At 66.1% G+C, this 54,502-nt stretch carries 60 protein-coding genes and 3 pseudogenes (1 of these 63 cut by a window edge); 21 read left to right on the top strand and 42 right to left on the bottom strand.

Annotated elements, in window-relative coordinates; translation table 11 throughout:
• Window positions 1–105 precede the first annotated feature (105 nt).
• Complete coding sequence (locus IEW19_RS10445; RefSeq protein WP_373283587.1) at window positions 106–651, bottom strand: hypothetical protein; 546 nt, start codon at window positions 649–651, stop codon at window positions 106–108.
• A gap of 526 nt (window positions 652–1,177) precedes the next feature.
• Between IEW19_RS10445 and IEW19_RS10450 the strand changes: the two genes are divergently transcribed.
• Entirely contained in the window at window positions 1,178–1,717 is a 540-nt protein-coding gene (locus IEW19_RS10450; RefSeq protein WP_188571572.1) for a MarR family winged helix-turn-helix transcriptional regulator, read from the top strand.
• A gap of 77 nt (window positions 1,718–1,794) precedes the next feature.
• Here IEW19_RS10450 and IEW19_RS10455 read toward each other — a convergent pair whose 3' ends face one another.
• The 6 genes and pseudogenes from IEW19_RS10455 to rsgA form a co-directional block, all read right to left on the bottom strand.
• Window positions 1,795–2,955 carry a baeRF2 domain-containing protein gene (locus IEW19_RS10455; RefSeq protein WP_188571573.1) on the bottom strand — a complete coding sequence of 387 codons (1,161 nt, stop codon included), beginning with the start codon at window positions 2,953–2,955 and terminating at the stop codon, window positions 1,795–1,797.
• Window positions 2,956–3,060: 105 nt separating this feature from the next.
• A complete protein-coding gene (locus IEW19_RS10460) occupies window positions 3,061–3,405 on the bottom strand; it encodes a hypothetical protein (protein WP_188571574.1) in 345 nt (114 codons plus the stop codon).
• A gap of 21 nt (window positions 3,406–3,426) precedes the next feature.
• Window positions 3,427–4,677, bottom strand: a complete 1,251-nt coding sequence (locus IEW19_RS10465; RefSeq protein WP_188571575.1) for a D-arabinono-1,4-lactone oxidase — start codon at window positions 4,675–4,677, stop codon at window positions 3,427–3,429.
• Window positions 4,678–4,736: 59 nt separating this feature from the next.
• Window positions 4,737–4,940 (bottom strand): hypothetical protein, encoded by a 204-nt coding sequence (locus IEW19_RS10470; protein WP_229748422.1) that lies wholly within the window; start codon window positions 4,938–4,940, stop codon window positions 4,737–4,739.
• The gene (locus IEW19_RS10475; RefSeq protein ID WP_188571576.1) at window positions 4,937–5,647 is read right to left on the bottom strand and encodes an alpha/beta fold hydrolase; all 711 of its coding nucleotides are present in this window, start codon (window positions 5,645–5,647) and stop codon (window positions 4,937–4,939) included. Before IEW19_RS10475 ends, IEW19_RS10470 begins: the two co-directional genes overlap by 4 nt.
• A gap of 44 nt (window positions 5,648–5,691) precedes the next feature.
• A pseudogene (gene rsgA / locus IEW19_RS10480) lies at window positions 5,692–6,135 on the bottom strand (GTPase RsgA); the annotation flags it as partial.
• A 134-nt stretch (window positions 6,136–6,269) separates the two neighbouring features.
• Here rsgA and IEW19_RS10485 point away from each other — a divergent pair.
• A complete protein-coding gene (locus IEW19_RS10485; RefSeq protein WP_188571698.1) occupies window positions 6,270–7,421 on the top strand; it encodes a GGDEF domain-containing protein in 1,152 nt (383 codons plus the stop codon).
• A gap of 33 nt (window positions 7,422–7,454) precedes the next feature.
• Here IEW19_RS10485 and IEW19_RS10490 read toward each other — a convergent pair whose 3' ends face one another.
• From IEW19_RS10490 to IEW19_RS10520, 7 genes are read right to left on the bottom strand one after another with little or no spacing between them, the layout of a single operon-like run.
• Window positions 7,455–8,570, bottom strand: coding sequence for a Gfo/Idh/MocA family protein (locus IEW19_RS10490; RefSeq protein ID WP_188571577.1), 1,116 nt, complete (start codon window positions 8,568–8,570; stop codon window positions 7,455–7,457).
• Window positions 8,555–9,253 carry a ThuA domain-containing protein gene (locus IEW19_RS10495; protein ID WP_188571578.1) on the bottom strand — a complete coding sequence of 233 codons (699 nt, stop codon included), beginning with the start codon at window positions 9,251–9,253 and terminating at the stop codon, window positions 8,555–8,557. Before IEW19_RS10495 ends, IEW19_RS10490 begins: the two co-directional genes overlap by 16 nt.
• A gap of 47 nt (window positions 9,254–9,300) precedes the next feature.
• A complete protein-coding gene (locus IEW19_RS10500) occupies window positions 9,301–10,305 on the bottom strand; it encodes a sugar phosphate isomerase/epimerase family protein (protein ID WP_188571579.1) in 1,005 nt (334 codons plus the stop codon).
• Between the two features lie 34 nt (window positions 10,306–10,339).
• On the bottom strand, window positions 10,340–11,530 hold the full coding sequence (locus IEW19_RS10505; RefSeq protein WP_188571580.1) for a Gfo/Idh/MocA family protein: 1,191 nt from the start codon (window positions 11,528–11,530) through the stop codon (window positions 10,340–10,342).
• Between the two features lie 12 nt (window positions 11,531–11,542).
• Window positions 11,543–12,448, bottom strand: a complete 906-nt coding sequence (locus tag IEW19_RS10510) for a carbohydrate ABC transporter permease (RefSeq protein WP_188571581.1) — start codon at window positions 12,446–12,448, stop codon at window positions 11,543–11,545.
• A 1-nt stretch (window position 12,449) separates the two neighbouring features.
• Window positions 12,450–13,385: a carbohydrate ABC transporter permease gene (locus IEW19_RS10515; RefSeq protein WP_188571582.1), complete on the bottom strand. Its 936-nt coding sequence runs from the start codon at window positions 13,383–13,385 to the stop codon at window positions 12,450–12,452.
• On the bottom strand, window positions 13,382–14,710 hold the full coding sequence (locus IEW19_RS10520; protein ID WP_188571583.1) for an extracellular solute-binding protein: 1,329 nt from the start codon (window positions 14,708–14,710) through the stop codon (window positions 13,382–13,384). The genes IEW19_RS10515 and IEW19_RS10520 overlap by 4 nt, the downstream gene beginning before the upstream one ends.
• Before the next feature lie 238 nt (window positions 14,711–14,948).
• On the opposite strand from IEW19_RS10520, the gene IEW19_RS10525 reads away from it, so the two are divergent.
• Both IEW19_RS10525 and IEW19_RS10530 read left to right on the top strand, forming a co-directional pair.
• Complete coding sequence (locus tag IEW19_RS10525) at window positions 14,949–15,992, top strand: LacI family DNA-binding transcriptional regulator (protein WP_188571584.1); 1,044 nt, start codon at window positions 14,949–14,951, stop codon at window positions 15,990–15,992.
• 58 nt (window positions 15,993–16,050) lie between these two features.
• Window positions 16,051–17,256 (top strand): mandelate racemase/muconate lactonizing enzyme family protein, encoded by a 1,206-nt coding sequence (locus IEW19_RS10530; RefSeq protein ID WP_188571585.1) that lies wholly within the window; start codon window positions 16,051–16,053, stop codon window positions 17,254–17,256.
• A gap of 67 nt (window positions 17,257–17,323) precedes the next feature.
• Here IEW19_RS10530 and IEW19_RS10535 read toward each other — a convergent pair whose 3' ends face one another.
• Both IEW19_RS10535 and IEW19_RS10540 read right to left on the bottom strand, forming a co-directional pair.
• A complete protein-coding gene (locus tag IEW19_RS10535; RefSeq protein WP_229748433.1) occupies window positions 17,324–18,142 on the bottom strand; it encodes a phosphogluconate dehydrogenase C-terminal domain-containing protein in 819 nt (272 codons plus the stop codon).
• Window positions 18,042–19,484, bottom strand: a complete 1,443-nt coding sequence (locus tag IEW19_RS10540; protein WP_188571586.1) for a SulP family inorganic anion transporter — start codon at window positions 19,482–19,484, stop codon at window positions 18,042–18,044. The genes IEW19_RS10535 and IEW19_RS10540 overlap by 101 nt, the downstream gene beginning before the upstream one ends.
• Before the next feature lie 354 nt (window positions 19,485–19,838).
• On the opposite strand from IEW19_RS10540, the gene mptB reads away from it, so the two are divergent.
• The gene (gene mptB, locus IEW19_RS10545; protein WP_188571587.1) at window positions 19,839–21,470 is read left to right on the top strand and encodes a polyprenol phosphomannose-dependent alpha 1,6 mannosyltransferase MptB; all 1,632 of its coding nucleotides are present in this window, start codon (window positions 19,839–19,841) and stop codon (window positions 21,468–21,470) included.
• Here mptB and IEW19_RS10550 read toward each other — a convergent pair.
• A complete protein-coding gene (locus IEW19_RS10550; RefSeq protein WP_188571588.1) occupies window positions 21,467–22,723 on the bottom strand; it encodes a glycosyltransferase 87 family protein in 1,257 nt (418 codons plus the stop codon). The two genes, mptB and IEW19_RS10550, sit on opposite strands and share 4 nt — an antisense overlap.
• Before the next feature lie 28 nt (window positions 22,724–22,751).
• Complete coding sequence (locus tag IEW19_RS10555; RefSeq protein ID WP_229748423.1) at window positions 22,752–24,128, bottom strand: glycosyltransferase family 87 protein; 1,377 nt, start codon at window positions 24,126–24,128, stop codon at window positions 22,752–22,754.
• A gap of 269 nt (window positions 24,129–24,397) precedes the next feature.
• Between IEW19_RS10555 and IEW19_RS10560 the strand changes: the two genes are divergently transcribed.
• From IEW19_RS10560 to IEW19_RS23475, 3 genes and pseudogenes are all read left to right on the top strand, one after another.
• Entirely contained in the window at window positions 24,398–24,601 is a 204-nt protein-coding gene (locus IEW19_RS10560) for a hypothetical protein (protein WP_188571589.1), read from the top strand.
• A gap of 178 nt (window positions 24,602–24,779) precedes the next feature.
• On the top strand, window positions 24,780–25,652 hold the full coding sequence (locus IEW19_RS10565; RefSeq protein ID WP_188571590.1) for an NAD(P)-dependent oxidoreductase: 873 nt from the start codon (window positions 24,780–24,782) through the stop codon (window positions 25,650–25,652).
• Window positions 25,653–25,746: 94 nt separating this feature from the next.
• Window positions 25,747–25,851 (top strand): annotated as a pseudogene (locus tag IEW19_RS23475) (aldehyde dehydrogenase family protein); the annotation flags it as partial.
• A 31-nt stretch (window positions 25,852–25,882) separates the two neighbouring features.
• On the opposite strand, the gene IEW19_RS23480 reads toward IEW19_RS23475, so the two are convergent.
• Window positions 25,883–26,041, bottom strand: a complete 159-nt coding sequence (locus IEW19_RS23480; protein ID WP_229748424.1) for a hypothetical protein — start codon at window positions 26,039–26,041, stop codon at window positions 25,883–25,885.
• On the opposite strand from IEW19_RS23480, the gene IEW19_RS23485 reads away from it, so the two are divergent.
• Both IEW19_RS23485 and IEW19_RS23925 read left to right on the top strand, forming a co-directional pair.
• Window positions 26,004–26,156, top strand: coding sequence for an aldehyde dehydrogenase family protein (locus IEW19_RS23485; protein ID WP_229748434.1), 153 nt, complete (start codon window positions 26,004–26,006; stop codon window positions 26,154–26,156). The two genes, IEW19_RS23480 and IEW19_RS23485, sit on opposite strands and share 38 nt — an antisense overlap.
• Window positions 26,153–26,281 (top strand): hypothetical protein, encoded by a 129-nt coding sequence (locus IEW19_RS23925; RefSeq protein WP_268236249.1) that lies wholly within the window; start codon window positions 26,153–26,155, stop codon window positions 26,279–26,281. The genes IEW19_RS23485 and IEW19_RS23925 overlap by 4 nt, the downstream gene beginning before the upstream one ends.
• An 88-nt stretch (window positions 26,282–26,369) precedes the next feature.
• Here IEW19_RS23925 and IEW19_RS10575 read toward each other — a convergent pair whose 3' ends face one another.
• The 4 genes from IEW19_RS10575 to IEW19_RS10590 all read right to left on the bottom strand — a co-directional run bounded on the left by IEW19_RS10575 (window position 26,370) and on the right by IEW19_RS10590 (window position 30,298).
• The gene (locus IEW19_RS10575; protein WP_229748425.1) at window positions 26,370–26,951 is read right to left on the bottom strand and encodes an MOSC domain-containing protein; all 582 of its coding nucleotides are present in this window, start codon (window positions 26,949–26,951) and stop codon (window positions 26,370–26,372) included.
• Entirely contained in the window at window positions 26,944–29,328 is a 2,385-nt protein-coding gene (locus tag IEW19_RS10580; RefSeq protein ID WP_188571592.1) for an ATP-binding cassette domain-containing protein, read from the bottom strand. The genes IEW19_RS10575 and IEW19_RS10580 overlap by 8 nt, the downstream gene beginning before the upstream one ends.
• Window positions 29,329–29,432: 104 nt before the next feature.
• On the bottom strand, window positions 29,433–29,852 hold the full coding sequence (locus IEW19_RS10585; protein ID WP_188571593.1) for a VOC family protein: 420 nt from the start codon (window positions 29,850–29,852) through the stop codon (window positions 29,433–29,435).
• Window positions 29,849–30,298, bottom strand: a complete 450-nt coding sequence (locus IEW19_RS10590) for a helix-turn-helix transcriptional regulator (protein ID WP_188571594.1) — start codon at window positions 30,296–30,298, stop codon at window positions 29,849–29,851. The genes IEW19_RS10585 and IEW19_RS10590 overlap by 4 nt, the downstream gene beginning before the upstream one ends.
• A 223-nt stretch (window positions 30,299–30,521) precedes the next feature.
• On the opposite strand from IEW19_RS10590, the gene IEW19_RS10595 reads away from it, so the two are divergent.
• Window positions 30,522–30,923: a CBU_0592 family membrane protein gene (locus IEW19_RS10595; RefSeq protein WP_188571595.1), complete on the top strand. Its 402-nt coding sequence runs from the start codon at window positions 30,522–30,524 to the stop codon at window positions 30,921–30,923.
• Between the two features lie 64 nt (window positions 30,924–30,987).
• Here the strand turns inward: IEW19_RS10595 and IEW19_RS10600 are convergent, their stop codons facing one another.
• The 8 genes from IEW19_RS10600 to IEW19_RS10630 form a co-directional block, all read right to left on the bottom strand.
• Window positions 30,988–31,818 (bottom strand): glycoside hydrolase family 16 protein, encoded by an 831-nt coding sequence (locus IEW19_RS10600; protein WP_188571596.1) that lies wholly within the window; start codon window positions 31,816–31,818, stop codon window positions 30,988–30,990.
• Between the two features lie 515 nt (window positions 31,819–32,333).
• A complete protein-coding gene (locus IEW19_RS10605) occupies window positions 32,334–32,900 on the bottom strand; it encodes a hypothetical protein (protein ID WP_188571597.1) in 567 nt (188 codons plus the stop codon).
• A gap of 9 nt (window positions 32,901–32,909) precedes the next feature.
• Entirely contained in the window at window positions 32,910–34,196 is a 1,287-nt protein-coding gene (locus tag IEW19_RS10610) for an ABC transporter permease (protein WP_188571598.1), read from the bottom strand.
• On the bottom strand, window positions 34,193–34,891 hold the full coding sequence (locus IEW19_RS10615) for an ABC transporter ATP-binding protein (protein WP_188571599.1): 699 nt from the start codon (window positions 34,889–34,891) through the stop codon (window positions 34,193–34,195). The genes IEW19_RS10610 and IEW19_RS10615 overlap by 4 nt, the downstream gene beginning before the upstream one ends.
• 136 nt (window positions 34,892–35,027) lie before the next feature.
• Entirely contained in the window at window positions 35,028–35,483 is a 456-nt protein-coding gene (locus IEW19_RS24225; protein ID WP_373283591.1) for a hypothetical protein, read from the bottom strand.
• A complete protein-coding gene (locus IEW19_RS10620; RefSeq protein ID WP_229748426.1) occupies window positions 35,369–36,103 on the bottom strand; it encodes a hypothetical protein in 735 nt (244 codons plus the stop codon). Before IEW19_RS10620 ends, IEW19_RS24225 begins: the two co-directional genes overlap by 115 nt.
• Before the next feature lie 17 nt (window positions 36,104–36,120).
• Window positions 36,121–37,227, bottom strand: coding sequence for a GTP pyrophosphokinase (locus IEW19_RS10625; RefSeq protein WP_188571600.1), 1,107 nt, complete (start codon window positions 37,225–37,227; stop codon window positions 36,121–36,123).
• A 35-nt stretch (window positions 37,228–37,262) separates the two neighbouring features.
• Window positions 37,263–38,252: a LacI family DNA-binding transcriptional regulator gene (locus IEW19_RS10630; protein ID WP_373283592.1), complete on the bottom strand. Its 990-nt coding sequence runs from the start codon at window positions 38,250–38,252 to the stop codon at window positions 37,263–37,265.
• Between the two features lie 215 nt (window positions 38,253–38,467).
• Here IEW19_RS10630 and uriH point away from each other — a divergent pair, with 215 nt between their 5' ends.
• The 3 genes from uriH to IEW19_RS10645 are packed head-to-tail and all read left to right on the top strand — an operon-like array spanning window position 38,468 to window position 41,973.
• A complete protein-coding gene (gene uriH / locus IEW19_RS10635; protein ID WP_188571602.1) occupies window positions 38,468–39,571 on the top strand; it encodes a uridine-preferring nucleoside hydrolase UriH in 1,104 nt (367 codons plus the stop codon).
• Entirely contained in the window at window positions 39,572–40,999 is a 1,428-nt protein-coding gene (gene uriT / locus IEW19_RS10640; protein WP_188571603.1) for a uridine transporter UriT, read from the top strand.
• Window positions 40,996–41,973 (top strand): ribokinase, encoded by a 978-nt coding sequence (locus IEW19_RS10645; protein ID WP_188571604.1) that lies wholly within the window; start codon window positions 40,996–40,998, stop codon window positions 41,971–41,973. Before uriT ends, IEW19_RS10645 begins: the two co-directional genes overlap by 4 nt.
• A gap of 79 nt (window positions 41,974–42,052) precedes the next feature.
• On the opposite strand, the gene IEW19_RS10650 is transcribed toward IEW19_RS10645, so the two are convergent.
• The 4 genes from IEW19_RS10650 to IEW19_RS10665 all read right to left on the bottom strand — a co-directional run bounded on the left by IEW19_RS10650 (window position 42,053) and on the right by IEW19_RS10665 (window position 44,750).
• Window positions 42,053–42,793 (bottom strand): SDR family NAD(P)-dependent oxidoreductase, encoded by a 741-nt coding sequence (locus IEW19_RS10650; RefSeq protein WP_188571605.1) that lies wholly within the window; start codon window positions 42,791–42,793, stop codon window positions 42,053–42,055.
• A 78-nt stretch (window positions 42,794–42,871) separates the two neighbouring features.
• Window positions 42,872–43,087: a hypothetical protein gene (locus IEW19_RS10655; protein ID WP_188571606.1), complete on the bottom strand. Its 216-nt coding sequence runs from the start codon at window positions 43,085–43,087 to the stop codon at window positions 42,872–42,874.
• A gap of 84 nt (window positions 43,088–43,171) precedes the next feature.
• Window positions 43,172–43,567: a hypothetical protein gene (locus IEW19_RS10660; RefSeq protein ID WP_188571607.1), complete on the bottom strand. Its 396-nt coding sequence runs from the start codon at window positions 43,565–43,567 to the stop codon at window positions 43,172–43,174.
• A 526-nt stretch (window positions 43,568–44,093) separates the two neighbouring features.
• A complete protein-coding gene (locus IEW19_RS10665; protein ID WP_188571608.1) occupies window positions 44,094–44,750 on the bottom strand; it encodes a cyclodeaminase/cyclohydrolase family protein in 657 nt (218 codons plus the stop codon).
• A gap of 139 nt (window positions 44,751–44,889) precedes the next feature.
• Here IEW19_RS10665 and IEW19_RS10670 point away from each other — a divergent pair, with 139 nt between their 5' ends.
• Both IEW19_RS10670 and IEW19_RS10675 read left to right on the top strand, forming a co-directional pair.
• Window positions 44,890–45,687, top strand: coding sequence for an alpha/beta hydrolase (locus IEW19_RS10670; RefSeq protein ID WP_188571609.1), 798 nt, complete (start codon window positions 44,890–44,892; stop codon window positions 45,685–45,687).
• 42 nt (window positions 45,688–45,729) lie between these two features.
• Window positions 45,730–46,671: a carbohydrate kinase family protein gene (locus IEW19_RS10675; protein WP_188571610.1), complete on the top strand. Its 942-nt coding sequence runs from the start codon at window positions 45,730–45,732 to the stop codon at window positions 46,669–46,671.
• A 77-nt stretch (window positions 46,672–46,748) separates the two neighbouring features.
• Here IEW19_RS10675 and IEW19_RS10680 read toward each other — a convergent pair whose 3' ends face one another.
• On the bottom strand, window positions 46,749–47,927 hold the full coding sequence (locus IEW19_RS10680; protein ID WP_188571611.1) for an ABC transporter substrate-binding protein: 1,179 nt from the start codon (window positions 47,925–47,927) through the stop codon (window positions 46,749–46,751).
• Between the two features lie 277 nt (window positions 47,928–48,204).
• On the opposite strand from IEW19_RS10680, the gene IEW19_RS10685 reads away from it, so the two are divergent.
• Complete coding sequence (locus IEW19_RS10685; protein ID WP_110543403.1) at window positions 48,205–48,351, top strand: lmo0937 family membrane protein; 147 nt, start codon at window positions 48,205–48,207, stop codon at window positions 48,349–48,351.
• Window positions 48,352–48,406: 55 nt separating this feature from the next.
• Here IEW19_RS10685 and IEW19_RS10690 read toward each other — a convergent pair.
• The 3 genes and pseudogenes from IEW19_RS10690 to IEW19_RS10700 all read right to left on the bottom strand — a co-directional run.
• Window positions 48,407–49,005, bottom strand: a pseudogene (locus IEW19_RS10690) (DUF4113 domain-containing protein); the annotation flags it as partial.
• 65 nt (window positions 49,006–49,070) lie between these two features.
• On the bottom strand, window positions 49,071–49,397 hold the full coding sequence (locus IEW19_RS10695) for a hypothetical protein (RefSeq protein WP_188571612.1): 327 nt from the start codon (window positions 49,395–49,397) through the stop codon (window positions 49,071–49,073).
• A 320-nt stretch (window positions 49,398–49,717) separates the two neighbouring features.
• Window positions 49,718–50,095 carry an NAD-dependent epimerase/dehydratase family protein gene (locus tag IEW19_RS10700; protein ID WP_188571613.1) on the bottom strand — a complete coding sequence of 126 codons (378 nt, stop codon included), beginning with the start codon at window positions 50,093–50,095 and terminating at the stop codon, window positions 49,718–49,720.
• A gap of 266 nt (window positions 50,096–50,361) precedes the next feature.
• Between IEW19_RS10700 and IEW19_RS10705 the strand changes: the two genes are divergently transcribed.
• From IEW19_RS10705 to IEW19_RS10715, 3 genes are all read left to right on the top strand, one after another.
• On the top strand, window positions 50,362–51,180 hold the full coding sequence (locus IEW19_RS10705) for an HAD family hydrolase (protein ID WP_188571614.1): 819 nt from the start codon (window positions 50,362–50,364) through the stop codon (window positions 51,178–51,180).
• Between the two features lie 110 nt (window positions 51,181–51,290).
• Window positions 51,291–51,554, top strand: coding sequence for a hypothetical protein (locus tag IEW19_RS10710; RefSeq protein ID WP_188571615.1), 264 nt, complete (start codon window positions 51,291–51,293; stop codon window positions 51,552–51,554).
• Between the two features lie 48 nt (window positions 51,555–51,602).
• Window positions 51,603–52,460 (top strand): glycerophosphodiester phosphodiesterase family protein, encoded by an 858-nt coding sequence (locus tag IEW19_RS10715; RefSeq protein WP_188571616.1) that lies wholly within the window; start codon window positions 51,603–51,605, stop codon window positions 52,458–52,460.
• Here the strand turns inward: IEW19_RS10715 and IEW19_RS10720 are convergent.
• Window positions 52,457–52,780, bottom strand: a complete 324-nt coding sequence (locus tag IEW19_RS10720; RefSeq protein WP_188571617.1) for a hypothetical protein — start codon at window positions 52,778–52,780, stop codon at window positions 52,457–52,459. The two genes, IEW19_RS10715 and IEW19_RS10720, sit on opposite strands and share 4 nt — an antisense overlap.
• Before the next feature lie 135 nt (window positions 52,781–52,915).
• Between IEW19_RS10720 and IEW19_RS10725 the strand changes: the two genes are divergently transcribed.
• Complete coding sequence (locus IEW19_RS10725) at window positions 52,916–53,152, top strand: DUF6480 family protein (RefSeq protein WP_188571618.1); 237 nt, start codon at window positions 52,916–52,918, stop codon at window positions 53,150–53,152.
• Between the two features lie 64 nt (window positions 53,153–53,216).
• Here the strand turns inward: IEW19_RS10725 and IEW19_RS10730 are convergent, their stop codons facing one another.
• Window positions 53,217–54,281, bottom strand: coding sequence for an EAL domain-containing protein (locus tag IEW19_RS10730; protein WP_229748427.1), 1,065 nt, complete (start codon window positions 54,279–54,281; stop codon window positions 53,217–53,219).
• Window positions 54,282–54,452: 171 nt separating this feature from the next.
• Window positions 54,453–54,502 carry the final stretch of a putative bifunctional diguanylate cyclase/phosphodiesterase gene (locus tag IEW19_RS10735; protein ID WP_188571619.1) on the bottom strand. It continues 1,501 nt past the right edge of the window, so the window shows 50 of its 1,551 coding nt (coding positions 1,502–1,551); its start codon lies beyond the right edge, outside the window; it ends in the stop codon at window positions 54,453–54,455.

Here is a 54,502-nt window from a genome sequence, read left to right on the forward strand (position 1 = left end):
GGGTGGACAGGTCGCGGGTCACGTCTCCGAGCAGTTCACCGATTGAGGCGTTGTCCGCTTTGACGTGCGCCGCGCTGGGCGGCGGCTCGGGAATCTGGCTACTCATCACAACCCACCCGTCTGGCCGTGGCGGCCGGTCCCGGAAGTGCCGTCGGTACCGAAAGGTTCGTCAGCGGTGTAGACACCGTTTTCGGCCCGGTAGGGGTCGTCTTCGAACCGGAGCGGAGTCTCCTCGGCCGTGCCTGCAGGCAAGGTGCTGGTGGACACCGGGGTGGCACTGCTGACGACTGGTTCATCGAAAAGGTCATCGGTACCGGCGGCGTACACGGTCTCCTGGCGCAGCGGCGCTACCGGCGGTGACTGCACGGCGCGGTGCTGGCCTGAGCCCTGCAGCTGGCCCGAACCCTGGATCTGGCCCTGCCCTTCGGGGGCGCCTGCGGTGAGGCCGCGGGTGAGGCGTCCGGCCAGGACACCGGCGCCGGCGGCGAGGAGCAGGAACGTTCCGGGACGGTTGCGGGCGAACCGCTGGACCTCGTTCAGGAGGTCACCGGGCTCCCGGTTTTCCAGCCAGGATGCGACCGAGGAGGTTCGCTCGGCTGCCTGCCGGACCAGGTCGCTGGCCATGCCCTGCTGGTCCGGTGCGCTGGCCATGCTGTGCNTTTCGCCTCATGCGCCACGTTTGCGGCCTCACCCTTGGCAGTCTGGGCCACGCCCTGGGCTGCAGATGCTGCCTCGCCGGCAACGTTGGAAGCCTCCTCCTTGGCCGCCTGGGTCTTGGAGGTGTCAGGGGAACCTGTCGGGTAGGAGGCCTGCTGGGGAGCCACCTCTGTTGCACCGTACGGATCGGCGATGGCCGGGTCCGCGGCGGTGCGTGGGGTCTGGGGCCATTGGTTCTCTGTCATCTTCGCTCTCTTTCAGAAAGGGTTAGCTGGCGATCAAGAACCAGCAATGCTGGCAACTTAGTAAGCAGGGTTACTACTTAGATACTAAGCACACTTCCCTTTTGGATTGCAAGGGGTCGTGCGGGTGGGCTTGGAGTCCCCGGGTGCTTGGCGCAGGGCTGCGCAGCGAACGGATAGTAAGCCTACTTGCGAATATGTTGGTAAGCATGCTTATTGTAGGAGGGTAGCGACGCACGGTGACACGCACTTCGCCACCTACAGGAAGGCCGCGGCCGATGACCAGCAATCTCGATCCGGACGCCCGGAGCAGCTACCGCCTTATCACGTTGGCGGCACGGCTGATCCAGCGGCGCCAGGACGACGCACTGGCCCCCCTTGGCCTCACCCGTGCCGCTGTTATCGCACTGGAAGGCCTGACGGGGGGTCCCCTGAACCAGGAACAGCTCGCCGAGGCGATCAGGGTCCAGAGCCAGACGCTGGGCCGGGTCCTTACCCGGCTTGAAGCCACGGGACTCATCACCAGGACCCGCCACGCTTCGGACCGCCGCCAGCTGAGAGTGGAGCTGACGGACTCCGGTGTTGCTGCCGTTGACGCGGCGCGGCTGGCGGAGATCAACGCTTATCCGGACGATCCGGACATCGCATGGAAGGCGCTCCGGGAGGAACTCACGAAGTTTGTCCGCGCCATTCCGGTGAACCGCGGCGCCGGCGTTGTCCCGTTTGCCCCGCCCGAACACCGCGCCGGGCACGTGCACAGGCAGCAATCCGGACGGGCAAGCGGCCTGCGGGGCTGGGAGCAGCCACGCCAGAACTGACGAGGCTCCACGATGAAGCGGCCGGCCCTTCCAGGCCGGCAACATCTTTTCCTGGCCCTTGTTTCCTGCGGTAAGGCCTACGACGACTGGACCTGGGGTCCGGAGGACCAGCGCAGCAGTGCCGCGGCGCCAGCGCCCTTGGGCAACACCGGACCCGGAACCAGCAGAAGGTGGGCGTCAGTAAGGGCTGCCGCCCGCAACAGGGCTGCAGGGGCCGGAACTTCTCCCAGGATTCCCGCACCCAAGGCTTCGTAGTTGGCTGTCGCGATCCATGGTTCCGCATCCAGGGCCAGCAACGTCCGTTCTGCCAATGCGGCATCATCAAGGATCAGGACCTCCACCTGTGCCTGCTGGAGTGCGTGCACCACGTCTCCTATGCCCTGCGCCGATTCCGGGTTGGGCTGGCCCTCCTGGACCGCCAGCATGTCCATCACGGCCTGCTGCTCCCCGGCCCACACTTCGGCCACCCGCTGGTTGACCTGATCCTCCAGGTCGGCGCGGTCCGCCCCCGCGGTATGTGTGTGGGAGTCCACCTCCGACAGCACTGCCCTGCTTGCCTCGGAGAGGTTTTCCTTGACCAGTCCCCGCGCGCGGATGTCCCCGGCGAGAACGATCAGCCGGGCACCGCTGGAACTGGCTGCCTTGTCGATTTCGCCCGCCACTTCGTCGGCATTCCGGCGCCAGACGTCCTCGGTGTGGTGCTGGAACCGCAGTTCCGACCAGCCGCCGCCGTGGAACTTGTGCACGTGCTCGGACTCGCCTTCCACTTCCTGCACGCTGCCGGCAGCGCCGGCCCCGGCGCGGTACAAGCGGATTTCGCCGTGTTCCCGGCTTACCTCGGCGACCACGTAGGGGAACTCCGCCGGCCGGTGTTTGGCCAGGGGCAGCAGGTCAGGGACCGGTCCCGTTGACACCCGTTCCGGCAATATCAGTGTGCCGGGAAGTACCTCGTTGACCTCCACCTTGCCGTCATGGACCAGGACATACCTGGACACGGGGGAGGGGCTACCCGCGGCTGGCTGGAGGGCCCGCTCCATTGCATCGGCGTCAGCGGACGTTGCCCCCTGTGCTTCAAGCCGGGTACGGGCGTTTCCGGGCCTGACGTCCCCGGCCTCCAGTGTGTCCACCGTTCCGGTCCCTGCATCCACATAGGCTGTGCACCACGGGCCCGGGAGCCGGCATAGGTCCGCGTAGGCCTTAAGGCTGGAGCCGTGGTTGGTGTTGAGGCGTTGTGCCATGACGATCTCCTTCACGCGTGACTTAGTATCACGGGCTTACTGGTTCGTCATTTCACCGTAGCACCGGGGAAGATAGCGTCGAAGGGCCTTCCGACCCCCTGCTTTTCAGGCCTTGCAGGCGTCCTTCAGGGCCCGGACGGACTCTGCCGGCACCTGGTCCCCGGCCTCCGCGATCTGGCCCAACGGCGTCGTAATTTCCGCGGGAACCCCTGCCGTCCGTGCCGCCGATGCCAGGCCGGCCAGCGCCTGGCGGTCCTCTGCGCTGACCAGGCCGTCCTGGACCACCGCGCAGATCTGCTTATTGACTTCCTGTGCGGCGGCGGAGGCAGCCCTGGAGGCGGCATCGCTGGCCGCGTTGCCCGCCGCGTCGCCGACGGCGCCGCATCCGGTCAGCAGCAACAGGGCGGTGGACAGGGCAGCGGCGGAGACGACGGCGGAACGAAGGGTCATGCCTCCAGCGTACCGGCGGTACTAGCGCCGGGCCGGGACGCCCAGGATGCTGTCCAGCAGTCCGTTCCGGAATTTACCTTCGGGGTCATGGGCGTCCGCGAAGGAACGGAAGTCGGCGAAGCGCGGGTACAGCTTTTCCCAGTCGTGGCCGTCCGGGGTGAACAGTTTGCCCCAATGCGGGCGGGCGCCGAAGGGCCGCAGTGCATCCTCCAGGGCCGGGAGGAAGGCTTCCACCTCAGGCTGCAGCGGCTTCCAGGTGAAGTGCAGCGCCACGCTCTGCTGGCGGTAGAACGGACTGAGCCAGAATTCGTCAGGCGCGCCGGTGCGGATTTCCGAGACGAACAGCAAGGGTGCAAGTTTTCCGGCCAGCGCGCGGACTGCCTGGAGGGCGGCAGGGGCGTGCTCCAGTGGAAGGATGAACTCGCTTTGCAGTTCGTCCCCGTTGCTCGGCGTGAACTCGTGCCGGAAGTGCGGGAGCCGGTCCAGCCACGGGCCGGCCTGGTCCATTTGCGCGGTGCAGTTTTCAGCGGACATGTCCGGCAGTGGGTGCCGCGGCCTGAGGGCGGCGGTCGCCCCGAACAGCCGGGGAAGTGGCTGCTCCTCTTCAAGGGCTTTGAGCCAGACCTGGTCGATCCTGTCGCCGGCATAGTCGGTAAACAGGCTCACGCTGTAGGCGCTGGACACGATGGCAGTGAAATCCGCCAGGGCGTTGTCCCACGGCAGGTCCTCGAGGACGCGCTGGCGCATCCGGAAACTTGGGCGCACCGCCAGCTCCAGGCCGGTAACAATGCCCAGGGCCCCGACGCCCACCACGCTTGCCAGGAACTCGTCCCCGTCCGCCCGGCTGAGCGTGACCTGCTCCCCGGAGGCCCGGACCAGGTCGATGGATTCCACCGCACCGGCAAGGGAAGGGTTGTTCACCCCGGAGCCGTGCGTCCCGGTCTGCACCGCACCTGCCACCGAAATGTGGGGCAGCGAGGCAAGGTTATGGATGGCAACCCCGGACTCCTCCAGGGTCCGGCACAGCGCCCCGTAGCTAACCCCGCCGCTCACACGCACTGTTCCCCGGCTGGAATCCAGGTCCACCTGCTGCGGCAGGGCATCGAGGAGGACGTGCACGCCGTCCGTGTCTGCCACCCTGTTGAACGAGTGCCGGGACCCCAGGGCCTTGACGCGCGCCGAGTTTGCCACAAGGTCCGCCAGCTCGGTTACGGAATCCGGCCGCCGGACATCGGCGGAGGAGTATTCGAGGTTTCCTGCCCAGTTCTTCATCAGGTGGCTTTCGCTTGGGGTCGGTTTTCTCCAACTGTCAGCGCTAACAAAGCGGGCTGTCAAGGTGCTTCCGCGGTACGGGCTGCCGCTGTAGGGGAGCCGGGCACCCAATGGCCGGGCCGCCCAACTCCGATGGGAAGCCGGGTGGAAGAGCTGCCGTGGGCGGCGGTGATTTGTGCCTGGGTGAGGAAGAGGGCGCCCCTGAGGTCGGCGGCGTCGAGCCTTGCAATGCGGGCAGTCCCGCGCAAGAGTATCCCGCTCATTCCGTACCCGTCCGGTCAACTGCTCCCAGGATGGCCCGTCCCAGTTGGTCCGGCTTGGTGAACTGCGGCCAGTGTCCCGTGGGCAGGTCGACAAGCTCCACGTCGCGGATCCTGGCCAGTTCCGCGACGAACGGGTTGCCGGCCGCAATCCATTCGCGCAACATGGTGGATGGAAATTCACAGGTGATCACCGTAACGGGCACGCCGTAGCGCCGCTCGTCCTGCAGGTGCTGCCTGCCGTACGCGACACCGCGGGGCTCCGGTACGGCGCGGGCGCGAAACGCCTGCCGGAGTCCGTCGTCGAGATCCACCAGGTCCGCGTCGTCGAAACTCTCCCACGGCGGCAGGGGCACGTCGTCTCCCTCCGCGGGCAGTTCGTCATTGATGACACCGCCCTCGCCGAGGGGACCGCTGTCCACGTAGATGGCCCGTTGCACGCGGTCCGGACGGGCATCGGCCACGCCGTGGATGATGGCCCCGCCGCCGGAATGGCCCACCAGGACTGCTTTGCCGGGCATGGCATCCAGCACTGCCACCACAGCGTCGATGTGGTCCTGCAGGCTGATACCTGCCCGATCGGCGTCTGCTGACTCCTTCCCGGGAAGCGTGAGGGGGTGGGTGCGGTGCCCCGCCGCTTCGAGGGCGGGTGTCACCGCCTCCCACGACGACGCGTCCAACCAGAAACCGGGAACCAGGATGATGTCCATGACCGAACCCTACTCCCCGCCCCGGACATGGAATACGGGCACTCCTACCGCTTCCGCTTCCGGTCCTTCCCTTCCGTCCGATCCATGCGTTCAGAGGCTTCACGCTCGGCCCAGCGCTGCGACTTTCCCGCTGTTACCACCTTCTGGTGCCACTCGCGGTGGTAAGCGCGCTGCACAGCGACGTCGGAGCGGCGTGCCAGCGCCGCCAGTTCCCGCTGTATCTTCAAATACGAGTTCCACCGGCGCCCGGCCAGGGCACCGCTGTCAATGGCGTCGCGGACGTCGAACAGCCCGAATCCGCGTACACCAGGGGTGTCCATCAAGACGGTCCCGTTGGCCAGCGGCACCAGCTCGCGGGCGGTGGTGGTGTGCTTACCCCTGAAATCCCCGGACCGCACCTCTCCGGTGGGTTGGACTTCGCGGCCCACCAACGCATTGATGAGGGTGGATTTGCCGGCACCGGGCGGACAGTTCAATTCCACTGCCCCCAGCGAAGCTCCCGGGGCCAGCCCCGGGCGGGTTTCGCGGGCGCCAACCAGGGGTAGGAAAGCTTTTGCACAGTGTGGGTGGGTGCGATACTTGCGTGGGCAGCATTCGGGCTTCTTGGGGGGACTTCTGGCTCATGGTTCTGGATACGGCAACCCTGCGCATCGCTTTTGGCCTGATGGCCCTGGTGCTGGTGGTTCTTTTCTACTTTTCCGCGTACCGGGTGACGCGCTCGCCGTACAGTGCGTGGTGGTGCGGTGCCCTGCTGTTCTTCCTGTCCGGATCGGGGTGCTTCCTGCTGGACGGCACCCCACACCAGGTGTGGGCCAACCCAGCGGGCAACACACTGCTGGTCCACGGCGGCGTGGCAGTGTGGGCCGGAGCGCGCTCGCTGCGGACCGCGCGGCCGCCCAAGTGGGCGTTCACCGGCATCCCGCTGCTCACCCTGGTGGCCTCCCTGCTGGACCATCCGGCCACCAACACCTGGTCCGGCGGCCCCGTGTTCCTCGCGGCGATGAGCGTGACCATCGGGCTGGCCTCCCGTGAGCTGTGGCGCCTTGAGCCGGGCTATTCGCGGGTCCGCATTCCCATGGCGGTGGCCGCCGGAGGGCTCTCAGTCTTTTATTTCTTTCGCTGGCTGGCGTTCCTGGTGGAGGGCCCGGAGGGCCCGGTCTTCGTCACCGTCTTTGGATCGGCCATCACCACGCTGGTGACCATGGTGTTGCTGGTGGTGGTGTCCTTCAGCATGGCGGCATTGAGCAGCGAACAGCAGACGCGCGTCCTGCGCGTGGTGGCCACCCGCGACGACCTCACCGGGCTCCTGAACCGCAAGGCCTTCCTGGAACTGGCTGCCGAGCAGTTGGCCGACCGCACTATCACCGGCGGTTCCGGGGCCCTGATCCTGGCTGACCTTGACCACTTCAAGGCAGTCAATGATACCTACGGCCATGCCGCCGGCGACCTTGCGCTGCAGGCCTTCGCCGATGCCTGCACTGCCACGGTGCGTTCCACCGACCTGACCGGGAGGTACGGCGGGGAAGAGTTTGTCATCCTGGTTCCGGGGGCAAGCGCCGAACGGGCCGAGACGATAGCGGAGGAAATCAGCAGGCGCCTGGCCGGAGCGGAAACGGCGGGCGGCATGGAGCTGCCCACCGCGAGTTACGGCATTTCCACGTACGACGGCGGGACCTCCGATGTGGAGGACCTCATCGCCTCAGCGGATGCCGCCCTGTACAGGGCCAAGTCCCTGGGCAGGAACCGCGCCGCCCGCAGCGACGAGATGTACTAGCTTCACTGCGGTACGCGGCGCGGTTCGGGCTGGCTACTTGGATTGGAGGGCGTCTGCCTGTTCCGCCAGGACCGTCAGTGCCACGCTTTCCGGCCGTTCAACAGTGCTCTGGATGCCGATTGTCATGCCGCTGTGCGCAGCCTTGAGGACAGATTCCATGACCTCCAAAGCATGGTAGGCCAGGGCGCCACCCGCCCGGGGTTCTTTGCCCTTTGGGGTGGAAGCCAGGTCGGCGATGCCAAAACCTCGCCCTGCATCAACATATCCCGCCGAGACGGGGAGGGTTTCCCATTCCTCAGCGCCCAGGGAGAACAGCTGGACATCACCGTCGAAGTGATTGGGGTCCGGCACCACCAGGGATCCGCGTTCGCCGTGGATCTCGATGTTCGGCGACTTGGACTTCACGGCATCAAAGCTCATGAAGAGTGTTGAGAGGGCCCCGGAGGCGTGGACCAGGACGCCGGTTACGTGGGAGTCGATGTTCACGGGTACCTTTTCCCCCTCGCGGGGCCCCGATCCGATAGTCCGCTCAGTCCTGGTATGGCTGGCAGCGCCCACCACCGACACCACGGGACCCAGCAGCGTCACGAGTGCGGAGACGTAGTAGGGGCCCATGTCCAGGAGGGGGCCACCACCGGGCTGGTAGTAGAAATCCGGGTTGGGGTGCCAGCGCTCGTGGCCAGGGGTCACCATGGTGGCCGACGCCGAGATAGGGGCGCCGATCAGGCCGTCGTCGATGGCCTTGCGTGCGGTCTGGACCCCGGTGCCCAGGACGGTGTCAGGGGCACAGCCGACGGCGACGCCCGCCTGGCGCGCTGCGTCCAGTACCTGGCGTGCCTCCTGAGTTGTGGCTGCGAGGGGCTTTTCGCCGTACACGCTTTTTCCGGCCGCGATCGCTTTCAGCGCCACGTCTGCGTGCGCGGCAGGGATGGTCAGGTTCAGGACCAGGTCAACATCATCCGCGGCGAGCAGTTCCTCCACTGAGAGGGCACGGACGCCGTCGTAATCATCAGCGACAGCCTGGGCGCGCGCGGGGTCGAGGTCCGCAACGGCCACCAGCTGGATCTGGTCCAGCCGTCGGAAATTGGTGAGGTACTGCGCGATGATGGCTCCGCAGCCAATGATTCCGACTTTCAACGGCTTGCCCACAGCAGGCCCCTTTCGATGATGGTGCGAACGTTCTGGTCCTGGAGGATTTCCACCCGGTGTCCTGGGGTGGCAACGAAGATCCGGCCCTTGCCCCACTGCCGGGTCCAGATGGCCGGGGAAGTGACTTCGCGGTTCCAGGGGTCCCACTCGCGGACTTTCTGGGTGGTGGTGGCCAGGACGTCGATGTAGTCGTCTGAAAGCACCCAGTACTGTTCGGTGACCAGGTCGAAGTCCTTGATGCCCTTTGTGATGGGGTGCCCGGCCGCCGCGGGCAGCATGTTGACGGTGTAAGGCACGTAGTTGTCCGACTGCTCGCCCATGCATTCGTCAGGGTGCTTGCCGGGGTGGCAGGCGAACTGGCCGCCGATCAGGTGCAGGTAGTCCGAGGTGTTCCGGTAGGAATCGGCGATGCCGCCGTGCCAGCCGGCCAGGCCGGTGCCGTTCTCCACGGCTGCCCGCAGTCCGGCGAACTCGTCCTTTTCGATGGTGGTCATGGTCATGCACTGCATGATCAGGTCCACCCCTGCCATATAGCCGGCGTCGGCATAGACCTTGGGGGATTCCTCCACCCGGACGTCATAGCCGTTGTCCTTGAGGTAGGGGATGAAGAGCTCCGTGGCCTCGTAGGGCTGGTGGCCGTCCCAGCCGCCGCGGACGACCAGCGCGTTCTTGGTTTCTGTCATTGACGTTTCCTTTGTTTGACTGCCGGCTTTTGCCGGCAAAGCGTGGGTCAGCGGCTGGCGAAGGCTGCGTCGAAGGCAGCTGCCGGTGGGGCGATCCGGGCCAGTTCCTGGACCATGGCCAGCGCCTGGGGGGCTCCGACAAGGCGGTCCATGCCGGCGTCCTCCCACTCGATGCTGGTGGGGCCTTCGTAGCCGATGGCGTTCAGGGTCCGGAAGATCCGGTTCCACTGCACGTCCCCGTGCCCTGCCGTGACAAAGTCCCAGCCCCGCCGGGGGTCTGCCCAGGCGAGGTGGGAGCCCAGGCGGCCGTTGCGGCCATCCAGCTGGCGGACGGATTCCTTCACGTGGACGTGGAAGATCTTGTCCGCGAAGTCCTGCAGGAACATCACGGGGTCCAGGTCCTGCCAGATGAAGTGGGAGGGGTCGAAGTTCAGGCCAAAGTTCTTCCTGTGGCCGATCGCCTCGAGGGTCCGTTTGGCGGTCCAGTAGTCGTAGGCGATTTCGGACGGGTGGACTTCCAGTGCGAACCGGACACCCACTTCGTCGAAGACGTCCAGGATGGGGTTCCAGCGGTCCGCGAAGTCCTGGTATCCGGCGTCGATCATTTCCTGGGAGGCCGGCGGGAACATGGCCACGGCCTTCCAGATGGACGAGCCGGTGAAGCCTGTCACCGTCTTTACGCCGAGGCGGGCAGCGGCGCGTGCGGTGTCCTTCATCGATTCGGCGGCGCGGCGGCGCACACCTTCAGGGTCGCCGTCTCCCCAGATTTCAGCCGACAGGATGCCCTGGTGGCGCTGGTCGATGGGGTCGTCGCACACGGCCTGGCCGGTGAGGTGGTTGGCGATCGCATGGACCTGGAGGTTGTTCTTCTCCAGGATGTCCAGGCGGCCCTGGAGGTAGTTGTCGTCCTCCGCCGCACGGCGCGGGTCCAGGTGGTCGCCCCAGCAGGCGATTTCCAGTCCGTCGAAACCCCACTCGCCGGCGAGCCGCGCCACTTCTTCAAAGGGCAGGTCGGCCCATTGGCCCGTAAACAGCGTGATTGGTCGTGTCATCGTATTTCCTTGGTCGCTCGAAGCTGGGAGTTGGTCAGACTTTTTGCCATTGGCTGGAGTTGGCGGCGCTGGATTCCACGGCCGCGAGGACCCGCTGCACCTGCAATGCGTCCGCGAAGGACGGCTCCGGCTGGCGGCTCTCACCGATGGCGGTGACGAGGTCCACCACCTGGTGGGTGAAGCCGTGCTCGTACCCCAGGCCGTGGCCCGTGGGCCACCAGTTGCCGACGTAGGGGTGCTCGGGCTCCGTGACGAAGATCCGGCGGAAGCCGGCGTCAGGGGCTTCCGCCGCGTCATAGAAGGACAGGACGTTCATGTCCTCGAAATCGAAGGCGAGGGACCCTTTGGTGCCGTTGACTTCCAGCCGCATGGCGTTCTTCCGGCCCAGGGCGTACCGCGTTGCCTCAAAGACGCCGATGGCACCTGCGGAAGCGCCGCCGTCGAACTTTGCACTGAAGATGGCCGCATCATCAACGGTGACCTTCCCCCGCGGGGCATCGCCGCTGATGTTCCCGTGGCCGCCCAGGCCCACGAGGTCTCCGGCCAGCGGGCGTTCGTGGACGAAGGTTTCCAGCATCGCCGAGACCCCGCTGATGTTCTGCCCGGTGACCCACTGGGCGGCGTCGATGCTGTGTGCCCCGATGTCGCCCAGGGAGCCGGAGCCGGACTTGCTCTTGTCCAGCCGCCAGGTCATGGGGGCATTGGCGTCGGAGAGCCAGTCCTGCAGGTACTGGGCCCTGACGTGCCGGATTTCGCCGAGACGGCCCTGGTCCACGAACCGCTTGGCCAGCGCCAGCGCGGGGGTGCGGCGGTAGCTGAAGCCGCACATGGAGAAGACGCCGTGCTTCGCGGCGGTTTCCGCGGCGAGCGTCATCCTCTCGGCTTCCTCCACGGAGTTGGCCAGCGGCTTTTCGCACAATACGTGCTTGCCGGCTTCAAGGGCGGCGATGGCAATCTCGGCGTGCGTGTTGCCGGGGGTGCAGATGTCGATGAGGTCGATGTCGTCGCGCTCGATCAGGCGGCGCCAGTCGGTCTCCACCGACTCCCAGCCGAGCTTGTCCGCTGCGGCACGGACGCCGTCTGCATTCCTGCCGGCCACGGCGGTGAGCTGTGGCTGCAGCGGCAGGTCGAAGAACCTCGGTGCGGTGCGCCAGGCGTGGGAGTGGGCTGCACCCATGAAGGCGTAACCCACCATGCCGACCCGCAGGGGTTGGGGCTGTGTCATCGGAGGTCCTTTCTACTTGCTGAATCCGGCGGTCAGGCCTGCGAGCAGCTGGCGCCGACCGATGACGTAAAGCACCAGGATGGGCAGGGTGCTGAGCACCACGGAGGCGAGTACGGCGGGGATGTTGACGCTGAATTCACCCTGAAAGGTCCAAAGGCCCAGGGGCAGGACGCGCAGGCTGGGGCTCTGGGTGAGCACCAGCGGAAGCAGGAACCCGTTCCAGACGTGCAGGCCGTTGTAGATGGCAACCGTCACGATGGCCGGCCGGGTGAGGGGCAGGGCCAGCCGCCACATGGTCTGCCACTCACTGCAGCCGTCCAGCCGCATTGACTCGAACAGTTCGTTCGGCACGTCACGGATGAAGTTGGACAAGATCAGCACCGTCAACGGGATGGCAAAGGCAATGGATGGAAGCATCAGTGCCAGCAGGCTGTCGTACAGGTTGAGCCGGATGATCATCAGGTAGATGGGGATGATCGTGGCCTGCAGCGGGATGGCCAGCCCCATCAGGAACATGCCGTTGACCAGCTTGAGGAACCTGCCGGCGCCGCGGACGATCGCAAAAGACGCCATGAACGAAATCAGCACCGCCGGAATCACGGAACCGAGCGTGACGATGGCGCTGTTCATGAAGTAGCGGGCGAAATCCGCCTCAAGCACCAGCTGGTAGTTCTCCAGGGTGGGTTCGGTGGGCAGGGACAGCGGATTCTGACCGAAGTAGCCGGCCTGCGTCTTGAGGCTGGTGATCACCACGTAATAGATCGGCAGGATGATGACGGCCAGCCAGAGCCAGCCGCCCAGGCCACCGGGGATGTTGAGCCGCCTCAGCCGTGTGCCGAACCCCCGCTTGGCGGCTGACGAGCCGCCACGCGGTGCGGTGCGGGCCTCCTGCGTCGTGCTTTTCAGGACGGTACTCACCCTACAAACCTTCCAATTGGCTGCCCTGCTTGTCCTTGCCTCCGAGTCGCTGGAGGAATAGGGCGAGTGCAAGGCCGATGATGACGAGAATGACTGCGATGACGCTGGCCGGACCCATGAGGTTGGCCCGGAAGCCCCGGAGGTACATGTCCAGGGCCAGGACCCGGGTGGAGTTTCCCGGACCGCCGCCGGTGAGGACGAAGATCAGGTCGAAGTACGTCAGCGACCCCACCACCATGAGGGTTGAGGAGGTGATGATGGTGTACTTCAGCTGCGGCAGCGTGATGTGGAAGAACTGTTTGATGGTGCCTGCCCCATCAATCTGCGCTGCCTCGTAAAGGGACTTGGGAATCTGCCGCACGCCGCCTTGGTAGATGAGCGTATGGAACGGCACGAACTGCCATGCAATGACGAAAATGACCAGGCCCACGGCCAGCTGTGGGACACCGAGCCAGTCCTGGGCAAGGAACGGCAGCCCCAGGCCGGTTGCCAGGCCGAAGTTCGGATCCAGCAGGGCCTTGAACGCAATGGCGACGGCGGCCGATGACAGCAGCAGGGGGAGGAAGTACAGCACGGCCAGGGCTGCGCGGTACTTCTGGCTGCCAGCGGTGAAGACGCCCAGCAGGAGGCTGATGGGCGTCTGGACCAGCCAGGAGACGATCATGATCAGGAAGGTCAGGCCCAGGGAGTTGTACAGCCCCGGATCTGCCAGCACGGAGAACCAGTTGTCCAGTCCCGCCGCCCCAATGGCACCGATCCCATCCCAGTTGGTGAAGCTGAGGATGAACACACCGGCCAGCGGGATGACGGCGAAGACCAGGAAGAAGAACAGCGCAGGAATGGTCAGCCAGGCCAGGGCGGCCTTGCGTTGTTCTGTCTGCTTGGAATCCTTAACGCTGACGGCGGGCCCCGGGGCGGTGGAGACGGTGTTACTCATTTTCCGAGGGTGCCGTTCATGTTCTCGGCGAACTGCTGCGGCGTGATGGACTTCAGGAAGAGCTGGTCGATGTTGTTCAGCAGTGCCTCGGCGGCGGTGGGGCTCAATGCCTGGTCCCATGACTGCTGGAAGCTGGGGGCGTTCTTCGCAAGGTCGTAGACGAAGTTGAGGAAATCCTTGTCGGGGGACGTGTTCAGCTTGCTTTCGATGCCGTTGACAATGGGCACGGATCCGGAGTTGATGTAGGCGTCGATCATGGTATCGGTCATGATGCCGTCCTTGAAGAACTTCTTGGCGGACTCCTTTTCCTTGTCGCTGGCCTTGGCGGAAATGGACTGGTAGTTTGCCGGGTTGCCCACGCCGTTCTTCGGGTCGCCCTTGCCGCCGGCAACGGCGGGGAACTGGACGAATCCCAGCTTGCCGTCCTGGACGAAGTTCTTGCCGTCCCTTTTCATGGGCCCGTACGTCCAGGAACCGTGCAGCATCATGGCGGCCTTGCCGGTGTACAGAAGGGCCTGATCGGCATTGGAGTCAGCCGTGATGGAGGAGAATCCCTTGATGAACCCGTCAGCGGAAACGAGTTCCTGGATCTTGGTTCCGGTCTCGATGACGGCGGGGTCCATCCAGGCATTGGGCTTGCCCGCGAAGATCGCCTTGAATACGTCGGGGCCACCGATGCGGTCCAGCAGGTATTCGAGCCACATCATGGAGGTCCAGCGCGACTGGCCGCCCAGGGAGAAGGGGGCCACCCCCATGCCATTGAAGGTTTTCACCAGGGACATGATGTCTTCCCAGGTCTTGGGCGCCTGGACGCCTGCCTTCTGGAACAGTTCCTTGTTGTAGAACAAGACAATCGGACCGACATACATGTTGGGCAGGGCGTAGATCTTGCCGTTGACCGTGGCGGCGCTGAAGGTGGACGGGAAAAACTTCTTCTTCAGGTCCGGTTCGGAATCCAGCCAGCTGGTGAGGTCCTCAACCTGGTTCGCCTCGGCGTACGTCTTCAGGGTGCCGCCACCCCAGTTGTAGATGATGGTGGGCGCCTGGTTGGCGCCAATGGCGGTCTTGATCTTGGTCTTATAGGCATCGTTCTGGAAGAAGGTGACCGCGATCTTGTTGTCGGGGTTTGCCTGGTTGAAGGTATCGATGGCCTTCTGCATGTTGGTCTGGTTCGGCTCGCCGGACAGGAACCACATGCTGGCGCCACCGTTGCCGCTGGAGGCGCCCGGACCTGACGTCCCGCAGGCTGAGGTAGCGGCAACGGCAAAGGGAGTAAGGACAGCGAGGGCGAGGAAAGAGCGGCGAGAGGTCTGGGGTTGCTTCATTGCTTCTCCATTGTGAATTCTTCGAATCGGGATCCGGGGCGTTCGCTCCGACTTTAGTTCGAAACATTTCGAACGGTGATATAAGTCACGCTGTAAACTAAAGCTCCAAAAATCGGCGTAGTCAAGGGATCGTAGAGGATATTTTTGGAAGGAACTGGTCTCCTGCGCGCTGCTTGACGGCAGAACTGCTTCTTCTGCAGAATGAGTGCACTTCTCATCTTCGAAAGATTGCGAACCCATGACGACAAAATCGCCGGAGCGGACCAAGCCCACGCTCGCAACCGTGGCCAGGCAGGCAGGCGTCTCGGCTCCGACCGTCTCCAAGGTGGTGAACGGCCGCGACGATGTGGCTCCGGAAACGAGGGCCCGCATCCTTGCCGTGCTGGAACAGGCGGGTTACCAGTCGCCCGTGCAGCGCAGGGCTGCAGCGGAAACCGGGACGGTGGTGGAAGTGGTGATCGACGTGCTCGACTCCGCCTACACCATCCAGGTCCTGAACGGTATCCTGCAGTTCGCGGCCGGCGCCGACGTCGAAATCCTGGTGAGCGTTACAGGCCAGTCCACTCCTGGCCGGCAAACCCCGGAACGCCGTGCCCAGCGCATGCTGGATGAGGGCAGGGCGGGGATGATCGTGGTGACCTCGGCCTTCAGCGAGACACAACTGCACGCATTCCGCCGCCGCCAGATCCCGGTTGTCGTGATCGACCCGCTCAACCCGCCCTCAGCGGATGTGGTCAGCGTTGGCGCGACCAACTGGGCCGGCGGCAAGGCGGCCACCGAGCATCTGCTGGGACTGGGACACCGGCGCATCGCCTACATCGGCGGGATCGAGGGCTCCGAATGCAATCAGGCGCGGCTGCACGGGTACATGGCAGCCCTGATGGCGCAAGGCATCACTGTGGACCCCCAGTACATCGTGTCCGGCGGCCGCTTCCGGACAGAGAGTGGAGTCAACGGATTCAGGGAGCTGCTGAAGTTGGACCCCCTCCCCACGGCCATCTTCGCCGGCAGCGACGCCATTGCCCTGGGTGTCCTCAGCGAAGCGCGGCACCACGGGATCAGGGTGCCCGAGGACCTCAGCCTGATTGGTTTTGATGGCACCAACCAGGGTGAACAGTCCGTCCCTTCGCTGAGTTCGGTGGCCCAGCCCCTGGAGGAGATGGGCAGGGCGGCCCTGAGGTCACTCCTGCGCCAGGCGCACGGCGAGGTCCTGGATTCCCACCGCGTGGAACTGGCCACCCAGGTGATTGTCCGCGAATCCACCGCCCCGCCCGCGGCGTGACGGGGGCCTGTTTGGGCCGTCCCCGGTGTGCTGCGCCCATTGACGAAAGACATCACGCATGAAAATCACCAACCTCGACACTGTGGTCGTGGACTTTTACCGCACCAACCTCATCTTCGTCCGGCTGGCAACCGATGAGGGCCTGACGGGAATAGCGGAAGCCACCCTTGAAGGCCAGGAGCATGCAGTACGCGGCGCCGTGGCAGTCCTTGCCGATGCCGTACGTGGCAAGGATCCCACCCGGATCACGCAGACCATTTATGAAGTGAACCGCGACGCTTACTGGCGCGGAGGCCCCGTCTCGATGACTGCACTCAGCGCCCTCGAGATGGCCATGTGGGATGTCTCAGCCCGCGCGCTGGGAGTCCCCGTCCACCGGATGCTGGGTGGGCAGGTCCGCGACCGCGTCCGGGCCTACGCCAACGGCTGGTTCTCCGGCGCAAAAACACCCGGGGAGTTCGCCGAGGCCGCTGTCCAGACCGTTGCCCAGGGATTCCGTGGGCTCAAATGGGATCCTTTTGAGGCTGCAGACCTCATCCTTGAACCCCGCGATGTGCGGCGTATGCTCGAGCCCGTTGCCGCTGTCCGGGAGGCGGTCGGTGATGACGTTGAGCTGTTTATCGAAGGGCACGGCCGCTTCGACGTACCCACGGCCATCCGCGTGGCGCGGGAAATTGAACAGTTCCAACCGGTGTTCTTCGAAGAGCCCTGCCCGCCGGACGGCCTCGATGCACTCATCGAGGTACGCAGCAAATCCCCTGTCCCCATCGCTGCTGGGGAGCGCTGGATGGGACGGAACACCTTCATTCCCGCCCTGGCACGCAACGCAGTGGACTATATCCAGCCTGACGTCACCCATGCCGGCGGAATGATGGAACTGTCGTTCATCTCCACGCTGGCTGCAGCCCACTACGTCCCCTTCGCACCGCACAACCCGAGCGGACCCCTCAGCACGGCCGCAACCCTGCAGCTTGGCGCGGCCCTGCCGAATTTCCGCTACCTGGAGATTATGGCAACGGACGTTCCATGGCGGAGCGAGATCTCCAGTGAGCGTCTCCAGTTGACCGCGGAGGGCGACATCATGATCCCCGAGGGTGTGGGCCTGGGCATCGAACTGGACTTTGACGCGATCGCCGAGCACCCTTTCACGCCACACCCCATGCGGATCTTCAACGATGTGGTGGCCGATATCCGGCCGCCCGGTGCCCGATCGTATTTCAACCTGGAGGGGGCGGCAGCGGGTACCGTCGCAGGCGGCACCTAGAGCAACAAAAGCGGCTGCCACCCCGGTCCAAAAGGACAGGATGGCAGCCGCCGCGTGGGTCCAGGCCTTAGTGCTTGACAGCCTCGAGCTTGAGCATCTTGGCGATGACGCCGTCGAGTTCGGAGTCGTCGAAGATCTTCTTCCAGTCGTCCTTGATGATGGTGTCTTTGCCGTACTGGATGGCGATTTCGCAGGCCTCGGAGAACGGGTTGGAGCCGCGCAGGGCGTTGGTCAGCGCGATCTGGACGTGGCCGAACAGCATGGCCTTGGCTGCTTCCTCCGGGACGCCGGCGGTGTGGACGGTCTCGTGCAGGGCTTCGTTGAGCAGTGTGCCGATCATGCAGGCGACAGTTTCCACGAGGGTGGGTTCGAGGATGGCCAGCTGCTTGACGGTGACCCAGTGGACGTCGATGACGGGGGCGTAGATGATGCGGATGGTCGCCTCGGCAGCGGCCTTGGTGGCGTCCGGGGCGTCCTCATCGATGGCGGCCACCACGTTCTGCGGGGCGCCCTGGCCGCCGAAGGTGTCGGCCCATTCTTCCTTGGTGGTGCGCTCCAGGAACACCGACGGGTGGCACGGGTGCGCAACTGCCTGGACGACGTCGTCGCGCTTTGCCAGCAGGCCGGCGTAGGCGGCGGCGGGGTCCAGGGTGAGCAGGATGGCGCCTGCCTTCATCTGGGGGACAACGCCCTCGGAGACGACGCCAAGGACGGTGTCCGGAACGGCGAGGATCACGACGTCGGCGCCCTTGACGGCGTCGTCCGTGGCAGTGATCTCGCGGCCTTCAGCCTTGACGCGCTCCTGGCCGGCGGGGGCCGTACTTGGTTTCGATGGAGTCCAAGGCTGCGACGGTTGAGGCGTCCCAGATCTGGGCCCGGCTGAGATCGATGGTCACGGAGGAGGGATCGTCGGCGTAGGCGAAGTGCTCCACCAGGTCATTGCTGCTCCCGAAGAACAGCGGTCCCACCACCTCATAGCGGACGCTTCCGCCGTCGGCTGCCGGGGTCCGCTCAACGCTGATGACGTGGGCCACCCGGCGGGCAAACAGCACCATGGCGAGGACGACGCCGACGAGGACGCCGTAGGCCAGGTTCCCCGTGAGGACCACGACGGTGACCGTGACAGCCATGACGAGAGTCTCCGGCAGGGGCATCCTCTTCAGGGTGGACGGTTTGACGCTGTGCCAGTCGACGGTGGTGACGGCGACCACCATCATGACCGCGGCAAGGGCAACCATGGGGATCTGTCCCATGACCGAGCTGAGTCCCGTCACCAGGGCCAGCAGGAACACCCCCGCCACGACTGTCGAGATGCGGGTGCGCGCCTGGCCCGTTTTCACGTTGAGGACCGTCTGGCCGATCATTGCGCAGCCGGCAATGCCGCCGTAGAAACCGGCAAGGACGTTCGAAACGCCCAGGCCCCAGGACTCGCGGCCCTTGTGGGAAGGGGTATCCGTGATGTCATCGACGAGTTTCGCGGTGAGGAGGGTTTCCATGAGGCCGACGAACGCCACGCTCAACGCAGTGGGCAGAATCAGTTGGAAGGTCTCGAGGTCAAGCGGAACAAGGAAAGGTGTGATCCCCGGCATGGTCCCCGTGATGGGTCCCCCGTCCGCGACGTTCGGAACGGCAAGGCCGGCAATGATGACGACGGCCGTGACGACGACGATGGCCACCAGCGGCGACGGGACCGCCTTGGTGAAGCGGGGCAGGACGAAAATGATCGCGAATGTCAGGGCGAGCAGGACATAGGCGAGCCAGGGGACATTGAGGACGTGGGGCATCTGCGCCATGAAGATCAGCACACCCAGGGCATTGACGAATCCGATCATCACCGAGCGCGGGATGAACCGCATTAGGCGGGCCAGGCCCGCCAGGCCAAAGACCACTTGGATCACGCCGGCAAGGATCACCGTCGGCAGGACATACTCAACGCCGTGGCTGTGGACGAGCGGAGCGATAACTAGAGCCACCGAGCCCGCTGCGGCAGTAACCACCCCCGGCCGCCCGCCGAGGACCGACATGGCCAATGCCAGCACGATGGACGCCACAAGACTCACCATCGGATCCACCCCGGCCACGATAGAGAACGAAATGACTTCCGGGACCAGGGCGAGGGTGGTCACCATTCCAGCCAGGACCTCACGGGAAAGCTGCCGCGGAGAGCGCAGGGCGGTGAAGACGGTGATCGGTTGCCGAATCGGGCGGCTGCTGTCGGCGACGGCCAAGGAGCGACTCCAGGGACTTGGCTCTTTCCAGAGCGGGTGGGAAACGTTTCTGCGCGCCACGGTGCGCGCGGGCCCAGCCCTGCCATGCAAGGCAACCGGGGTGGAGAGGGAATGCGCCGATGACTTTCGGCCGCGTACCCAACACTACCTTGGTGCGTGCTTGGGGCCGTTGGGGCTTCGGGTCGAAGCCATGGCGGGCCCATACGCGTTTTAGGCGCCGTTGCCAAACTGTGGCATTCTGCCCCGCCGTGGCCCGGGGCAGCGGTAAGCACGGCTGATAAAATGACCGGGTTGCAGGGCGGCCTTCAGTGCCGGGGCAACCAGTGCCGCAACAAAGTAGGGGACCACACAATCATGACGGCAGGCGGGTCGCACCTCAGGACGTCGGAGAGCCAGCCGGGCGCACCGGCCGACGCCTCCGCGCCTGCCAAGGGCCGTGCCTACCTTGCGACCATCGAGGGGTTCATCGGCGCCCTCATGATGTTCGTCGGCTCCATCGGAACGGGCTGGATCGCCAACGGTTCGCCCATGATCCGGCAGCCCGTGGTGATCGCACTGCGCACCGAAGGGTGGGGTGTGGCGGTATCAACGGTGCTGCTGACGGCAGGCGCCATGCTGCTCATGCGTTCCTGGCTGCGGCTGGGCCAGCGGCTGGGGGACTGGGGGCAGTCGTCGCTGCGGTCCGTGGTGGTGGCCATTTCGGCCTGGTCCCTTCCGCTGATGTTCTGCGTTCCGGTTTTCTCCCGCGACGTCTATGCCTATACCGGCCAGGGCCGCCTGGTCCAGGAAGGCCAGAACCCCTATGAGGTGGGCATTTCCACCCTCAACAACTGGTTCGCGCTGGGTGCCGATCCCGCCTGGGCGGAAAACCGGACGCCCTACGGCCCCTACTTCCTGTGGCTGGCGCGGGCGGTGGTGGGGCTGACCGGGGCACAGCCCGATGCCTCCGTCCTGCTCTTCCGTCTCCTGGCCGGCGTCGGGGTGCTGCTTTGCGTCATCTATGTGCCCAAGTTGGCCGAACTGCACGGCATCAACGGTGCACGGGCGCTCTGGATCTCCGTGGCCAACCCGCTGTTCCTGATCAGCTTCATCGCCAGCGCCCACAACGACGCCCTGATGGTGGGGCTTGCCGTCGCCGGCGTCTATCTGGCCGCCACACGCCATTACCTGCTGGGCATCCTCCTGGTCACCGCCTCCATCGGCATCAAGCCCATCACCGTGCTGCTGCTGCCGTTCATCGGCATCATGTGGGCGGGGCCCGGTGCCTCCTGGCCGCGCAAGTTCCTGATGTGGGCGGCGACGGCGGGTATCAGCTTCGGTGTGCTGGTGCTCAGCGGCATTCCCTACAACCTTGGCGTCGGCTGGACCTGGGCCATCATGGACCCCACCCCCGGGTACACGGGCTATTCGCCGTCGGGCTTCCTGGGCCAGCAGGTGGAGATGCTTGCCAACGCCCTGGGCCTGCCCGGCGGAACCCTGGCCACCTGGCTGCGGACCGCCATGAAGTGGGCCGCCATGGCGCTGGTCCTGCTGCTGATGTTCCGTGGCGACTACTCGCGGGCGGTGCGCCGGATGGCCCTGGCATTCACCGCCGTCGTGATGCTCTCACCCATCATCCAGCCCTGGTACATCCTGTGGTTCCTGCCGTTCCTGGCCGTCACCGGGATCCGGGACGACTGGCAGATCCGGTCACTGTACGTAGGCGTGACGTTCTTTGTGGTGTTCGGCGCCCAGGACCAGCTCTCGGTTTGGTCCTTCGTGGAACTGCCCGTCAACGCCTCGTCCCTGGCGTTCTTCACTGCTCTGGCGTTCACGTTCTACCTGCTGGTCCTCGATGTCCATACCCGCAGGCTGCTCATTGAAGGCAAGCCGCAGGACCTGGCACGGCACGCCTTGCAGTGGGCGGTGGAACGCCGCGCCGCGCGCCGGGCCGATGCCGCCCGCCACGCTGACAGCGCCACCGTCGAAGGCCGCGAAACCACCTAGGCTCCCGCCGGAACCTGCGCCGCCGTCTTCCGGCCCAACTCGGCCGTGCGCTTCACGGACCACCACAGCAGCACCACCAGGAGCACGTTGCGGGTGGTGAGGATGGCCGCCATGACCGGGTGGGCGTGGATCAGCGGCGTGTAGAACAGCGGGTAAATCACGAAGGTTGTCATGGCGATGCCCATCAGCAGTGCAGCCGGGACCTTCCAGCGATCCCAGTCGTGCGCCAGCCCGGCAATGATCACCGGCGCCAGCCAGATGATGAACTGCGGCGACCCCACCTTGTTGAACACGATGAACGCGGTGACCATCATCAGTGCGCCTTCAAGGAACAGTTCCTCGCGTTCGGCGCCGCGCCGCAGGGCACGGACCAGGAGGATGGCCGCGGTGATGGCCGCGAGGACCAGCAGCGGCTGCATCAGGAACGCCGCGGTCTCGGCCCCGGGCCCGTAGACCTCGGTGGAGTTGATGGCCGTGTTGTCCGCCATCTTTGAGCCCGCGATGTGGAACACGCTCAGCCAGACCCAGGGCGTGGAGAAGGTGGCCTCCAGCTGCATGCCCCGCTCGCCCTGGTTGAGGAGGAAGTCCATGATGTGCGGCAGTCCGCCGGTCAGCCACGTGCCCAGGCCCACGACCGCGGTGACGGCGGCGCCTGCGAGCACCACCTGGAGGCGCTTGCGGCTGGCGATGACGATGGGCACCAGGACAGCGGCCGGCCACACCTTGATCCACGTGGCGACGCTGAGCAGGACGCCCGCCACCACTGGCCGCTCCGCCGCGTAGAGCAGGGCGATCAGCACGATCGGCGCCGTGATGCCCTCCACCCGGGCGAAGCTCAGGTAGCCCATGAAGACGGTGAAGAACAGCCACCACCAGGCCGGGGCAACGCCCGTCACTTTCCGGGGGCCGCGGGTGAGGTAGAGCAGGCCGACGGCGTTGAGCACCGTGATGATCAGGAACCAGGCCAGCAGGTAGAGGCTTGGCCCGGCGATGTTGGCGAGGAAGATGGGGATCTGCGCGAGGACCGGGTACACCCAGGGGCTGATTTTGCCGGTCAGGTCCGCCGGGTTGTACCCGGCCATGGCCCACTGCCGGTACTGCTCGGTGTCGCTGAACGTGTCACCGTTCAGGAAGAAGGACGCCATCCAGCCCAGGAAGTACAGATGGACGACGGCGAAGCCCCACCAGACGCTGGACGGGCGGGCGAACCAGTCCACCAGTTTCGCCGGGAGCACTTTGCTGCGGACCGTCACCAGGCGGTCAAAGAACCTCGTGGAAATCTCAGGTCTCCTTGAGCGCGGGTGCGGGTGCGGTGGTCTTCTTGCCCAACGAGTACAGGCGCCGGACGCTCCACAGGAACAGGACCACCAGGAGTACGTTGCGGATGGTCAGCACCAGGGCCATCCAGGGGTTGTTGTGGCTGAGTGCGTCGTAGAAGAGCGGGTAGATGAAGTACGTGGCCACGGCGATGGCGATCAGCATTGCTGCCGGAACGCGCCATTCGCGCCAGCTGTGCGCCAGGCCGACGGCCACGGCCGGGCCCAGCCACACCATGAACTGGGGCGAGCCCACCTTGTTGAAGACCACGAAGGCGGTGGCCAGGGTCAGGGCGCCGGCCAGGAGCAGTTCAGTGCGGTCGACGCCGCCGGCCACCTTGTGCTGCTTGCCGTTGTGCAGCGCCCAGAAGGTCAGCCCGGCCACCAGGAGTGCCGCCAGAACCAGGAGCGGCTGCATCAGGACGGACATAAGGGCGGTGCCCGGGCCGTCCACCTGCATGGAGTTGATGTCCGTGTTCATGTACATGCGGGAGCCGCCCACGTTCAGGACGGAAAGCCAGAGCCAGGGGGTGGTGAACGTGGCCTCGAGCTGCATGCCGCGGTCGCCCTGCTGGGTGAGGAAGTTCAGCAGCTTGGGGACGCTGCCCAACGCTGCCGCCAGCAAAACCACGCCGGCCGTCGTCGCGATGCCTGCCAGCACCACCAGCAGGCGGTTCTTCACGACGGCGAACAGGGCCAGCATGATGGCCGCGGGCCAGACCTTCACCCAGGTGCCGATGGCCAGCAGGACCGAGGCGACGAAGGGGCGCTCGACGCCGTAGGCCAGGGCCACCAGGACCAACGGGGCGGTGAGGCCGTCCACGCGGGCGAATCCCAGCCAGCCCATCAGGAAGGTGAACACCAGCCACCACCAGCCCGCGGGGATGGCGCTGGTGTTGCGGCCGCGCTCCGTCAGCTTCAGGAGCGCCCAGCCGTTGAGGAATGTGGTCATGAGGACCCAGAGGAAGAAGAACGGCCCGGGGCCCGCCAGCCCCGCGATGGCCATGGGGATGAGCGCGAGGATGGGGTACACCCAGGGGCTGGGACCACCCGTCAGGTTTGCGTCATTGAAACCTGCCATGGCCCAGTCGCGGTAGATGAAGGTGTCGCTGAACGCCTCACCGCGAAGGGAGAGCGAAGCGCCGAAGACCAGGAAGACAAGGTGCACCACGATGAAACCGGCCAGCAGGCCCCGTCCCGTGTTCAGGTAGGCGCGCAGCTTCGCGGGGAGGATGACATTGCGGATCCGGGTGAGATTGCCGAAGAGAGCGTCGGTGGAAATGGCGGAATCCTTGTCGGGTCGTTGCACAGTCAGCGGTCGCGCAAAAATGGCTCGGGTCATGGCGCGAAGCGGGTCTCAGGGGCATTGGAGGCCTTAAATATCGGCTTCCACTCCTGTCCAACTCTAATTGAGCGTGCCATGCGGACAGTAATTGTCAGGACAAAACGCGGGCAGCATGGCACTGACCTGCGTCATTTATCTAAAGTTGCTGGCTCCCGTTTGCTCGGGCACCATGGTGCGAGGCCCGAAAGCGCCCACCGCCTACGCAGCCAGGGGGAGCGCAGGGCGGCGTTTGCCCACCCCACCCCCGAAAGACATAAGGCAACTCCATGAACTTCCCGTTGACCCTCACCGTGTCCGACCGCCACAGCATGGACAGCGAGCTCGACGCCGCCGTCGCAGCCGCCAAGGCCCACGCACTCATTGGCAAGCGCCACGGCATCCTCGTGACCCGCCACGGCGCCGACAAGTTCACGGTTGACCTCAGCGAGACGGTCCCCTTCGGCCTCACCCGCGAACACCAGGCATGGTAGGCCAACTACGGCGGCGGCGTCCCGTGCCAGCTGCGGCTTATGGTATGAGTCCAGGTTGGGGCTCTGACATTTCACCGGAAGGATGACGCGGGATACTGCCGTCCGGATGCATAAGTCACTGAATCCTGGAGACATTGAGTGGTAGGGAAAGCCAAACCTTGACCAGGAGGAAAACTCGATGGATACGAAACTCAAAGTTGCTGTGCTGGGAACCGGAATCATGGGAGCGGCCATGGCGCGGAACCTCCTGCGGGCGGGCCATGACGTGTCAGTGTGGAACCGGGATGCGGCGAAGACCGAACCGCTGGTTGCCGAAGGCGCCAGGGGTGCAGCCACTCCCTCCGAAGCAGTTAAGGCCGCTGATGTGGTCCTGACCATGTTGTACGACGCCGACGCAGTCCAGCAGGTTGTCCGCGCCGCAGAGCCCGGCATCCGGCCGGGTACGGCGTGGGTGCAGTCCACAACGGTGGGCGTGCCGGACGTGCCTGTTTTGGCGGCCTTGGCCGCAGAGCTGGGCCTGGACCTGGTGGAGGCGCCCGTCTCCGGCACCCGCGCGCCGGCGGAAGCCGGCCAGCTCCTGGTGCTGGCCGCCGCGCCCGAGTCGGTCCGCCAGCGCGTGGGGCCGGTCCTCGATGCCATTGGCGCCCGCACCATCTGGACCGGTGATGATCCCTCGAAGGGTTCGGCGGCCCGCCTGAAGCTCGTGGTCAACAGCTGGGTTATCGCTGCCTCCAATGCCGCCGGCGAGGTGGTTGCACTGTCCGAAGCCCTTGGCGTCGATCCGCAGCAGTTCCTTGATGTGATCCAGGGCGGAGGGCTTGACCTTCCTTACCTGCGCACCAAGATGGGCCTCATCATGGATGACGGTTTGGACCCTGCTTCCTTCGCCGTCGACACAGCGCGCAAGGATGCCCACCTCATCGTCGATGCCGCCGCTGAACGGGGCGTGAAGCTGGACGGTGCCGAGGCGTCCGCCGCCCGGCTGGACCGCGTGGCAGGGCAGGGCCGGACCAAGCAGGACATGGCAGCGGCGTACTACGCCAGCCGGTAGCACGCAACAGGGACCTCCGCGGATGTCCGGACATTCCGATGGGGCGCCTCAGCAAGCGCTGATCGCCCCGTGCAACTTCCCCATCAACCCGGTGATGATCAAGCTGGCACCGGCACTGTTCGCCGGCTGCACGGTGGTCGTCAAACCCGCATCCCCCACCCCGCTGTCCATCCGCGTGATCATCGACGCGATCGCCGCCGCAGGCGTCCCGGCCGGCGTGGTCAACCTGGTCACCGGCTCCGGGCGGCAAGTCCAGCGTCATCGTGCTGCCCGACGTGGACCTGGACGCCATGTCCCGCGTGTTGATCAAGTCGCAACACCGGGCAGACCTGCTGCATCTCCACCCACATCCTGGCCCCGGCCAGCCGGTACGACGAGGTGGTGGACATGGTCACGGCCACCATCGCGGCCGGAAAGCAGGGCGACCCCCTGGATCCCGACACGGTGTTTGGCCCCGGGGCCACCGAGGCGCAGTACCGGACGGTACGGGCTCGGTTGGCATGAACTTCTTCGCCTCCAACCACTCCGCCCCGTTTGGCGGCCGGCACGACTCAGGGCTGGGCACCGAGTACGGGATCGAGTGGCTCAACGCCTGCCTGAGCTACAAGTCGATCCACCGCAAAAGGTAGCCAGCTCCTGCCTGCGCCCCGCGAGTCGGCATTTAACGGCAATGTTCCACCGGATTATTGCCGTGACGTGTCATTTCGCGGGGGGATTCTACGGCAGCCGGGACGGCCGCAGCGCGTGCGGCTCGCCGGCCCGGGCCGGGTCCAGCGGCACCGGGCTGACCAGCACCGCGGGACCGCGGTGCAGTAGTCCGCTGGAGAGCGCGCGGCACCGGATGCCGCCGCGGCCGCGCATGGCGGGGTGCGCGCCCGGCGCCAGCATTTCGTTCATCCAGGCGCACGGTTGGGCGTGCCGGCCGCCATGGAACCGGACCACGCCGCCGCCCGACTCCAGCGCAAAGTCCTGCCCCAGCAGCGGGGCCAGCTGTGCCCCGCGGAGCACCACATTGCGCCCGGTCAGCAGGGGATCCAACGGTGCGGCGCCCAGCTCGGCGGCAATGGCTTCAAGGGATTCGACGGCGAACAGGGTCACCGCCGCGTCCATGTGCGCGGCCTTTCCGAAAAACCGGTCACCCACGATGCCCTTGCCGGCCACCAACTCGGCCTGGGCGGCATCAGTGGTGGGAACATCGGCGGCGCCCTCCCTGGCACGGCCAAAGTAGGCGTGCGCAGGGGACAACAGCAGATGCAGGATCTCGACGTCGTACCGGAAGGTTCCGCCCGCCTCAACCACCGACATACGCTGCCAGGTGCTGCCCGGTGAGCGTCGCGCGGCCGGCCACCAGGTCAGCCGGCGTACCCTCGAAAACGATGCTGCCGCCGTCGTGCCCTGCTCCCGGGCCAATGTCGATGATCCAGTCCCCGTGGGCCATCACCGCCTGGTGGTGCTCGATGACGATGACTGACTTCCCGGCATCAACCAGCCGGTCCAGCAGGCCCAGGAGCTGCTGCGCGTCGGCCAAGTGAAGGCCCACCGTGGGCTCGTCCAGGATGTAGACGTCGCCGGTTTCCGCCATCTGCGCGGCCAGCTTGAGCCGCTGGCGCTCGCCGCCGGACAGGGTGGTCAGCGGCTGGCCCAGGGTGATGTAGCCAAGGCCCACGTCAGCCAGGCGTTCAAGGACCTTGTGCGCCGCAGGGGTTTTGGCCTCACCCTCGGCAAAATACGCCAGCGCCGCATCCACGGACATGTCCAGCACATCGGCAATGTTCTGCCCGCCCAGCGTGTACTCAAGGACGGCGGGCTGGAAGCGGCGCCCCTCGCAGTCCTCGCAGGTGGACTCGACCGTGGCCATGACGCCCAGTTCGGTGAAGATTACGCCGGCGCCGTTGCAGGTGGGGCAGGCGCCCTCGGAGTTGGAGCTGAAGAGCGCCGGCTTCACGCCGTTGGCCTTGGCGAAGGCCTTGCGGATGGGCTCCAGCAGCCCGGTGTACGTGGCCGGGTTGCTCCGCCGGGACCCCTTGATGGCGCCCTGGTCGATGACGATGACGCCTTCCCGCCTGGCCAGCGAGCCGTGGATCAGCGAGCTCTTGCCGGACCCGGCCACGCCCGTCACCACGCACAGCACGCCGAGGGGCACGTCCACGTCCACGTTGCGCAGGTTGTTGGTCGAGGCGCCCCGGACTTCCAGCGCACCGCTGGCCTTCCGGACGGAGTCCTTGAGGCGGGCGCGGTCGCCCAGGTGGCGCCCGGTGATGGTGGCGCTGGACCGCAGCCCGTCCACGTCGCCCTGGTACACGATCTCACCGCCGCCGGTGCCGGCGCCCGGGCCAAGGTCGACGACGTGATCGGCGATGGCGATCATCTCCGGTTTGTGCTCCACCACCAGGACGGTGTTGCCCTTGTCCCGCAGCTGGAGCAGGAGGGTATTCATCCGCTCGATGTCGTGCGGATGCAGGCCGATGCTGGGCTCATCGAAGACGTACGTGACATCGGTGAGGGAGGAGCCCAGGTGGCGGATCATCTTGGTCCGCTGCGCTTCGCCGCCAGAGAGGGTGCCGGCCGGGCGGTCCAGTGAGAGGTAGCCGAGCCCGATTTCGGCGAAGGAATCCAGGAGGTCCCGCAGCCCGGCCAGCAGCGGCCGGACCGTGGGCTCGTCCAGGCCGCGGATCCACTGTGCCAGGTCGCTGATCTGCATGGTGCACAGATCCGCGATGTTCTTGCCGTTGATCCGTGAGTTGAGCACCTCGGGCGTGAGCCGGGTTCCGCCGCAGTCCGGGCAGGTGGCGAACGTGACGGCGCGCTCCACGAAGCGCTTTACGTGCGGCTGCATCGCCTCCACGTCCTTGGACAGCATGGACTTCTGGATCTTGGGGATCACGCCTTCGAACGTGAGGTTGACGCCTTCCACCTTGATCTTGGTGGGCTCGGCGTACAGCATCGTGTCCAGCTGCTTCTTGGTGAACTTGCTGATCGGCTTGTCCATCGGCAGGCCCATGCCCTCGAACAGCCGGCCGTACCAGCCGTCCATGGAGTAGCCCGGAACCGTGAGTGCGCCCTCGGAGAGGGACTTCGAATCGTCGTACAGCGCCGTCCTGTCGATGTCACTGATGGTTCCCATGCCCTCGCAGCGCGGGCACATGCCGCCAAGGTAGGTCACCTGCCGGACCACGTTCTTTTCCACCCGGCCGCCTTTTTCGGTGCTCATGATGCCGCTGGCCTTGCGGGTGGGGACGTTGAAGGAGAAGGCGGTGGGCGGCCCGACGTAGGGCTTGCCCAGCCTGCTGAACAGGATCCGCAGCATGGCGTTGGCGTCGGTGGCGGTGCCCACGGTGGAGCGCGGGTTGGCGCCCATCCGCTCCTGGTCCACGATGATCGCGGTGGTTAGGCCCTCCAGCCGGTCCACGTCAGGGCGCGCCAGGCTGGGCATGAACCCCTGGACGAATGCGCTGTAGGTCTCGTTGATCATCCGCTGCGATTCCGCGGCGATGGTGGCGAACACCAGGGAGCTCTTGCCCGAGCCGGAGACGCCTGTGAAGGCGGTGAGCCGCCGCTTGGGCAGTTCCAGGCTGATGTCCTTGAGGTTGTTCTCCCGTGCGCCCTGGACCCGGATCAGGTCGTGGGTATCTGCGATGTGAACTCCGGCGTTCCCTGTGTCTGTGGCTGTGCTCATGTCCGTGCTCAAAGTGTCCCCCTTCTCCTCGGGCGGCACCAAGGGAGGCTGCGCTGGCAGCCTTCCTACGGCGTCGTCCGTTATATACGTTGCTGTTTATATGCCTAGGGCTGCTGGTTGATCCGGACGGTGTTCCCGGCAGGATCGCGGAAGGCGCAGTCCCGGATGCCGTACGGCTGGTCGATGGGTTCCTGGACCACGTCGGCCCCGGTCGCCTCCACTTTGGCGAACGCGGCGTCCACGTCCGGTGAGGAGAGGACGATGGTGGCGTAGGTGCCCTTGGCCATCATTTCGGCGATGGTGCGGCGCTCACTCTCGGTGATGCCGGGGTCCACCGCCGGCGGGTGCAGGACGATGGAAACGTCCTTCTGGCCCGCGGGACCGACGGTGATCCAGCGCATGGTGCCGCGGCCCACGTCGTTGCGGATTTCGAAGCCCAAGGCGTCGCGGTAGAACGCCAGTGAGGCGTCTGGATCGGTGGCGGGAAGGAAGGTTGAGGAAATGTTGATGTCCATGCCAGTCATGCTAGTAACGGCTCCGGGGCGGGCGCTTCTCGATTCCTGACCGGTCTGGTGACTTGTTTCGCCACGCAGGCGGGGATCCCCGCCGTCGACTCCGCAGCCTTCTGCTTATAGACGCTGGGCGGGATGCCCACGAGTTCGCTGAAGCGGGTGCTGAAGGTTCCCAGCGAAGAACAGCCGACGGCGAAGCACACCTCCGTGACGCTGAGGTCGCCTTTGCGGAGCAGCGCCATGGCCCGTTCGATCCGGCGGGTCATGAGGTAGCTGTACGGCGATTCGCCGTAGGCGAGCTTGAAGCGGCGGCTGAAGTGTCCCGCCGACATGTGGACGTCCCTGGCGAGGGATTCGACGTCGAGCGGCTGCGCGTACTCGTGGTCCACCCTGTCCTTGACGCGCCTCAGCTGGGTGAGTTCGCGTAGGTACGGATCGGTGGCGGGACTGCTGGTCACAGCTTTGATCGTGCTACGCGGAGGGGGTCTTGTCCAGAGTCCGAACAGCCGGGTTTGCGGTGGTCATTTGACCCCGCGGCGCAGGGTATGATTATCCCGCCGACCAGCATGAGGTCCTCGCCCGAACAGGGCTGGAGTAAACCCGGCAGCGGCAAAAACAACCCCCGTTTTACCCCTCCTGAACCCTGCCCGAATTCTGCTCGGGGACCCTTGAAAGGACGCCATGAATCTGCTGTGGGAACTCGCCGGATGGGCAGGCGCTGTTGCGATTCTCAGTGCGTACCTCGCCGTTTCCATGGGCTGGCTGAAGGCCGGGAAGGGCTTTCAGACGGCAAACCTGTTCGGTTCCGTGGCCTTCATCATCAACGGCACCCTGCACAGCGCATGGCCGTCAGTGGTTACCAACGTGGCCTGGTTCCTCATTTCCGCTGTGGCGCTGGTCCGGATGCGTTCGGTGGAAACGCCGGCCGAGCCGGTTGAAGCTGCGCATGTGCAGTACCCCGGCGTTCCAGACTCGACCGGCCAGATGGCTGTCATCGAAGCCCTCACCGAGGCCCTGCCCGTGGTGTCTTCCGCTGTTGGTTCTGCGCCCGCGGTTGCGGACGGACCGCGCCTGGCGCTTTAGGCCTCCAGTGGTACGGACGACGGCGGCACGGCGGCGCTAGTGGATTGGCTTCAGTTCAATACGCTCAGCCTTGCCTCCAGACCCTGACGTAGTCGACCCGGACTGCGCCTGCGGGTCCGGACACCTGTGAGCCAGACCAGTAACCTACGTTGATGACCAGGTAGTGCGGAACTGCGCCGTCCAGGGTCGCATAGGACTGAACCAGCGCACCGTCGAAATAGACATCGTTCCGGCCGGCCTTCCGGTGCAAACCGTAGGTGTGGAACTGCCCTGCCCAGCAGCCGGGGATGCTGGCAGTAGTGTTTTTGGAAGGCGAGTGGTAGTTGGAGTGCATCGTGCCGGACAGGGGTTCGGCTATATCGTTCTCGCCGTGTGCGGGCCAGGACTGCCCCGTTGTCCACCAGGCAGGCCAGTTGTGGATCGTTGTGCCGCAGGTTCCGGGAAAGAGAATCCTGGCCTCGTAAAAGCCGAGCCCGAATGAGGCCCCTACGTGGCCGGCGACTCCATCGCTGGGATTGGTCGCGACCAATGCGCCCTTGTCGGGTCCGGACATCTGCAGTGTAAGCTCGCCGCCCGTAACGCTGACGTTGCTGGAGCATGTCAGGACCTTGTTCACCATGGAGCCCGCGCAGTCTTTGAACCAGTACGGTGTCCAGACTGACCGGTTCAACGTGTCGAAGTTGTCTTCAAACAGCAGCGACCAATTTCCGGGCACTCCGAGAGGCGTCGAAATGCTGGCGGAGGATGCAACGACCGCCGCTGCGACTCCGTTCGCGGCCACAGGAGGCGTGGTGGTTGGCCCTGGTGCGCTGCCGGCGGCCAGCCCTACGCTGGCAGTCAGCACGAGGTTTAGGAGGCCAGCCGCGAGGCTGAGGCATGCCCTGGCGATCCGCATCCCACTCTCCCTCAGGTTCGACCTCCGCCACTGCTCATTGGCCAGCAAAGACAAGGTCCGTGTTCAGGTCGCCAATCGACCAAACTTCGTTCCAGATACCTGTTGCATTCCCGCGCCCAACCTGGCGAAAGCCCGGAAAATGGGGCGGTAGCCTCTGGCAGCAGCCAACCTACACCGGCCCAAAAGCCCGGCATAAGGGTTCTTCGTACCCCACCCACCCATCCGCCTACCCGGAATTCCACCGCTAGGTTCGAGGGTGCCCCTACGGGGTTTTCCCGCTGCCGACGGTGGAAAGGTGGGTGCGCAGGTGTTCCGAGGCCTCCTCGCGCCCTCAGCGCCTCGCGTTATTCGATGAGCCGGCGCAACCTGTTAATGCGTGCCAGGCTTTCGATCCAGCCCTCGCCTGAAATACGTAGCAGCAGCTGGCTGACCTGGGCGCGGGTGAGGCCGCAGCGAGTACACGCTGCCGGTCTGCAACTTCCGACCGGGCTGCCTGGAGCGGAAGTTGTCCAGTGTCAGTTATCCGTCAACCGCCGGGCCGCCGGCCCTGTGGTTGAGGTGAGGAGTTTTACGGCCAGGACCATTGAGAGCGCGGCGAAGGGGAGTTCAACGAGGGCAGCTTCGAGGACTGCGGTGACCAGAGCCGGCCCTTGCTCGGCTGTCGTGACGTCGAAGAGCGCATCGATGCACAGGCTCGTGGAGAAGGCGGTGGCGCTCAGGACGGCCCAGGTCCTGTTTTTGAAGAGGAAGACCGCGGTCAGCAGGGCGGTGAGGCCTTCAAAAGTGTCCAGGGCGAGCCAGGCCGTGTTCCAGTTGTAGGCGACGGTCACCGAGGGCATCGTCCCGCTCAGGTAAAGGATCCACACCACGTAGAACAGGCTCGCTGCGGCGCCGCAACTGATGGCCAGGCGCCGCCATCCCCAGCCCCGAAGGCGGACCAGCAGGTGGCGGCGCATCCGAAGGATCACGGCCAGCGCCAGAAGGACGAGCCCGATCTTCAGTCCGATGAAGTGGGGTCCACCGGTCAAGGCGGCAGACCCGACCCCCTTGGCAAGTGACGCCGTGCCCCGGAGAACTTCCATGAGCGGTGGCTATTCGTAGCGGAGGGAGTCGATGGGGTTTTGCCGTGCCGCCCGCCAGGCCGGCAGGGTGCCGGCGAGGAAGGCGATGATCATGACCAGAAGAATGACCCCGGCCACTGATCCGGGGGCGAAGCTGAGGATTTGCAGTCCGGCGAGGTCGCTGAGTGGGCCCCGGGCGAGAACGCCGCTGATGGCGGTTCCCAGGCCGATGGCGGCGGCGGAGCCTATGAGGCTTCCGAGCAGGCCGATGAACGCCGCTTCGGTGCTGAAAAGTGCGAACACGGAGCCGCTGCCCATGCCCATGGCCTTCATAAGTCCGATTTCCCGGGTCCGTTCCTGCACCGACATCAACAGCGTGTTCACGATGCCGAATCCGGCAGCGACGAGGGCAATGATGGCGAACGCGTCCAGGACGCCGATGATGCCGTTAATGACGGTTTTGACCGTTCCGATGCGGTCCTCGAGCGTCTGGGCTGTGTAGCCCGCGGCGGTGAGCCGGGATTTTATGTCGTTGATCTGGGCTTTTGTTGATGGCGTGAAGGTGGCGGTCGCTGCGGTCCAGGTGTTTTTCGTCGCAGCGGGCGCGCCGGTGCTTTGGGCATCCGTGAGGGCAGCCGTCAGGGCCTTGTTGGCGAAAGCGCCGCCGGAGCCGAGGAGTGCATTGTCTTCCACCCCGCTAATGCGGGCAGTGATGGTGTGCATGGTGCCCGCAGCGTCCTGGATGCCGATGGTGACGTCCTGTCCGATGGCCTGGTCGTTGCCGGGCAAGCCGAGCGGTGTGATGTAGCTGGAGGGAAGCACGATTTGGGGTTCGCTTCCGGCGTCGTCCAGTGGGGCACCGGCGGCCAGTTGGGGCTGGGCCCCGGCGAGGGGGCTGATGGAGAGCTGGTATTTTTCCTGGCTGTTCCACTGGACATAGGCGGGGCTGAGCCGGCTGACCGGGTTGACCCCGGTGATCCCGGGAATGGCGGCAAGGGTATCGAGGTCCGATTGGTTCAAGGCCACCTGTGTTGAACCTGGGCGGCCGCCGGCGGCGAGGACCCGGGTGTTCGGGTCGTATTTCTGCGGGCCGGACCCCGGGCTGGTGCTTGCATCGGTTTTGGTGACCGTAAACGCGTTGCTGGGCCCGACGGCGGCAACCTGGCTGTCGATGTAGTTGGAAATACCGGTGCCCAGTCCGTTGGTGATCGTGAGGGTGAAGGCTCCGACGAAGATCGCCAGGATGGTTAAGGTGGTGCGGAGTTTGCTGCGGAAGCTGTTCGCAATGGCGGTTGTCACGGTCTCGAGCGGTTTCATGCCGCGTGCTCCTCGTCGGTGGTGATCAGCTGTCCGTCGCGGATGTAGAGGCGGCGGTTGAATCGTGCGGCCAAGTCGTGGTCGTGCGTCACCGTGATGAGGGTGATGCCGTGGTTTTGGTTGAGGTCGAACAGGATGTCCTCGACGATGGCGCCCGTGGCGGTGTCGAGGTTTCCGGTCGGTTCGTCAGCGAAGAGGACCTGCGGGTTGTTCGCCAGGGCCCGCGCGATGACCACGCGCTGCTTCTGGCCGCCGGACAGGTTCCCGGCCTTATTGCGGGCCTTGTCTGCCAGCTCGAGCTGTTCGAGGACTGCCATGCCCCGGGCACGGCGTTCCCGCGCCCCGGTCCCGGCGATCTTCAGTGGCAGGACCACGTTGTCCAGCACGCTGGTGGCGTGGTTGAGGAAGAACTGCTGGAAGACGAAGCCGAACATCTGGTTCCGCAAGGTATTCAGTTTCCGGCCGCTCAGGGTCTTCGCGTTCGTTCCGTCAACATGGACCTCCCCTCCGCCGGGAGTGTCCAGGAGGGCGAGGAGGTGCATCAGGGTGGACTTACCGGATCCGCTCTTGCCGACGATTGCCACCGAGTCTCCACGGTCGATGTCCAGGGACACGCCTTTCAGGGCGTCGAAGCGGTCGGGGCCGCGTCCGTAGGTCTTGGTCAGGTCGCGGGTGGACAAAATCGGCACAGACATGGATTTCCCATCAATGGTCGTGAAACGGTGACGCAGGACTGGGTTGGTGCGGCCAGGCGCAGCTCCTCGGCCGCATTCTCCGGAGCGTCGCATGTCACCGTCATCCATGTCCTTCTTTAGCCAGGCTCCATACCCGCTATCGGGTGGTAACCAGCACGCTAGCCATGCGGTAAGTGAACCGCAAAACAAGACGGTAGGGGCCGAACCTTGGTGAAAGCTGACCGAAGTCCGATGGAGGCCAGCCGGTCAGCGGCCCAGGCCTGGAAACCAACGATAAGGTCGGTGGCGTGGGCCACCCCCAGCCGTTGCAGGGTGTGTGCACGTGCGGTTCCGCCGTCGGAGGTATGCCGCTGTTCCACGGGCTTCCTCGCTTTGCCTGCTGATCACGAGATGCCGATCCACCTGGTCGCGTCGATTCCCAAGGGTATGCCTGACGGAATCCCGGCGCCGCTAAACCGACCAGGTTAAGTACGTCCTTCAACATGGCCAAAGCGGCTCCTCGCGGGCTGGAACGGCCGCCCTGCACCGTGACGTCCCGGGCTTCGGGGCAGCTGAAGACGATTGCCTTTTCGGGGCCGGCGATTGAGAACAGCGGCTCGGCTGGCGCCACGGCTTCCAGCTGCACAGTGACCGCCATCGGCCGGTCCAGGGATGTGCGCCCGCCACGGCACGGAGGCGGAGTCCCTGCTGGGCGGCGGCCAAGGCCTTGCACAGCTGATCCAAAACAAACGTCGACGTCCCGTTCGGGCAGGCGCGCACCACAGCGCAGCCCATGCCCCTCAGTGCCACGCGGGCAAGGTCCGCCGTGGGCAGCGCCGCCCCGGTTGCCGCCGAAATCCGGATCCGGCTCTTCCCTTCCGCCGCGGCACGCTCAAGGTCACGCCAGCTGCTGAGGATGTGGCTCTTTGTTGCCGTGACCACGTCCACGCCACTCCTGAGCGCAGCAGACGCTTCCTCCAGCGCGTGGGCGTGTGCCTCAACCGAGGACGGAAGGGCCTGGACCAGAATTCCTGCACCAGCGAGGGCCAGGGTTTCGCCAATGGGCCGGAGCGGCATCCACGACGAGCGTTCAGGCACCACGGAGCCCGGCGCAGGGAAGACCTCTGCCGTGTGCCCCCGGACGGCAGCGATCCGCAGCCCGCAATCCTGTTCCAGGACCGTTTCGGCAAAGGCCTGCCCCACAGGGCCAAAACCGGACAGAACTAACGGCACGGGTACCAACGCCGCCCCTACTTCTTCGTCATCCGGTACCGCTCGATCTGCCGCAGCCGCCGCAGGAGGCTGTCGCGCCGGGGGTGCGGGACGGCGTCGGCCGCTTCTGCGGTGAGGTCGATGTGCTTGGTGCCGTACTGCCAGAGCAGAAGGTCGTCCAGGAGCCGGTCCGGACCGGGGGAGTAGCGGTGGTCCAGAGCCTTGCGGACCTCGGTGATCCGGTTGGCACTGAGCAGCCCTGCCAGCTGCATGGTCTGGTTGAGGCCGTGCGCGGCCATGAGCTCTGCAGCCCAGCCCCAGTCATCATCCACCTTCCGGTCCACGTGGGGGAGGAGGGTGCGCCAGACGTCCCGGATCCGGTTGGGCGTCAGCGGAGCCGCGCCTTCGCCGTCCATGTCCCAGAAGCCGCGGACTTCCTCGTAGCTTTCGTGAAGGTCAGAGAAAGCAGTCTCCACTGTTTCCAGCATGGCGGCGGTGGCGGTGAACTGCCGGTCGAAGTGCGGGGTCCAGGCCCGCGGGTCCTCGGCCTTGAAGCGGATGTCGTGTTCGATCTCGCTCCAGGCGTGGGCAAAGATGGTCCGGATCTGGCACTCGAAGAAGTAGCTGCCATTGGGCTGCAGGTCCGGGTTGAAGACCTGCTGGTACTCCTTGACGGCCTCATTCTGGATGGTGCGCAGGATCAGGTGCCGGCTGGAGTAGCCGTACGTGCCGGACTCGATGGAACCGATGTCCTTCTCGCGGTCGCCCCGGCAGTCGAACAGCTGCCGCTGGCGCTTGATGATGTTGGCGACCGCTGCGTTCTCAGCCGGCAGTTTGGTGATGACGCGGATGCCCACCATGTCATTGAGGGTGCGGAACGGGTCCGGGAACTTCAGCAGCCTCCGGCCGCCGGGCTCCAGCGGCTCCTCGGTGCGCGAGATCTTCTCCTTGAAGGATTCCACCGTCTTGGTCCGGCCGGTGACGAACAGCGGCGTGACCTCGCTGTCCTTCAGCACGTCCCGCAGGACCAGCAGGACGTCCCGGGTAACCAGCTTCAGGGCAGGCCGGACGCGCTCATAAATCTCCACGTTGTGCTGCACCGACTCACGCAGTGGCTCGTCCAGGCTTTCCCAGTTACTCGGCATGATCCCAGCTTAGGGCCGGGGTGCGACAGGAAGCCTTACGTTTCGCCCTCCGAAGTTGATCCGCGCACCACCAGCGAGCTCTCCAGGATCAGCTCCTCCTGCTCCAGCGCCCGGCCCTCCATCAGCCGCCGGAGCTGCTCCCCGGCCTTCAGCCCCAGCCGCGCGGCGGGCAGGTGGACGCTGGTGAGCCCCGGGTTGCTGGTAGCGGAGTAGGGCAGGTCGTCGAATCCGGCCACGGCCAGCTCCGACGGAATCTTTACGCCCGCCACGCGGGCTTCCTGCAGCACGCCGTAGGCATGGGTATCAGTGGCGCATACGACGGCGGTCACCCCCTGGCGCTGCCAGCCCGGCCACGCTTCGGCGAACGCAGCCGCCGCCTCGCCGACGTCGATGGTGGTGGCGGGGATGTGGTCCGGGTCCACGGTCATGCCGCGGGCGGCGGCCTCGGCCAGGAAGGCATCGCGGCGGATGGTGAAGGTGGCCGTCCCGGTAACACTGTCCAGGTAGGCAACGCGCCGGTGTCCCGCGCCGGCGAGGTGGGCTGCCAGTTCACGCGCACCTTGGGCAACATCGAGGTTCACGGCCGGCGCCAGCGATTCCAAGCCGGGGGCATCCAGCAAAACCAGGGGGCCGGCCACGGAGAGATCGGCCAGGAAGCCGGCATTCGGCGCGTCAACCAGGAGCCCTGCGGGCCGCAGGGACATCAGCTTGCGGACGTCGTCGGCCTTGGGAAACTCGCCGGAATCCGTGACGGAGAGCAGCAGCTGGTACTGCGGGCCCAGGGATTCCCGCACCCCGCCGATGACCTTTGCAAAGAACGGGTTGGAAATGTCAGGCGCCACCAGGATCACGATCGAGCTGACGCCCTTGGCCAGGGAGCTGCCGATCCCGTCCACCACATAACCCAGCTCCGTAATGGCCTGGCGCACCCGGGAAATGTTGTCCTCGGAAACCCGCCCCGCGGTCTTGCCGTTAGCCACGAGCGACACCGTGGCCACCGAAACCCCGGCCTGTGCGGCCACCATGGCGGCTGTCACCCGCCGGGGCCGTGCCCGCTGCTGCACCTGTTCACCGGAATCCATACTTCGATCGTAGCCGCCGCAGGGCACGACAAGAGCAGCAGGACATCAAGCGTTTGACGTGCGGCAACGCAAAGACAACGTTAAGCGTTTGACGTAAGCTGCAAAACGGTGCCATGATCACTCCCGGAAGACAGAAACCCCTGCCCCAGGCAGCCCCAATGACGTGGAGAACCATCGTGGAACAAACCCGCACAACCCAGCCCGAACCCAGGAAGATCATCCTGGACTGCGACCCCGGCCACGATGACGCCGTGGCCCTCCTGCTGGCGCACGGCAACCCGAGCATCGAACTGCTCGCCGTCACCACGGTGGTGGGCAACCAGACTCTCGAAAAGGTCACCCGAAACGCCTTGGCCGTGGGCACCATCGCCGGCATCGCCGGCGTCCCCTTCGCCGCCGGATGCCCGCGCCCCCTGGTCCGCAACATCGAAACCGCCCCGGACATCCACGGCGACTCCGGGATGGACGGCCCCGCCCTGCCCGAGTCGACCATCGAGCTCGACCCGCGCCACGCCGTCGACCTCATCATTGACACCGTCATGGCGCACGAACCGGGCACCGTCACCCTGGTCCCCACCGCCGGCCTGACCAACATCGCCATGGCCGCCCGCAAGGAACCGCGCATCGTGGAACGCGTCAAGGAAGTAGTCCTGATGGGTGGCGGCTACCACGTGGGTAACTGGAGCGCCGTGGCCGAGTTCAACATCATCATCGACCCCGAGGCCGCGCACATCGTCTTCAACGAGAAGTGGCCCGTGGTCATGGTGGGCCTGGACCTGACGCACCAGGCGCTGGCCACCCCGGACGTGGTGGAGAGGATCGCCGCGATCGGCACCAAGCCGGCAAAGTTCGTCACCGAGCTGATGGACTTCTTCGCGCACACCTACAAGGACGCCCAGGGCTTTGACTGCCCGCCCGTCCACGACCCCTGCGCGGTTGCCTACGTGATCGATCCCAGCATCGTCAGCACGCGCAAAGTGCCGGTCGACGTCGAGCTGCAGGGCGCGCTCACGCTGGGCATGACCGTGGCCGATTTCCGGGCCCCGGCACCCGCCGACTGCCACACCAGCGTGGCAGTGGACCTGGACCACGCCCGGTTCTGGGACCTGGTCACCGACGCGCTGGTACGCATCGGCGAGCCGGGCACCAACGCCAGGGCGGACGACGGCGCCGCGCACCCTGGTGCGGACCGCACCCAAGCCAACGCGTCCGACGTCGTACGCCCGGAAAGTGCCCGCCTCACCGCCGGAGGGGTCAAGTAAATGGCTGCCACCCTCACCGAAGCGAAGACCGGCCGCGGCAACGTCGCCGCCCTGATGACCGCGCTGCTGGCGGCCTGCGTGGCGTTCCAGCTCAACGCCTCGATGCTCAGCCCCGCCCTGGTGACCATGGGCCAGGAACTCAACACGGACCAGGCCGTCATCGGACTCTCCCAAACCTGGTTCTTCACCGCCGCCGCACTGTTCTCGCTGTTCCTGCCGCGCCTGAGCGACATTGTGGGACGCAAGAAGGTCCTGGTGGGCATGATGGTGCTGATGGCCGTGGGCTCCGTCATCGCGGCGCTCGCCCCGGACGTCACGTGGCTCTTCGTGGGCCGCATCATCCAGGGCGTCAGCGGACCCACCGTCCCGCTCTGCCTGATCATGCTGCGCTCCGCCGTCAGCAACCCGCGCAAATACGGCACGCTCATGGGCCTCATCACCGCCGTCAACGGCGGCGTGGCCGGCGTCGACTCCTTCGTGGGCGGCTACTTCGCCGAGCACTTCGGCTTCCGCAGCATCTTCTGGCTGATGGTGGTCCTGGCCGTCGCCGCCACCGCCCTCATCATGTTCCTCGCCACCGAGAGCCGACCCGCCGCCGGAACCACGATGGACTGGCTGGGCGTGTTCTTCATCGTGGTGGCAGTCGGAGCCCTGCTGACCGCCCTGAACGAATGCTCCAAGCTGGTGGCCGGATTCAACTCCGCCACGCTGATGCTGAGTCTGGCGCTGGTCCTGGTGTCCGCCGTCGCATTTTTTGCCTTCTGGCGTACCGAACAGCGTGCCGCCCAACCGATGGTGGAAACCGTGCACCTGCGCCAGCGCTCCACCTGGGCGCCGCTGCTCACCACCACCCTGACCATGACCGGCATCTTCGCCGTCATCAACGGGATCGTTCCCGCCTATGTCCAGGCCGCCTCGCCGGGGTTCGGTGTTGGGCCCACCGAAATGTCGCTCCTCATTCTCACCCCGTACGCCCTCCTTGGCTGGCTGGTGGGACCCATCAGCGGCAGGCTCGCCCCGGTCCTGGGCTACACCAAGGTGCTGCGGATCGGTTTACTGGGCAGCATCGCCGCACTCGCCGTCATCGCGTTCCTGGGCCTGTCCAGCCTGCCGATGATGATCGCGGGAACGGTCTTGCTGGGCATCATGTACGCCGGTACGGTCAACATCATGCTCAACGGACTCGGTGTTGTCCTCTCGCCCGCCGGCAACCCCGGCTTCCTGCCCGGCATGAACGCCGGCGCGTTCAACCTGGGTGCGGGCCTGAGCTTCCTGATCCTGCCGGCCGTCCTGGTGGCAACGCAGGCACTCGGCGATGCGAAGGCCTCCTACCTGACCGTGGTGGTCGTCGGCCTGGCCCTGACCGTGGCCGCGTTCGTGGCGTCGCTGCTGATCCCCAAGCCCGTTGAGGCCGAGGTGGCCGCGTGAGTGCCGCGGCCGGCCAAGCGGGTTCCGGCAGCAGTGGCCGGATCGTCGTCGTCGGCTCCCTCAACGCCGACCTCACCATCTACTGTGACCGCCTCCCGCAGCCCGGCGAGACCGTGCACGGCAACGGGTTCGCCGTGAACCCCGGCGGTAAGAGCGCCAACCAGGCCGTCGCCGCGGCCCGGCTGGGCGGGCACGTCAGCCTGGTGGGCGCCGTAGGGGAGGACCCCAACGGCGCGATGCTCGAGGCGTCGGTGGCCGGGGCAGGGGTGGACGTCAGCCACGTGCGCACCTCCAGCGAGCCCACGGGTGTCGCCGTGATTGCCGTTGATGCCCGCGGTGAGAACAACATCATCATCTCCGCCGGCGCCAACGGCACTTTGTCCCCGGCCGACGTCGCCGGCGCCGCGGACGTCCTGGACGGGGCGGCCGTGGTGAGCCTTTGCCTGGAGGTCAGCACGGAGACCGTGCTGGCGGCAGCCCAGGCAGGGCATGACGCCGGCGCCACAGTCCTGCTGAACCTCTCGCCTTATGCGGAGATCCCGGCAGCCCTGGCTGGGCTGGCTGACGTCCTGCTGGTGAACGCCCATGAGGCTGCGCAGTTCCTTGGTACCCCGGTTCCTGGGGCTAATGCGTCAGTTGCCGACTGGGACGGGGTCCGCGATCAGTTCGCCCGGCACGGGATCCAGCAGGTCCTGATGACCTTGGGGTCGGAGGGGTCGGTGGTGCTGGACTCCCTGGCCCCGGCCGCCTCCCGCGTGACTCTTGTTCAGGCCACTGCGGTGGCGGCGGTGGACACCACTGGTGCCGGCGATGCCTTCACGGGCGCGGTTGCCGTGCGGCTGGCCGCAGGCGACGCGCTCGCGGATGCCGCCGCGTTCGCCTCCGTTGCCGCGGCTTTGGCGACCACCCGCAAAGGAACCCAGGCCGCATACCCGGTAGCGGCCGACGTCGAACGCCGCCTCCGCTCGGCCTAACCCCCTCATCGACTGCTCCGTAACTGCCGTTTTCGGGCGCCAAAAGGGCAGTTAGGGAGCAGCGGATGAGGGGCCGGCACTAACGGAGCGTGTCCAGCGTGACGCCGGTGTGCTCAGCCAACTGGGCCAGGAGGGCGTCCTGGAACGAGGGATCGGTGGCCGCGGGGTGCGGGGCCTGCCGGCGCTGGTGGTACCAGTAGCCTCCGCTCGTCAGAGCATCGGGGTCGTCGCTGGTGGCCAGCCACTCCTGGGTGCGGTGGCCCAGTTCCAGGCTGTCCGGTGCCGACCGGCCGCCCATCCGGGTGGGCACCCAGCCGGGATCCACGGCGTTGCTGGCGACGCCCGGCACCAGCCGGGCTACCGCTGCCGACAGCGCAGTGACGTGCAGCTTGGTGGTGGAGTAGGAGGCCGTCGTCGTCCGTCCCGCCCAGTCCAGGCCGGTCAGGCCGGTGCCGCCGCCGCGGTGCATGCCGCTGCTCAGGTAGATCAGTCGGCGCGGCCCGGGAATGAGGGCCGTTAGCAGGTACGGGGCCACCACGTTCACGGGCAGCAGTGCCGCGCCGCTGAGGATTCCGGCGTTGTGGATGACCGCGTCAATGCCGCCGATGGTGTTCGCATCCTCCGCGATCTGCCGGACCTCGTCCACGACGGCGAGGTCCCCGGTCACGCACTGCGCCCCGCGGTCCAGCAGATGCTGCACCGCGGGGACGCGCTGGGGGGACCGCGCGTGCACGATCACCTCGTGGCCGTCCCGGAGCAGCGTCTCAGCCGTGGCGAGTCCAAGTCCGTCGGTGGATCCGGTAATGAAGACGCGTGCCATGCGGGGCCCTCCTGGTTGGTTGTGTGTTTCCACGCTACCCGCAGCCCCTGCTGTCCAGCCGATGCCCCGGGGAGAGGTTCAGCCCCGCTTCCTGCCCAAGATCAGTGCGAGCAGTCCTCCGAAGGCCAGAAGGAGCAGCCCCACTGCCAGCAGGCCGGTGTTGACTCCTGTGTTGGCCAGGGTCCCGGGGACGGAGGCAGTGCCCACGGCGTGTGCGGCTACGCCGTTGGAGACCAGAAGACCGCCTGCGATCACGGCGCTGAGCAGGTATCCACGTATATTGCGGTACATCATTTTAGGGTTCTCCTGAAAGTTGGATCGGGCCTACTGGTCAGCCCGCGATTGGCTCATTCCGCATCGCGATGCGGAGGGGCCCAACTAGTCAGGAGATGATCCGGGGTCTGAGGACACCGGTGCGGGGGCAGCGGGCGGGCCGCCCTGGACGGCGGCAATGCCGCCCCCAGGGATTTGGAGGTTGTACGCGCCAAGCCGTGCAGGCGTGGCGGAACCATTCCCGCCGGACGGGCTGCTTCCGCCCGTGGCAGCACCCGGGGTGCCGGGCAGCGCATCCGACGGCCCGCCGGTAGGGGCGTCCTGCGGACCCGCACCTGCCGGCAACGGCGTTCCGGCTGCCGGCTTCGTTCGGGAATCGCAGGCGAGGCCATTGCCGTGCGGTATCCGGTTGACGGGCCGGGCGGAAGCAGTCGCAGCGTCGGCGGTCTCCCCCTCCGGTTTGGCCATCGGGGCCCGCACGGCGTCAGCAGCCTGCGGCACGTCAACAACTGCAGGAAGGGCGGGCTCCGCGCTCGTGGGCCCCGGTGCGACGGGTGTGGGTGCCGGCAAAGGCGCGGCGTCGATGACCGGTTCAAGGACAAGGGCAAGTGGCTTGAGGGCCGCGTCGGCCAGGGGGGGGGACGCCCTCCGCCACCGGGTGGAGGGCCGGCGCGGCACTACGGTTCGGGATTGTGGAGGCGGGGGCAACCGCCAGTCCGTCCGCTCCTGCTTTAACCGGTTCCAGGACGTCCTTGGCCTGGTGGGTGACCCTGGCGGCGACTGAGCCCACGGTGGAAGGGGCGGCACCGAGGAGCGGGTGGCTGGAAGAGGAGGAATCGGCGGAGGCGCCCACGGCGGACAGGATGATCCATGATGCGGCTACCGCCACGCCGAGCAGGAGGGGCCGGAGGAACGCCCACGCACTGCCTTCCGACTTCACGTTGTACGCCTCTCCCCAGCCTCACCTGCAACAATGCTGCCCACCATAAGCACAGACCGGCAACAAGGTCCAACGACTGAACGGTCCTCAGGAAGCGTCCGTCGGGGCGGCTCGGTGGTCGATGTCCGCGGTCAGGGCGTCAATGCGGTCCATGGCTTTGTTGAGCTTCTCGACGGCGGCCCACAGGGCCGGGTGCTGGCGACGGACCTGCCCCAGGCTGGTCCCCGCCGAGCGAAGGGATCCGAGGTCGAAGCTGACGTTGGTGCGGGCGCCGGCGACAGCAGCGCGGAGGGCACCGAACGCGACCACGACGTCCGCAACCAGTGACCGGTTGCCGTTCGCTGCCAGCCAAGCGAGGTCGTCGATGGCTCCGATGGCCCGCTCGCCAAGAACGGCGGAGGATGCCGCGGCTTCCAGCGATGCCTGCCGGATGGCCTCGTCCCGTTCCGGACCCGGCTCCAGCCGGAAGGCGGCGCCGAACGCTTTGGACGCGGACGCATCGTCGTCCGCCAGGCGGAGGGCTTCTTGGCGCAGCGCCTGGGCCCGCACCCGTATCCGGGCCGGTTCCCCGCCGTCGTCCTCTTCGCTGTCGCTGTAGCCGGCAACCATCGACGTAAGCGAGGCTGCCACCGCCAGCATCAGTCCGGTTCCGGCGCCCCCGCCGGGGGAGCCGGTGGACTCCGCCAGGGCGCGCGTCCACTCCTCGACAGTCGACCCCTGGGTGGTCACAACAGGTTCATCCATGTCAGGAGGCGTGCCCACACAGGTGCTCGGCTAAACGGCGGGAACGGTGGCATTCCGCACACGCTGGCCCAGTTTTCGAGGCACTGGCCGCGGAAGCCCGTGGAGTTGCCGCCGATTGGTGCGGATAAAGTGGGCCAGTGTGACGCAGCGCTACCGCTATGAGTACGGTGAGGACCCCAGCCAGTGGGGCGAGCTTTTCCTGCCCGATCCTCCGGCAGGCGGAATGCATCGGGGCGTGGTGGTGGTGATCCACGGCGGCTACTGGCGCTCGCAGTACGGCGCCGAGCTGGGCGAGCCTCTGGCCAAGGACCTGGCTGACCACGGGATGGCGGCATGGAACCTGGAATACCGGCGCGCGGGCAACGGCGGGGGCTGGCCCGGCACCTTCCTGGACATCCTGGCGGGCATCGACAAGCTCGCCGTGCTCGCGGAGCCGCACTCGCTGGACCTGGGCAAGGTGGTGGCGCTTGGCCACTCCGCCGGCGGCCATTTGGCGGTGTGGGCCGCGGGCAGGGACCGGCTGGGTGATCTGGGCCTCCCGGACTACAGCCAGGTGGAAGATGGTAACGACGGCGTCCGCCTCACCGGGGTGGTGAGCCAGTCCGGCGTCCTCAACCTGGCCGAGGCCGAACGCCTCCGCCTCAGCAACGGTGCGGTGGCCAACCTGCTGGGCGGGCCGCCGTCGGAATTTCCGGGCCGGCACCGCTTGGCCGACCCCATGGCAGCGCTGCCGCTGGACATTCCTGTTTACGCCGTCCACTCGAAGGATGATGTGGATGTGCCGCTGAGCATGTCCACCACGTACGTGGAGGCGAGCAGTTCCGGACCCACGCCGGCGGAGCTGGTGATGGTGCCGGGGGACCACTTTGCGCTCATCGATGTCACGTCAGAGGCATATCTCAGGTGCCGGGACCTGATCCAGGAGCTTCTGCGCTGACACGAACTGCTGGCGACGGCCTCTTTCTGGCAGAGTATGACCATGCTCACAGTGATCGGTGAAGGCCTTGTTGATGTTGTCCAGCGTGCCTCCGGAATCCAGGCCCACGTGGGCGGCAGCCCGCTGAACGTTGCGGTAGGCCTGGCGCGGCTGGACCACCCGGTGCAGTTCATTGGCCGCTACGGCCGGGATGCCTACGGGGACTCGGTGGCGGCACACCTGCGAGCAAGTTCTGTCATGCTTCCGCTGCCGCCTGACGAGCTGCCCACCAGCGTGGCCACTGCATTGATTGACGACGACGGCGCTGCAACCTACACGTTCGACCTCGCCTGGGAACTCCCCAGCATGGCGGATCGGCTCGGCTTCATGTTGCAGGGCACCACGCTGCTGCACACCGGGTCCATTGCCACGATGCTGAAGCCCGGCGCCACCGAGGTGCTGGCCGCCGTCGAATACGCCCACCCGTCCGCCACCATCAGCTTCGATCCCAACTGCCGGCCGAGCATCATTACAGACGTGGACTACGCGCGGCGGCAGGCGGAAAAGTTCGTCACGCTTTCGGATGTGGTCAAGGCGTCGGACGAGGACCTCGCATGGCTATACCCCGGGCAGGACGTGCTGGACTCGGCGCGGAAGTGGCTGGCCCTCGGCGGGGAAGAGGGGCCGGCGATGGTGGTAGTGACCCGCGGCGCAGAGGGGCCGTGGGGCGTCTGCCGCGCCGGCGAGGCTTCCGTTCCTGCGCCCAAAGTAGATGTCGCGGACACCGTGGGGGCTGGGGATTCCTTTACGGCGGCGCTGCTATCGGGCCTGGTGGACCGGGAGCTTGACGGAGCCCAGAACCGCCAGGACCTGCGTGACCTTCCGGCCGAGGGCCTGGCCGAACTTCTTGAGCACGCTGCCCGGGCGGCGGCTGTCACCGTGTCCCGGCCCGGGGCCAACCCGCCGACACGGGCGGAGTTGCACGGGACTGGAAAGGAAGCCTAAGGCGGAATCGATTGCTCCGTAAGTGTCCTTTTTGGGGGCCCAAAACGGCAGTTACGGAGCAATCAATCAGCGCAGGACTACTCCTTGCCGAGTCCCGCCGCTGAGGTCTTCTCGCCCGAGACGCTGTTGAGTGCCCGCAGGTCGAAGATCCCGCTGATGTCGGCCTGCTTGGTGGTGCCCGCAGTAACGCCGTCGGCCAGGAGCTTCTGGTAGGTCCCGGCCAGCGGGTCCACCGTGAACACGATGTTCTTCAGCGACCGGTCGAAAACGTCGGCCTTCAGCTCGGCGCCGGCAGCTTCCTTGAGTGCTGCATTGATGACCGTCGCCTTTTCCGCCGCGGAGGCACTGTTCAGCCACTCAATCGACTTCACGTGGCCCTTCAGCAGTGCCTTGACGGTGTCCGGATGGTCGGCGGCGAACTTCTGGTTCACGATCAGGATGGTGGTGGGGAACTCGCCGGGCTTGCCGGAGAGCGACCCGTCCCAGAGGTCCTTCTCATCCACCAGGACCTTGGCGCCGGCTTGGAGCACCAGGCGCGAGGCCCACGGCTCAGGCAACCACGCGCCGTCGAGCTTTCCATCCTGGAAGAGCTTCAGGGTCTGGGCGTTCTCGGTGGGGTTGATGGCGACGTCGCCGCTGCCGTCCACATTGGTCTTGTACCCCTGGGATGAAAGCCAGGCGCGGAGGGCCACGTCCTGCGTGCCGCCAAGCTGCGGCGAAGCAAGTGTCTTGCCTTTCAGGTCTGCGGCGGAGCTGATCTCCGGCTTGACCACCAGTTGGGCGCCACCGGCGGCAGCGCCGGCGATGATGTTGACGGATTGGCCCTGGCTCTTCACGAAGGAGTTGATGGCCGGATTCGGGCCGATGTACGTGGCATCGATTGCGCCCGCATTCAGCGCTTCGATGGCTGCGGGCCCTGCGTTGAACACCTGCGTGCTGAGCTTGGTACTGCCCAGCGCATCCGCAAGGAAACCTTTCTTGATGCCCACCAGGGCCGGGGCGTGCGTGACGTTCCCAAAGTAGCCGAGCTTCAACTCGGCGGCGGGGTTGCCGGACGTGGCAGTCTCCTGCGTTGCTGCCGGGGTACCGCTGTTGACGGCGGAGGCGACGGCGGCGCCGCCACCAATGAGGGCCAGCAGTGCGGCGGCGACGCCGATCTTCAGGCCCACGGCGCGCTTGGGTTTCGTTGCTTCGCCGGCGACGATGCGGGTTGAGCCTTGCTGGTTCTGCGGATTCTTGTCCTGCGGATCTGTCATGGGGAATTCCTCTGCTGGGGCGGATGCTGAGACGAGATTACGGACCGCCCATCGGCCCCACAATCGTTCTTGTCGCAGTGGTTCACGCGGCGACGCGAACGCTCAACCCGGCGTCGCAGGGCGTTAAAAATCGTCGCAGGACGTCTTTGTTCGGTGGTGTTATGCGCGCGGCGCTAGCCGTAAGTACCCATCAGCAGGTGCCAGCCCTGATTCGTCCGGCGTGATGATGGGTAAGTAGGCGGCGTGGGGGCATTAAAAAACTAATCAAGGAGACATCATGTTGCTTTGGATCGCCATTATCATCGCCGTTCTCTGGCTTCTCGGACTGCTCGCGAATATCGGCGGCGGGCTCATCCACATACTTTTGGTTGTTGCAGTGATCGTCCTCATCATTCACTTCGTCCGTGGCAGGTCCCGCGTCTAAATTCGGGAAGGCACCGCCGCTGGCCACTGGGCCGGCGGCGGGCCGCCGAAGGGCTTCAGGCGGCCCTGACCAGCGGGAGCTCCTCCCAGTGCGTGGTGTACCGGGGTGAGCGCATGTCGCGTTCCATGGTCCAGTCGAGGCCGGACTTGATGCCGGCGTGCCCCAACCCGATGGACCCCGGCCCGAAGCGACGGCTCACGTCGTCCTCCAGCAGGGGACCGATGCCGCGTTCTTCGTACCGGTTCTCGAACGGCTCCACTGGCGGCTGGTTTCCGGTGGACCGTTTCCGGTGGACCGCAGGTCGGTGAGCACCAGGCCTGCTCTGGCGCGCGTGAGTCCGCCCCGGATGCTGGGCAGGAGCGCGTGCGCCGCCCTTGTGAGCAGGAGTGGATCCGCCGTGGGCATGGGCAACGAAACGCACACGGAGGGATAGGCCTGTTCGTGCTGCCTGAAGGGGGAAGTGGCAGCGAACGCCGTCTGGACTTTCGCCTGCACCCCGTGTTCGGAGAGCCTGGCGCTCGCCCGCTGCCCGTAGATGCTGAGCACCTCCCGCACCCCGGCAGCCGTTGTCGCCGGGGTGGCAAATGAGTGCGAAAAAATCAGCTGGTCGCGGCCGATGCGTTCCTCCTTCACGGGAATGCACGGCGTGCCGCTGATCGACGAAAACAAACGCCTGGAGGAGCGGCTGGCACGAGCACACGGCGCCGCCGTGCGGACGGCTACAAGGAGTTTGAGGTGTTTGTAAGGGTCTGGCTGCTGAGCTTGTCGAGCAGGTAGGTCTCCTCTGCGTCCGTGAGGCCGGAGCCGAGCTTGTCCGCTGAGGTCAGTGGGAGCTCGCTTGTGAGGATATCGGCGAGCGTGACGTGAAGAGCACGCAGTGCTAGGCCAGCTTCGACGGCTCGCGCGTTCGAGCGGGCATTCAGGCCGTACCAGTCACGGTCCGCCAACCACAACGGCAGGGACCGTTCACCCGACCACTGGTTCACGCCTTCTTCCAGGAGCCATTGTTCCGGTGCGTTGACTACAGGGCCTTCATGGTGCGCCACCAACCGGGCAGTCTCGATGTGCTCCGGAAACGGGACCGGGTCGCCGCCGGCGTTGAAAATCCCACTAGTCTTCTCTTCCGCGAGGTGAACGAGCCAGGTCGCGAGATCCCGAACATCGATCAGTGCGGTCGGAAGCTCGGGGTATCTTGCACGAGGACTTCACCGGCGTCATTAGAGGGCGCCGCGAACCGGCGAACCCAGTATGTGGTTCGTCCGGAAGGGTCTCCGGGACCACCGATGAGTCCAACACGAGCTAAGACGCCACGCTCGGCGCCGGAAGCCTCGAGGACGGCATTTTCGCAGGCCACTTTAGCGGGCCCCTAGTCATCCAGGGTACTTATTCGGTCGGCCTCGAGTGGAGGCAGACGCTCCGGGTCCTCGTCGGCGCCCGTATCTTCCTGTGAGGCGTAGACGTTGACCGAGGAGACGAAGATGTACCGCTCCGCGACATCATGAAGGTCCCGAACCGCACGACGAACGTGGAACGGTTGCCGCGCGACATCAATGACCGCATCCCACTGTTCCGCTGAAACCGCGGCCAAAGCCTTGTCATCGTCACGGTCAGCGCGAACAAAGGTGGCTCCGGCCGGGACTCCCTCACCCCGAGCCAAACATGTGACCTCGTGCCCCGACTCCACGGCAGTCTTAGCCACCGTGTATCCAAGCCACGCCGTTCCCCCAAGCACAAGAATTCTCATGCTGGGAGCCTTCCAGCCAGTACGTCCTGAGGCACTAGCTTTCGCTTTCAGCACAACCCTTCCCGCGCAGCGGAACGGCCGCACGTGATGTCCGTAAGCCGGTCCGCCACCGGCAGCTATTCCGTCCGTCAAAGACAGGTGTCTTCGCCGTAGAATGTACGACCTGAAAAGAGAGGCCCGCGCCGGGAGCTCATGGGTATATACGTTCGATACAGTTCAGTGCAGCGCCGGCGACTGACAACTGGCAGCCCACGTAGACTTACAGGATGCGGCTGGTTGCAAGCGATATTGACGGAACGATCCTTGGGCACGACGGAAAAATCAGCCCCCGCACCATCCGCGCCTTCCACGCCTGCCGGGAAGCCGGCGTCGAGTTGGTGTTCGTGACCGGCCGGCCGCCGCGGTGGCTGCACCCCCTCGAGGAACAGCTCGGCCATACCGGCCGCGTGATTTGCTCCAACGGCGCCGTGGTCTGGGACCTCGAAGCGGACCGCCTGGTCTCCGCCCGCGCCCTGGCCATCGACACCGTCCTGGAGGCCCGCCGCATCATCAAGGCGCTCCGCCCGGCTGCGCTGTTCGCCGCGGAAACGCTCACCGGATTCCACCTTGAACCGGGCTTCATCGAAAACGAATCCAGCGAACTGCTCGCCGAATTCACCCCGGCGCCGCTGAAGGACACACTCACCAGTGACGACTCCGTGGTCAAATTCCTTACCATCGTCCGCGACGGCACACCCGACGACTTCCTTGCCGAAGTAGCGCCCGCCGTCGAACACCTGGCCGCCGCCACCCACTCCTCGCCCGGCGTCGCCATGCTCGAGCTGTCCCTGCCCGGGGTAAACAAAGCCGTCACGCTGGCTGAATACGCGGGTGCACTGGGCATCGACGCCGCCGACGTGGTGGCCTTCGGCGACATGCCCAACGACATCGAGATGCTCCGCTGGGCTGGCCACGGCTATGCCATGGCCAGCGGCCATCCGGAGGCCATCCGCGCGGCAGGGCAGCAGGCGCCGCATTTTGACGACGACGGCGTGGCCCAGGTTTTGGAGGCCAGGCTCGCCTCCTTCGGCGTCCAGTTTTCCTGAGTCAGGTAGCCCCCAACCTCACAGCTGGCGCTCACCTGGCGTTTACCTTTCCTCCGTAGCGTGAAGCGTGGAGAGCAGCCGGCTCTCCCGCAGGCTCATAGGGGGTAACGATGGCAAAGAACGTCAAGCAGCACGCAGCCGATGCACCGCTGCGCACGGCAACGCCCGCTCCACACTGGAAGCAGCTGCGCCAGGGCGACCGCGTCCGGGTCCTGTTTTCACCGGGGTTCGAGGCAAGCGGCGTGGTGGATACCATCACGCCGGACCATACGGCCGTGTGGATACACCTCGACGGCGGCCGCGGCCGGACCCTGCTGCACTGCGGCGACGGCGTGGACATTGTTCCCTGCGGGGAGACCGCCTGCGGCGACTGACATCAGCATCTGACGGCGTGGGCCGATCCAGGCGGGTACGCTCGCACTGTGACCCTGCCCTTCTTCCAGCACCCCGACGACGCCGGGCGGCAGCTTCCCATCGCCATGGCCCACCGCGGGTACTCGGCTGAGGGCCTGGAGAACTCCATGGCCGCGTTCCGCGCTGGCGTCGAACTCGGCTTCCGCTATCTCGAGACAGACGTGCACACCACCGCCGACGGCGTGCTGCTGCTCTTCCACGACGAAACCCTGGACCGGGTAACCGACGGCAGGGGCAGGGTGGCGGAGCTCCCGGCCGCCGACGTGGCCAAGGCGCGGATCAGCGGCCGCGAGCCCATCCCCACGTTCGACGAGCTGGTCACCGAGCTTCCGGAGGCCCGGCTGAATTTGGACGTCAAGGACTGGAGTTCTGTCTCCAGCACCGCCGCCGCCATCGAGCGGCACCAGGTGCACCACCGCGTGCTGGTCACCAGTTTTTCCGACCGCCGACGGCGGGCGGTGCTGAAGCTGCTGAGCCAGCCGGTGGCGTCCTCCGCTGGAGTTGCCTCGAATGCCCTCTTCACCTTGCTGGGCCCTGTGCTGCCACGGCCGGTCTTTGAGCGGCTCATGCGCCGCGTGCTCCGGGACGTGCACGCGCTGCAGGTTCCCGTCCGCTATGGACGGGTCCCCGTTGTCACCGCCGCTTTCGTCCGGCGGGCCCACGCCCTTGGCCTGGTGGTGCACGTGTGGACCATCAACGATGCAGGCGAAATGCACCGACTCCTCGGCCTCGGCGTGGACGGGATCGTCACGGACCGGGCGGACCTGCTCCGCGACGTGCTCAGGGAGCGCGGCCAGTGGCCCCAGGGGCCGGATGCCCCAGGCCCGCGCGCTGAGGCGCCCGGGCGCCAAGGGCCGCCTGGCTAGCCCCGGCCTGTTTCGGTGGGCGCAGTGGCGTCGCCGGCCAGGCCGCCGTCGTCCGCCCTGTCGTTGTCCGTTTCATCCGCGTCCCCGCCCAGCGGACTGCTGGAAACCGGGGCCGGAGCGGCGCCTGTCTTGAGGCCGGGTGCCTTCTTCTTCTCCGCCTCCATCGCGTTCGACCCTTCACTCAGCGACGAGTGCACTTCCACGTCGCCATTGGGGTCCGCGGGGTCGGGCACATCCGTTTTATCCGTCGGCTTGGATGTCCCGGCCAGGTCCTCCATGGCGTTTTCTGCTGCCTTGCCGATGCTGTCGCCGATTCCCATGTGACTGCTCCTTCCGACATCGCATGCCGGCGCCCCAGCGGCATACCGGCCCTGCTCCTCCAGAATTATCAGCATGCTTACAATTAGTCCAGTGCTGGGGAAACGAGCCGCAGCCGGAGAGGAAGGAAAAGCACCATGAGCACTTACCATCCGGAAAATGACCCCGCGAACCCCGACCGTCCCGGAAAGGACGAGGTTGGCGCCGCCCAGCCCCACCTGGCGGAACAGCGCAGCAAGGAGTCGGCCGGCTCGCCGAACCCGGACCCGGCGGAAGGCAACGTCACCGGCCTGGAACCGGGCGGGGGAGTACCCCCTGGCGAGACGCCGCCGGCTGAGGGCCAGATGAGCAGGGACCAGGGCCACTCCGAGTAGCGGCTGGTATCCAGCGGGGCGGCGTGCATGCAGCCCGCCGCCCCGCTGACCCCGAAGCCAAGATTCAGGAAGACTCTTTGCCCTGGGAGGCGCCTGGCGATTCGCCCGGGGCCGCCAGGTGGCGTTCCAGGCCGTCCATGTCCAGCCGCGTGTTCCAGCTGGCCCAGTCCATGGGGCGTACCGACGGCCGGCCCAGCAGGTAACCCTGGCCGGCGCTGATGCCCAGTTCGGTGAGGACCTTCAGTTCGCCCACCGTTTCAATGCCCTCAGCGACCAGCGTGATGCCGACCTGGTCGGTGAAGTCCACCAGGCAGGAAGCCAGCGCTCGCTGGAGCCCGTCCTTGTCGACGTCACCGATCACGTTGCGGCCCACCTTGAGGAAATCCGGCCGCAGGTGGATCATGCGGCTGAGCGCTCCGGCGCCTGGGTGCGTGTCATCGAGGGCGATCCGCAGCCCCTTTTCCCGCAGCGGGTTGATCGCGGACAGGAACTGCAGGTATTCCTCTTCCGGGATGTCCTCGGTTAGCTCCAGCACTACCCGGTGGAGGGGGAGTTCAATGTGGTCGAACAGTTCCGGCAGCCGCGGGTCCATGCAGGACGTGGGCGAAATGTTGAGCGACACGTAAAGGTTTTCGGGCAGGTCCCGGGCGGCCGCGGCAGCGGATCCCAGTGCCGAGAACTCAAGGTTTGCGCCAAGGCCTACGGCCGCTGCCTCGGCGAACCACAGCTCGGCGGCGGCGCCGTCATCGCTGACGAAGCGGGACAGCGCTTCCACGCCCACCACCGTCTTGCGTTCCAGCCCGTAGATAGGCTGGAACGCGGTCATCAGCATCTGGTTGTCGAGCAGGGCGCTGATCCTCGACATGCTGCGGATGGCGTCCAGCTGCTTGGCAAACTGCGGCGGCAGGGCGGGCGGTGTTAGGCGCATGTAACTGGTGGTTTCCAGCGCCTCCAGCGTGTTGGCGTCGCTGCGCCGGGTCTCGAGAAGATACTCCAGCAACGCGCGCTCAGGCACGCCGGGATTCTCATCGAGGCTGTTGCTCAGCCGCTGCCGGACGGCGGCTCCCGCAGGATCCGTATCCGCCAGCAGGGCGGCGATAACTCCCCATGCCTGTACCCGAACCGACATTAGCAACGCCCCCAGTCGACGAAGTAATGACCCCATGGCCCAATAATGTTCAAATTTCCAAACGCCTTATAAAAGTACGGTGCTGCCAACCTGATTTCCGCGGCGGCGAAAACCCGGACACCGCACGCTGATCGTATAACGGCAGCAACAAAAGTGCAGTAGTTTTTTGCGCTAAGGGTTAGCGCTTTCCTGCTGGTCAGCCAACAGTTCCGGAATCTGGT

Source organism: Arthrobacter liuii (genome assembly GCF_014639275.1).
In the GTDB taxonomy this organism is placed as follows: domain Bacteria; phylum Actinomycetota; class Actinomycetes; order Actinomycetales; family Micrococcaceae; genus Arthrobacter; species Arthrobacter liuii.

Coding starts and splice junctions, on each gene's coding strand:
- IEW19_RS10460 (WP_188571574.1), bottom strand. CDS start 3,405: ATGACCCTTCGTTCCGCCGTCGTCTCCGCCGCTGCCCTGTCCACCGCC.
- IEW19_RS10450 (WP_188571572.1), top strand. CDS start 1,178: ATGACCAGCAATCTCGATCCGGACGCCCGGAGCAGCTACCGCCTTATC.
- IEW19_RS10580 (WP_188571592.1), bottom strand. CDS start 29,328: ATGAGCACAGCCACAGACACAGGGAACGCCGGAGTTCACATCGCAGAT.
- IEW19_RS10585 (WP_188571593.1), bottom strand. CDS start 29,852: ATGACTGGCATGGACATCAACATTTCCTCAACCTTCCTTCCCGCCACC.
- IEW19_RS10445 (WP_373283587.1), bottom strand. CDS start 651: ATGGCCAGCGCACCGGACCAGCAGGGCATGGCCAGCGACCTGGTCCGG.
- IEW19_RS10500 (WP_188571579.1), bottom strand. CDS start 10,305: ATGACACGACCAATCACGCTGTTTACGGGCCAATGGGCCGACCTGCCC.
- IEW19_RS10605 (WP_188571597.1), bottom strand. CDS start 32,900: ATGGAAGTTCTCCGGGGCACGGCGTCACTTGCCAAGGGGGTCGGGTCT.
- IEW19_RS10685 (WP_110543403.1), top strand. CDS start 48,205: ATGTTGCTTTGGATCGCCATTATCATCGCCGTTCTCTGGCTTCTCGGA.
- uriT (WP_188571603.1), top strand. CDS start 39,572: ATGGCTGCCACCCTCACCGAAGCGAAGACCGGCCGCGGCAACGTCGCC.
- IEW19_RS10710 (WP_188571615.1), top strand. CDS start 51,291: ATGGCAAAGAACGTCAAGCAGCACGCAGCCGATGCACCGCTGCGCACG.
- IEW19_RS10720 (WP_188571617.1), bottom strand. CDS start 52,780: ATGGGAATCGGCGACAGCATCGGCAAGGCAGCAGAAAACGCCATGGAG.
- IEW19_RS10565 (WP_188571590.1), top strand. CDS start 24,780: ATGGATACGAAACTCAAAGTTGCTGTGCTGGGAACCGGAATCATGGGA.
- IEW19_RS10625 (WP_188571600.1), bottom strand. CDS start 37,227: ATGCCGAGTAACTGGGAAAGCCTGGACGAGCCACTGCGTGAGTCGGTG.
- IEW19_RS10560 (WP_188571589.1), top strand. CDS start 24,398: ATGAACTTCCCGTTGACCCTCACCGTGTCCGACCGCCACAGCATGGAC.
- IEW19_RS10470 (WP_229748422.1), bottom strand. CDS start 4,940: ATGAGCGGGATACTCTTGCGCGGGACTGCCCGCATTGCAAGGCTCGAC.
- IEW19_RS10665 (WP_188571608.1), bottom strand. CDS start 44,750: ATGGATGAACCTGTTGTGACCACCCAGGGGTCGACTGTCGAGGAGTGG.
- IEW19_RS10675 (WP_188571610.1), top strand. CDS start 45,730: ATGCTCACAGTGATCGGTGAAGGCCTTGTTGATGTTGTCCAGCGTGCC.
- IEW19_RS10595 (WP_188571595.1), top strand. CDS start 30,522: ATGAATCTGCTGTGGGAACTCGCCGGATGGGCAGGCGCTGTTGCGATT.
- IEW19_RS10650 (WP_188571605.1), bottom strand. CDS start 42,793: ATGGCACGCGTCTTCATTACCGGATCCACCGACGGACTTGGACTCGCC.
- IEW19_RS10515 (WP_188571582.1), bottom strand. CDS start 13,385: ATGAGTAACACCGTCTCCACCGCCCCGGGGCCCGCCGTCAGCGTTAAG.
- IEW19_RS10505 (WP_188571580.1), bottom strand. CDS start 11,530: ATGACACAGCCCCAACCCCTGCGGGTCGGCATGGTGGGTTACGCCTTC.
- IEW19_RS10730 (WP_229748427.1), bottom strand. CDS start 54,281: ATGTCGGTTCGGGTACAGGCATGGGGAGTTATCGCCGCCCTGCTGGCG.
- IEW19_RS10485 (WP_188571698.1), top strand. CDS start 6,270: ATGGTTCTGGATACGGCAACCCTGCGCATCGCTTTTGGCCTGATGGCC.
- IEW19_RS10680 (WP_188571611.1), bottom strand. CDS start 47,927: ATGACAGATCCGCAGGACAAGAATCCGCAGAACCAGCAAGGCTCAACC.
- IEW19_RS23480 (WP_229748424.1), bottom strand. CDS start 26,041: ATGTCCACCACCTCGTCGTACCGGCTGGCCGGGGCCAGGATGTGGGTG.
- IEW19_RS10610 (WP_188571598.1), bottom strand. CDS start 34,196: ATGAAACCGCTCGAGACCGTGACAACCGCCATTGCGAACAGCTTCCGC.
- IEW19_RS10725 (WP_188571618.1), top strand. CDS start 52,916: ATGAGCACTTACCATCCGGAAAATGACCCCGCGAACCCCGACCGTCCC.
- IEW19_RS23925 (WP_268236249.1), top strand. CDS start 26,153: ATGAACTTCTTCGCCTCCAACCACTCCGCCCCGTTTGGCGGCCGGCAC.
- IEW19_RS10700 (WP_188571613.1), bottom strand. CDS start 50,095: ATGAGAATTCTTGTGCTTGGGGGAACGGCGTGGCTTGGATACACGGTG.
- IEW19_RS10525 (WP_188571584.1), top strand. CDS start 14,949: ATGACGACAAAATCGCCGGAGCGGACCAAGCCCACGCTCGCAACCGTG.
- IEW19_RS10465 (WP_188571575.1), bottom strand. CDS start 4,677: ATGAAGAACTGGGCAGGAAACCTCGAATACTCCTCCGCCGATGTCCGG.
- IEW19_RS10475 (WP_188571576.1), bottom strand. CDS start 5,647: ATGGACATCATCCTGGTTCCCGGTTTCTGGTTGGACGCGTCGTCGTGG.
- IEW19_RS10655 (WP_188571606.1), bottom strand. CDS start 43,087: ATGATGTACCGCAATATACGTGGATACCTGCTCAGCGCCGTGATCGCA.
- IEW19_RS10520 (WP_188571583.1), bottom strand. CDS start 14,710: ATGAAGCAACCCCAGACCTCTCGCCGCTCTTTCCTCGCCCTCGCTGTC.
- IEW19_RS10600 (WP_188571596.1), bottom strand. CDS start 31,818: ATGCGGATCGCCAGGGCATGCCTCAGCCTCGCGGCTGGCCTCCTAAAC.
- IEW19_RS10630 (WP_373283592.1), bottom strand. CDS start 38,252: ATGGTGGCCGCACAGGCCGGGGTTTCGGTGGCCACGGTGTCGCTCGTG.
- mptB (WP_188571587.1), top strand. CDS start 19,839: ATGACGGCAGGCGGGTCGCACCTCAGGACGTCGGAGAGCCAGCCGGGC.
- IEW19_RS10495 (WP_188571578.1), bottom strand. CDS start 9,253: ATGACAGAAACCAAGAACGCGCTGGTCGTCCGCGGCGGCTGGGACGGC.
- IEW19_RS10555 (WP_229748423.1), bottom strand. CDS start 24,128: ATGACCCGAGCCATTTTTGCGCGACCGCTGACTGTGCAACGACCCGAC.
- uriH (WP_188571602.1), top strand. CDS start 38,468: ATGACGTGGAGAACCATCGTGGAACAAACCCGCACAACCCAGCCCGAA.
- IEW19_RS10455 (WP_188571573.1), bottom strand. CDS start 2,955: ATGGCACAACGCCTCAACACCAACCACGGCTCCAGCCTTAAGGCCTAC.
- IEW19_RS10530 (WP_188571585.1), top strand. CDS start 16,051: ATGAAAATCACCAACCTCGACACTGTGGTCGTGGACTTTTACCGCACC.
- IEW19_RS10705 (WP_188571614.1), top strand. CDS start 50,362: ATGCGGCTGGTTGCAAGCGATATTGACGGAACGATCCTTGGGCACGAC.
- IEW19_RS10615 (WP_188571599.1), bottom strand. CDS start 34,891: ATGTCTGTGCCGATTTTGTCCACCCGCGACCTGACCAAGACCTACGGA.